Origin of the sequence: Paracoccus aeridis (assembly GCF_004923205.2) — a bacterium.
GTDB classification, from domain to species: Bacteria; Pseudomonadota; Alphaproteobacteria; order Rhodobacterales; family Rhodobacteraceae; genus Paracoccus; species Paracoccus aeridis.
Genome location: NZ_SELD02000066.1, coordinates 82501 through 138018, shown reverse-complemented (window position 1 = coordinate 138018; position 55518 = coordinate 82501). Strand labels below are relative to the sequence as shown.

At 69.8% G+C, this 55518-nt stretch carries 52 protein-coding genes and 1 tRNA gene (2 of these 53 cut by a window edge); 21 read left to right on the top strand and 32 right to left on the bottom strand.

Annotated features, from left to right (window positions below; all coding sequences use genetic code 11):
* On the bottom strand, positions 1 to 181 hold the 5' portion of the coding sequence (locus ELI80_RS15455) for a leucyl aminopeptidase family protein (protein ID WP_136653194.1). It extends 1205 nt beyond the left edge of the window; only the first 181 of its 1386 coding nucleotides appear in the window; it begins with the start codon at positions 179 to 181; its stop codon lies beyond the left edge, outside the window.
* Positions 182 to 391: 210 nt separating this feature from the next.
* Between ELI80_RS15455 and ELI80_RS15450 the strand changes: the two genes are divergently transcribed.
* Complete coding sequence (locus ELI80_RS15450; RefSeq protein WP_136653193.1) at positions 392 to 1414, top strand: aspartate-semialdehyde dehydrogenase; 1023 nt, start codon at positions 392 to 394, stop codon at positions 1412 to 1414.
* Between the two features lie 178 nt (positions 1415 to 1592).
* On the opposite strand, the gene ELI80_RS15445 is transcribed toward ELI80_RS15450, so the two are convergent.
* The gene (locus ELI80_RS15445) at positions 1593 to 2234 is read right to left on the bottom strand and encodes a carbonic anhydrase (protein WP_136653192.1); all 642 of its coding nucleotides are present in this window, start codon (positions 2232 to 2234) and stop codon (positions 1593 to 1595) included.
* Positions 2235 to 2375: 141 nt separating this feature from the next.
* On the opposite strand from ELI80_RS15445, the gene ELI80_RS15440 reads away from it, so the two are divergent.
* Positions 2376 to 2756: a hypothetical protein gene (locus ELI80_RS15440; RefSeq protein ID WP_136653191.1), complete on the top strand. Its 381-nt coding sequence runs from the start codon at positions 2376 to 2378 to the stop codon at positions 2754 to 2756.
* Positions 2757 to 2758: 2 nt separating this feature from the next.
* Here the strand turns inward: ELI80_RS15440 and ELI80_RS15435 are convergent, their stop codons facing one another.
* The 3 genes from ELI80_RS15435 to ELI80_RS15425 form a co-directional block, all read right to left on the bottom strand.
* Positions 2759 to 3373 carry a glycosyltransferase family 29 protein gene (locus ELI80_RS15435; protein WP_136653190.1) on the bottom strand — a complete coding sequence of 205 codons (615 nt, stop codon included), beginning with the start codon at positions 3371 to 3373 and terminating at the stop codon, positions 2759 to 2761.
* Positions 3370 to 4422 carry a glycosyltransferase family 4 protein gene (locus ELI80_RS15430; protein ID WP_136653189.1) on the bottom strand — a complete coding sequence of 351 codons (1053 nt, stop codon included), beginning with the start codon at positions 4420 to 4422 and terminating at the stop codon, positions 3370 to 3372. Before ELI80_RS15430 ends, ELI80_RS15435 begins: the two co-directional genes overlap by 4 nt.
* Before the next feature lie 98 nt (positions 4423 to 4520).
* A complete protein-coding gene (locus ELI80_RS15425) occupies positions 4521 to 5450 on the bottom strand; it encodes a glycosyltransferase family 2 protein (protein ID WP_136653188.1) in 930 nt (309 codons plus the stop codon).
* Between the two features lie 94 nt (positions 5451 to 5544).
* On the opposite strand from ELI80_RS15425, the gene ELI80_RS15420 reads away from it, so the two are divergent.
* Positions 5545 to 6450 carry an ornithine cyclodeaminase family protein gene (locus ELI80_RS15420; RefSeq protein ID WP_136653187.1) on the top strand — a complete coding sequence of 302 codons (906 nt, stop codon included), beginning with the start codon at positions 5545 to 5547 and terminating at the stop codon, positions 6448 to 6450.
* Positions 6451 to 6470: 20 nt separating this feature from the next.
* Here ELI80_RS15420 and ELI80_RS15415 read toward each other — a convergent pair whose 3' ends face one another.
* From ELI80_RS15415 to ELI80_RS15390, 6 genes are all read right to left on the bottom strand, one after another.
* Positions 6471 to 7742 (bottom strand): MFS transporter, encoded by a 1272-nt coding sequence (locus ELI80_RS15415; protein ID WP_136653186.1) that lies wholly within the window; start codon positions 7740 to 7742, stop codon positions 6471 to 6473.
* Positions 7743 to 7901: 159 nt separating this feature from the next.
* Positions 7902 to 9122 carry a TIGR03862 family flavoprotein gene (locus ELI80_RS15410; RefSeq protein ID WP_136653292.1) on the bottom strand — a complete coding sequence of 407 codons (1221 nt, stop codon included), beginning with the start codon at positions 9120 to 9122 and terminating at the stop codon, positions 7902 to 7904.
* Positions 9122 to 10150, bottom strand: a complete 1029-nt coding sequence (gene holA / locus ELI80_RS15405; RefSeq protein ID WP_136653185.1) for a DNA polymerase III subunit delta — start codon at positions 10148 to 10150, stop codon at positions 9122 to 9124. Before holA ends, ELI80_RS15410 begins: the two co-directional genes overlap by 1 nt.
* 16 nt (positions 10151 to 10166) lie before the next feature.
* Positions 10167 to 10664 carry an LPS assembly lipoprotein LptE gene (lptE, locus tag ELI80_RS15400; protein WP_136653184.1) on the bottom strand — a complete coding sequence of 166 codons (498 nt, stop codon included), beginning with the start codon at positions 10662 to 10664 and terminating at the stop codon, positions 10167 to 10169.
* Positions 10651 to 13185, bottom strand: a complete 2535-nt coding sequence (gene leuS, locus ELI80_RS15395; RefSeq protein ID WP_136653183.1) for a leucine--tRNA ligase — start codon at positions 13183 to 13185, stop codon at positions 10651 to 10653. Before leuS ends, lptE begins: the two co-directional genes overlap by 14 nt.
* Positions 13186 to 13283: 98 nt before the next feature.
* Positions 13284 to 13745: a DUF3576 domain-containing protein gene (locus ELI80_RS15390; RefSeq protein ID WP_136653182.1), complete on the bottom strand. Its 462-nt coding sequence runs from the start codon at positions 13743 to 13745 to the stop codon at positions 13284 to 13286.
* 277 nt (positions 13746 to 14022) lie between these two features.
* On the opposite strand from ELI80_RS15390, the gene ELI80_RS15385 reads away from it, so the two are divergent.
* Both ELI80_RS15385 and ELI80_RS15380 read left to right on the top strand, forming a co-directional pair.
* Positions 14023 to 15057, top strand: coding sequence for a porin (locus ELI80_RS15385; RefSeq protein WP_136653181.1), 1035 nt, complete (start codon positions 14023 to 14025; stop codon positions 15055 to 15057).
* A 172-nt stretch (positions 15058 to 15229) separates the two neighbouring features.
* Entirely contained in the window at positions 15230 to 15892 is a 663-nt protein-coding gene (locus tag ELI80_RS15380) for a YggS family pyridoxal phosphate-dependent enzyme (RefSeq protein WP_136653180.1), read from the top strand.
* 3 nt (positions 15893 to 15895) lie between these two features.
* On the opposite strand, the gene ELI80_RS15375 is transcribed toward ELI80_RS15380, so the two are convergent.
* Positions 15896 to 16759, bottom strand: coding sequence for an N-formylglutamate amidohydrolase (locus ELI80_RS15375; protein WP_136653179.1), 864 nt, complete (start codon positions 16757 to 16759; stop codon positions 15896 to 15898).
* A gap of 142 nt (positions 16760 to 16901) precedes the next feature.
* Here ELI80_RS15375 and ELI80_RS15370 point away from each other — a divergent pair.
* Together ELI80_RS15370 and ykgO are read left to right on the top strand one after the other, a co-directional pair.
* A tRNA-Val gene (locus ELI80_RS15370) sits at positions 16902 to 16976 on the top strand.
* A gap of 83 nt (positions 16977 to 17059) precedes the next feature.
* A complete protein-coding gene (ykgO, locus tag ELI80_RS15365) occupies positions 17060 to 17185 on the top strand; it encodes a type B 50S ribosomal protein L36 (RefSeq protein ID WP_112873261.1) in 126 nt (41 codons plus the stop codon).
* 148 nt (positions 17186 to 17333) lie between these two features.
* On the opposite strand, the gene ELI80_RS15360 is transcribed toward ykgO, so the two are convergent.
* The 8 genes from ELI80_RS15360 to ELI80_RS15325 form a co-directional block, all read right to left on the bottom strand.
* Positions 17334 to 18773 (bottom strand): peptidoglycan-binding domain-containing protein, encoded by a 1440-nt coding sequence (locus tag ELI80_RS15360; protein WP_136653178.1) that lies wholly within the window; start codon positions 18771 to 18773, stop codon positions 17334 to 17336.
* A 30-nt stretch (positions 18774 to 18803) separates the two neighbouring features.
* The gene (locus ELI80_RS15355; protein ID WP_136653177.1) at positions 18804 to 20021 is read right to left on the bottom strand and encodes a phenylacetate--CoA ligase family protein; all 1218 of its coding nucleotides are present in this window, start codon (positions 20019 to 20021) and stop codon (positions 18804 to 18806) included.
* A 52-nt stretch (positions 20022 to 20073) separates the two neighbouring features.
* A complete protein-coding gene (locus ELI80_RS15350; protein ID WP_136653176.1) occupies positions 20074 to 20919 on the bottom strand; it encodes an ABC transporter ATP-binding protein in 846 nt (281 codons plus the stop codon).
* 55 nt (positions 20920 to 20974) lie between these two features.
* Positions 20975 to 22258 (bottom strand): ABC transporter substrate-binding protein, encoded by a 1284-nt coding sequence (locus tag ELI80_RS15345; protein ID WP_136653175.1) that lies wholly within the window; start codon positions 22256 to 22258, stop codon positions 20975 to 20977.
* Positions 22259 to 22319: 61 nt separating this feature from the next.
* Positions 22320 to 23396 carry a branched-chain amino acid ABC transporter permease gene (locus tag ELI80_RS15340; RefSeq protein ID WP_136653174.1) on the bottom strand — a complete coding sequence of 359 codons (1077 nt, stop codon included), beginning with the start codon at positions 23394 to 23396 and terminating at the stop codon, positions 22320 to 22322.
* Positions 23397 to 23478: 82 nt separating this feature from the next.
* Complete coding sequence (locus ELI80_RS15335; RefSeq protein WP_136653173.1) at positions 23479 to 24462, bottom strand: branched-chain amino acid ABC transporter permease; 984 nt, start codon at positions 24460 to 24462, stop codon at positions 23479 to 23481.
* A 146-nt stretch (positions 24463 to 24608) separates the two neighbouring features.
* Positions 24609 to 25430: an ABC transporter ATP-binding protein gene (locus ELI80_RS15330; RefSeq protein ID WP_201740671.1), complete on the bottom strand. Its 822-nt coding sequence runs from the start codon at positions 25428 to 25430 to the stop codon at positions 24609 to 24611.
* Between the two features lie 175 nt (positions 25431 to 25605).
* Positions 25606 to 27600, bottom strand: coding sequence for an AMP-binding protein (locus ELI80_RS15325; protein WP_136653171.1), 1995 nt, complete (start codon positions 27598 to 27600; stop codon positions 25606 to 25608).
* 145 nt (positions 27601 to 27745) lie between these two features.
* Here ELI80_RS15325 and ELI80_RS15320 point away from each other — a divergent pair, with 145 nt between their 5' ends.
* The 3 genes from ELI80_RS15320 to ELI80_RS15310 all read left to right on the top strand — a co-directional run bounded on the left by ELI80_RS15320 (position 27746) and on the right by ELI80_RS15310 (position 32052).
* Entirely contained in the window at positions 27746 to 29620 is a 1875-nt protein-coding gene (locus tag ELI80_RS15320; RefSeq protein WP_136653170.1) for a PAS-domain containing protein, read from the top strand.
* Positions 29610 to 30320, top strand: coding sequence for a response regulator transcription factor (locus tag ELI80_RS15315; protein WP_136653169.1), 711 nt, complete (start codon positions 29610 to 29612; stop codon positions 30318 to 30320). The genes ELI80_RS15320 and ELI80_RS15315 overlap by 11 nt, the downstream gene beginning before the upstream one ends.
* Before the next feature lie 76 nt (positions 30321 to 30396).
* Entirely contained in the window at positions 30397 to 32052 is a 1656-nt protein-coding gene (locus ELI80_RS15310) for a long-chain fatty acid--CoA ligase (RefSeq protein WP_136653168.1), read from the top strand.
* Positions 32053 to 32168: 116 nt separating this feature from the next.
* Here ELI80_RS15310 and ELI80_RS15305 read toward each other — a convergent pair whose 3' ends face one another.
* Positions 32169 to 33614: an aldehyde dehydrogenase family protein gene (locus ELI80_RS15305; RefSeq protein ID WP_201740675.1), complete on the bottom strand. Its 1446-nt coding sequence runs from the start codon at positions 33612 to 33614 to the stop codon at positions 32169 to 32171.
* A gap of 182 nt (positions 33615 to 33796) precedes the next feature.
* Here ELI80_RS15305 and ELI80_RS15300 point away from each other — a divergent pair, with 182 nt between their 5' ends.
* Positions 33797 to 34456: a peroxiredoxin gene (locus ELI80_RS15300; protein WP_136653166.1), complete on the top strand. Its 660-nt coding sequence runs from the start codon at positions 33797 to 33799 to the stop codon at positions 34454 to 34456.
* Positions 34457 to 34541: 85 nt separating this feature from the next.
* Complete coding sequence (locus ELI80_RS15295; RefSeq protein WP_161596491.1) at positions 34542 to 35495, top strand: polysaccharide pyruvyl transferase family protein; 954 nt, start codon at positions 34542 to 34544, stop codon at positions 35493 to 35495.
* 145 nt (positions 35496 to 35640) lie between these two features.
* Here ELI80_RS15295 and pnp read toward each other — a convergent pair whose 3' ends face one another.
* From pnp to ELI80_RS15265, 6 genes are all read right to left on the bottom strand, one after another.
* Positions 35641 to 37782, bottom strand: a complete 2142-nt coding sequence (gene pnp / locus ELI80_RS15290) for a polyribonucleotide nucleotidyltransferase (protein WP_136653164.1) — start codon at positions 37780 to 37782, stop codon at positions 35641 to 35643.
* A gap of 531 nt (positions 37783 to 38313) precedes the next feature.
* Positions 38314 to 39015: a hypothetical protein gene (locus ELI80_RS15285; RefSeq protein ID WP_136653162.1), complete on the bottom strand. Its 702-nt coding sequence runs from the start codon at positions 39013 to 39015 to the stop codon at positions 38314 to 38316.
* A 163-nt stretch (positions 39016 to 39178) separates the two neighbouring features.
* Positions 39179 to 39448, bottom strand: coding sequence for a 30S ribosomal protein S15 (rpsO, locus tag ELI80_RS15280; RefSeq protein WP_136653161.1), 270 nt, complete (start codon positions 39446 to 39448; stop codon positions 39179 to 39181).
* Between the two features lie 202 nt (positions 39449 to 39650).
* The gene (locus tag ELI80_RS15275) at positions 39651 to 40568 is read right to left on the bottom strand and encodes a calcium-binding protein (RefSeq protein WP_136653160.1); all 918 of its coding nucleotides are present in this window, start codon (positions 40566 to 40568) and stop codon (positions 39651 to 39653) included.
* A 74-nt stretch (positions 40569 to 40642) separates the two neighbouring features.
* The gene (locus tag ELI80_RS15270; protein WP_136653159.1) at positions 40643 to 41278 is read right to left on the bottom strand and encodes a Smr/MutS family protein; all 636 of its coding nucleotides are present in this window, start codon (positions 41276 to 41278) and stop codon (positions 40643 to 40645) included.
* Position 41279: 1 nt separating this feature from the next.
* Positions 41280 to 41933 (bottom strand): Tim44/TimA family putative adaptor protein, encoded by a 654-nt coding sequence (locus tag ELI80_RS15265; protein ID WP_136653158.1) that lies wholly within the window; start codon positions 41931 to 41933, stop codon positions 41280 to 41282.
* Positions 41934 to 42049: 116 nt separating this feature from the next.
* Here ELI80_RS15265 and ELI80_RS15260 point away from each other — a divergent pair, with 116 nt between their 5' ends.
* The 3 genes from ELI80_RS15260 (at position 42050) to ELI80_RS15250 (ending at position 43858) form a co-directional block, all read left to right on the top strand.
* Positions 42050 to 42583: an FxsA family protein gene (locus tag ELI80_RS15260; RefSeq protein WP_136653157.1), complete on the top strand. Its 534-nt coding sequence runs from the start codon at positions 42050 to 42052 to the stop codon at positions 42581 to 42583.
* Between the two features lie 116 nt (positions 42584 to 42699).
* Positions 42700 to 43224 (top strand): protein-export chaperone SecB, encoded by a 525-nt coding sequence (gene secB / locus ELI80_RS15255; protein ID WP_136653156.1) that lies wholly within the window; start codon positions 42700 to 42702, stop codon positions 43222 to 43224.
* Between the two features lie 34 nt (positions 43225 to 43258).
* A complete protein-coding gene (locus ELI80_RS15250) occupies positions 43259 to 43858 on the top strand; it encodes an HD domain-containing protein (protein WP_136653155.1) in 600 nt (199 codons plus the stop codon).
* Positions 43859 to 43900: 42 nt separating this feature from the next.
* Here ELI80_RS15250 and ELI80_RS15245 read toward each other — a convergent pair whose 3' ends face one another.
* From ELI80_RS15245 to ELI80_RS15235, 3 genes are all read right to left on the bottom strand, one after another.
* On the bottom strand, positions 43901 to 44224 hold the full coding sequence (locus ELI80_RS15245) for an H-NS histone family protein (protein ID WP_136653154.1): 324 nt from the start codon (positions 44222 to 44224) through the stop codon (positions 43901 to 43903).
* A gap of 85 nt (positions 44225 to 44309) precedes the next feature.
* Positions 44310 to 44858, bottom strand: coding sequence for an ActR/PrrA/RegA family redox response regulator transcription factor (locus tag ELI80_RS15240; RefSeq protein WP_136653291.1), 549 nt, complete (start codon positions 44856 to 44858; stop codon positions 44310 to 44312).
* Between the two features lie 101 nt (positions 44859 to 44959).
* Positions 44960 to 45613, bottom strand: coding sequence for an SCO family protein (locus tag ELI80_RS15235; protein WP_236641534.1), 654 nt, complete (start codon positions 45611 to 45613; stop codon positions 44960 to 44962).
* A 105-nt stretch (positions 45614 to 45718) separates the two neighbouring features.
* Here ELI80_RS15235 and ELI80_RS15230 point away from each other — a divergent pair, with 105 nt between their 5' ends.
* A complete protein-coding gene (locus ELI80_RS15230) occupies positions 45719 to 47071 on the top strand; it encodes an ActS/PrrB/RegB family redox-sensitive histidine kinase (RefSeq protein ID WP_136653153.1) in 1353 nt (450 codons plus the stop codon).
* Positions 47072 to 47143: 72 nt separating this feature from the next.
* Positions 47144 to 48799 (top strand): PAS-domain containing protein, encoded by a 1656-nt coding sequence (locus tag ELI80_RS15225; protein WP_143803223.1) that lies wholly within the window; start codon positions 47144 to 47146, stop codon positions 48797 to 48799.
* Positions 48800 to 48879: 80 nt separating this feature from the next.
* Here the strand turns inward: ELI80_RS15225 and pyrF are convergent, their stop codons facing one another.
* Positions 48880 to 49566: an orotidine-5'-phosphate decarboxylase gene (pyrF, locus tag ELI80_RS15220; RefSeq protein WP_136653151.1), complete on the bottom strand. Its 687-nt coding sequence runs from the start codon at positions 49564 to 49566 to the stop codon at positions 48880 to 48882.
* A gap of 114 nt (positions 49567 to 49680) precedes the next feature.
* Between pyrF and ELI80_RS15215 the strand changes: the two genes are divergently transcribed.
* On the top strand, positions 49681 to 50319 hold the full coding sequence (locus ELI80_RS15215; RefSeq protein WP_136653150.1) for a TenA family protein: 639 nt from the start codon (positions 49681 to 49683) through the stop codon (positions 50317 to 50319).
* 97 nt (positions 50320 to 50416) lie between these two features.
* Entirely contained in the window at positions 50417 to 53044 is a 2628-nt protein-coding gene (clpB, locus tag ELI80_RS15210; RefSeq protein ID WP_136653149.1) for an ATP-dependent chaperone ClpB, read from the top strand.
* Between the two features lie 44 nt (positions 53045 to 53088).
* Here clpB and ELI80_RS15205 read toward each other — a convergent pair whose 3' ends face one another.
* Positions 53089 to 54000, bottom strand: coding sequence for a 5'-methylthioadenosine/S-adenosylhomocysteine nucleosidase (locus ELI80_RS15205; protein WP_136653148.1), 912 nt, complete (start codon positions 53998 to 54000; stop codon positions 53089 to 53091).
* Positions 54001 to 54174: 174 nt separating this feature from the next.
* On the opposite strand from ELI80_RS15205, the gene msrP reads away from it, so the two are divergent.
* Together msrP and msrQ are read left to right on the top strand one after the other, a co-directional pair.
* Positions 54175 to 55059: a protein-methionine-sulfoxide reductase catalytic subunit MsrP gene (gene msrP / locus ELI80_RS15200; RefSeq protein ID WP_136653147.1), complete on the top strand. Its 885-nt coding sequence runs from the start codon at positions 54175 to 54177 to the stop codon at positions 55057 to 55059.
* Positions 55059 to 55518: the 5' portion of a protein-methionine-sulfoxide reductase heme-binding subunit MsrQ gene (msrQ, locus tag ELI80_RS15195; protein WP_136653146.1), read on the top strand. 155 nt of this gene lie beyond the right edge of the window; 460 of the gene's 615 nt are visible here — the first part of the coding sequence; it begins with the start codon at positions 55059 to 55061; its stop codon lies off the right edge, out of view. Before msrP ends, msrQ begins: the two co-directional genes overlap by 1 nt.

Sequence of the window (55518 nt, the reverse complement as noted above, 5' to 3'; positions counted from 1 at the left end):
CGCCGCGAAGGCCGCCATCCCCCGGCAGCAGGCAGACCTGCCCCGGCTTTCCCGTGAAGCCCGTCGCCGCGGGCCAGGCCGCATCGACGCCGTCCGGCAGCATCGGCCCGTCATCCCCCTGCGGCACCAGCCACAGCGGGCGGCTGTCTGCGTCGACGGGGGCGAAGGCGGGCGGGGTCATGGGAAGGCTCCTGCTGGTAGCGCGATCGTTGTCGGCCCGATCATGGCACAATGGAAGTCCGGCGGGCATCCTGCCAGCGCGCGGCTTCAATCCGCCAGCGCGCAGGGGTGCCATGCAGCCGGAAAGCGCCCTCGGCCCTTCACTTTCCGCGCCGTTTCCGCTAACCGCGCACGTCTTCATGCGGAAGACCGGGATCTGAAAGGAACGCCGATGGGCTACAAGGTCGTCGTCGCGGGCGCCACGGGCAACGTGGGCCGCGAAATGCTGAACATCCTCGCCGAGCGGGAGTTTCCGGCGGACGAGGTCGTGGCGCTCGCCTCGCGCCGCAGCCTCGGGACCGAGGTCAGCTTCGGCGACAAGACCCTGAAGACCCGCGACATCGAGGAGTTCGACTTCACCGGCTACGACATCGCCCTGTTTGCGATCGGGTCCGAGGCGACGAAGCAGTACGCGCCGATCGCCGCGAAGGCCGGCTGCGTCGTGATCGACAACTCGAGCCTCTACCGCTACGACCCGGACGTGCCGCTGATCGTGCCCGAAGTGAACGCCGACGCGATCACCGGCTATGCCAAGCGCAACATCATCGCGAACCCCAACTGCTCGACCGCGCAGATGGTCGTGGCGCTGAAGCCGCTGCACGACCGCGCCCGGATCAAGCGCGTCGTCGTGGCGACCTACCAGTCGGTCAGCGGCGCGGGCAAGGACGGCATGGACGAGCTGTGGTCCCAGACCAAGGGCATGTACGTGCCGGGGCAGGAGGTCGAGCCGAAGAAGTTCCAGAAGCAGATCGCCTTCAACGTGATCCCGCAGATCGACGTGTTCCTTGATTCCGGCGAGACCAAGGAAGAATGGAAGATGGTCGCGGAGACCAAGAAGATCCTCGACACCCGGGTGAAGGTCACGGCGACCTGCGTCCGGGTGCCGGTGTTCGTCGGCCATTCCGAGGCGATCAACATCGAGTTCGAGGATTTCCTGGACGAGGACGAGGCCCGCGACATCCTGCGCGAGGCGCCGGGCGTCCTGGTGATCGACAAGCGAGAGCCGGGCGGCTACGCGACCCCGGTCGAATGCGTGGGCGACTACGCGACCTTCGTGTCGCGGATCCGGCAGGATCCCACCGTGGAAAACGGCCTGAACCTGTGGTGCGTCAGCGACAACCTGCGCAAGGGCGCGGCGCTGAACGCGGTCCAGATCGCGGAGCTGCTGGGCAACAGGGTGCTGAAGAAGGGGTGAGCCGGGAAAGGGAAAGGTCCAGTGGACCTTTCCCCGGCGAACGCCCAGAGCGCGAGCGAAGGGCCGGAGGGAAGGGTCCAGTAAACTTTCCCCGGTCAACCCGCTACACGGCGGCACCGGCCGGAAGCCGCCTCCACACCAAACCACGAAAGGGCACCCCGGCGGCGCCCTTCCTGATTCAGATCGCGTGGAACCCGCCGTTGTCCAGCTGCCACAGCCGGCCGTCGCCGATGTCGTGGACCAGCCCGTGCAGGCTCATCTCGCCCGCCTCGACCTTGGCCGCCACGAACGGGAAGGTCATCAGGTTTTCCAGCGACACGATCACCGCCTGGCGTTCCAACTCGGCCACCCGCTCGGGTTCGGGCAGGTCCTTCACCCGCTCGTAGCCGGGGCGCAGGATGTCCATCCAGCGGCCGACGAAGCTGGTCTTTTCCTCCAGTTCCGGCGCGTGGCCCGAGCACATCGCAAGGCAGCCCGCGACGCCGCCGCAGCGGGTGTGGCCGACGACGATCAGATGCGCGACCCGCAGCGTCTGGACGGCGTATTCCACGGCGGCCGAGGTGCCGTGCTGTTCGCCGTCGGGCGCGTAGGCCGGGACCAGGTTCGCGATGTTGCGGTGGATGAAGAACTCGCCGTTGTCGGCCCCGAAGATCGAGGTCACGTGGACCCGCGAATCGCAGCACGAGATCACCATCGCGCGGGGCCGCTGGCCGTCCTCGGCAAGCCTGCGGTACCAGGCGCGGTTTTCGGTGAACGCAGTTGCCTTCCAGCCGTGATAGCGCTGGACGAGATAGCTCGGCAGGGCCGTGACGTTCTGCATGGCGCACCCCTCGTGTTGTTGCGGGCCGAGTCTTAGGAGCCTGACGCTTAAAGTTCGAGAGGCTTATCCGTTGCCGTGTAAGCTTTTCTTGATCCCGCCATGTCAAGGTCCCCGCAGGATTTGGGAAAGCGGCAGGATCTGATGGCGAAGTTGGCCAGGCTGGACATCACCGAGGACGTGCGCTTCGACGGGCGCCGCATGGGCGAGATCGTGGACGAGCTGGGCGAAAGCACGGCCGAGTCCGTGATCTGCGCGGCGCTGGAACAGCTCGCGAACGGTCTTTCCGCCACCCGCAACGCGGCCGTCGCGGGTGACCGTGCCGGCACCGTGGCGCAGGCGGAAGCGGTCGCGCGTCTGGCGTGGCAGCTGGGGCTGGTGTCCCTGGCCGGGGTCGCGGTCGATGTCGGGCGCTGCGCCGATCACCGCGACCAGTCGGCGCTGTCGGCGACGCTGGCGCGGTTGATGCGGGTGGGGCGGCGGTCGCTGACCGAGATCTGGGACGGCGCCGACATGGCCGGGTGAGGTCAGTTCAGGTGCAGGCGCGGGTCGGTGTCCATCAGCGCGCGGACCCAACGCGCCTCGGATCCGAAGTCGTGCGGGACCTGTTCCGCCGTGCGCCGCCCCGACAGCGACCGCGAGGCGAAGAAGTCGAAGCCGAAAAGATCGAGCCGCGAGAGCCGCGAACGCAGGCAGAGGTCGATCATCATGGCGCCCGTGGTCGGCGGCGCGCCGAGACGTGCGGCCAGCGCCCGGTAGTCGGGCAGCGGGTGCAGGTAGAAGCCCGGTCCGCTCGCGCTGCGCCAGTCCAGCCGCTTGCGCTTGGGCGACATCCAGAGGATGCGCCGCGGCGACAGGCGCGCGCGGTCGGCGTCCGGCAGGCGCGTCGCCAGCGCCAGCCAGTCGGTGCGGGTGCCGTGGCTTTCAAGCGCCGGCATCGGCGCGCGGTTGATGCGGATCACGAGGTCGGCCCCGTCGATCGCGGGCCCGTGCCGCGCATCCGAGAGCGCCCGGGCGTTCCCGACCAGCGCCACCCGCTTGCCGTCGAGCAACGCCAGCACCTCGTCCTGCGGGGCCGAAAGCGACGCGAGCGTCCCTTCGTCGCGCAGGGTCCGCGCGAGATGGAAGCGCAGCGGGGTCACGACAGCAGCCGCAGGTAGACGTCGACGATGGCCCGCGCCTCGGTCTCGATCGCGTGGTTGTGGACGACGTGCCGCCGCGCGGCTTCTCCGGCCCGCGCGCGGCCCGCGTCGTCCGAAAGCCATCGGTCCAGCGCCGCTTCCAGGGCGTGGGCGTCGTCGCGGGGGACGAGCGTCCCGGTCTCGCCGTCCCGGATCAGGGTCTCGTAGGCGCCCGCCCGGCTCGCGATCACGGGCACCCCGCAGGCCATCGCTTCCAGCGGGGTGAGGCCGAACCCCTCCCACCTCGCGGGGGCGGCGAACAGGTCGAGCGCCTGGTAGTGGCGGACAACCTCGTCCCACGGGATCTCGCCCAGGAAGCGGACGCGGTCGCCGATCCCCGCGGCCGTCGCGCGGGCCATCAGATCGTCGGCGAAGGCGCGGTTGTCGGGCGTGATCCGGCCCGTGAAGACCAGCGCCGCGCGCGGATGGCGCGGAAAGACGCGGATCGCCGCCTCGACCAGCAGGTCCACGCCCTTCTGCGCCCGGACCCGTCCGAAGCAGCCCACCAGGACCGCGTCGGCGTCAAGGCCGAGGTCGCGCCGCAGCGCCGCCCGGTCCTCCGCGGGGCGGAACACGGCCGTGTCCACCCCGTGCAGGATCACCGTCGCGGGGCGTTCGAGAAAGCTCGCGGCCTGCGGCGAGGTCGCGATCACCGCGTCCTGACGCCGGATCAGCCAGCGGGTGAAGCCGGTATGCGCCCGCTGCGCCGCGCTGGTGAACAGCAGCCGGTAGCGCCGCCGCAGCACGCGCCGCAGGATCAGCCCCAGCGCCATTTCCGTGTTCCGCCGCGCGTGCCAGACCCGCCAGCGGTCGCGGGGCAGGGACGCCGCGCGGGAAAGGGGGATGTGCGGCAGGTCGCCCGGCAGCCCCGGCCCGGTCGTCACGATCCCGATCATCCGCGCCTGCACCGGCACCAGCCGCACCACGGTCGCGGTGACGCCCGACAGGCGGCGCTTGAGGTTCGGGGCCACGACCTCGATCATGCTGCTGCGGGGAACTTCGTCAGGCATGGCGGGGCTCTGGTTGGGGCAGTCCGCGCCAGCCTATACCCCAAGCCGCGCCGACCGCCACCTGCGCCCGCCCCGGAGGCCCGCCCCGGAGGCCCGTCTCAAACCCGCCCCAGCGCCGCCGCCGCCCACAGCGCCGCCTGCGACAGCCCGCCCTGCCGGTAGAACCCGCCCCGCCGCATGGCGGCCAGCCGCGCCGCGGGCCCGCCCTCGACGAGGCGCCGGAACTCGGCCAGCGTGCGCCGCTTCTCGGCGCTGAACAGCGGCGCGCAGCGCGTGAGCGCGTCGAGGTTGCGCCGGCTCCAGTCCGCGTGCTCGCCCCGCAGCATCCGGCCGAGGCTGGCTGCACGCGATCGCGCGCCGTCGTTCGCGCCGACCACGTTGCCGCCGTGCTGGCGGTACTGCACCCAGGGGGTGGGGTCGTAGACGACCCTGCCGCCCGCGCCGCTGACGACCTGGTAGATCCACCAGTCGTGCATCACCACATCGCCCGCGACCATGTCGGCGGTCTGGACCAGCCGCAGCGCCGCCGGGTTCAGGACCAGCGTGTTGCCCTGGACCATGTTCTGCACCAGCGCGTGCCGGAACGACGGCGGCCTGCGCGGCAGCCGCGACAGGCCCACGGGCGCAAGCGCACGGTCGCAGATCGTCACGCGGCTGCAATAGATCGCCGGCCGCTCCGCCGGCAGCGACGCCAGCACCTTTGCCGCGCGGGCGAGCTTGCCCGGCAGCCACACGTCGTCCTGATCGGACAGCGCGGCCAGGTCGCCCGCCGGCGCGGCGCGCAACAGGGCGCGGAAGTTCGCGGCCGCCCCGCTGCGCGGTCCGTCCCGCAGCGTGACCCGACCGGGATGGCGCCCGGCGAAGTCGCGCACCATCGCAGGCCCCTCGTCGGTCGATCCGTCGTCGCCCACGATCAGCCGCCAGTCCACGTCATCCTGGCCCGCGATGCTGTCCAGCTGCGGGCGCAGGAACGCCGCGCCCTGGTACAGCGCCATCAGCACGGTCACGCGGGGAAGGGCCTGGCTCATGCGGTCATCCTTGCAGGGGCGGAGCCCCCCGGAGGCTCTGGCAGACGCGGGACGGCGCGTCTAGGCTGGCGCGCAGGGAAAACACGGGGACGTCATGCGGATCATCGGCACGGAAATCGAACCTCAACTCGACTGGATCGCGCTCACCGATGCGATCGCCGCGGGTCACGAACTGCCCCGCGCCCAGATCGCCGACAGCTTCCTGTATCGCGGCGGCGACACGCTTCTGACCCGCAGCGCGTGGATCGACGGGCTGGGGCTGGCGGTCAAGGCCGCGACCGTGTTCCCGGGCAACGTCGAGGCGGGCAGGGCGATGGTGAACGGCACGGTGAACCTGCTGGACGACGTGACCGGAGAGCTGCAGGCGCTGGTCGATTTCCATCTCGTGACCCGGTGGAAGACCGCGGGGGACAGCCTGCTGTCGGCGCGCAGGCTGGCGCGGCGGGACGCGCGGCGGGTGCTGGTCATCGGCGCCGGAGCGGTCGCGGCCAGCATGGTCGAGGCGTACCGCGCCATGATCCCCGATGCCGCGGTGACGATCTGGAACCGGACCCACGCATCGGCCGAGCGGCTGGCGCAGCGGGTTGGCGCGACGGCGGCGACCGACCTCGAATCCGCCGTCCGCGACGCCGAGATCATCGCCACCACGACCATGTCCACCACCCCGGTGCTGCCGGGCGAGTGGCTGTCGCCCGGCACCCATGTCGACCTGATCGGCGCCTATCGCCCCGACATGCGCGAGGCCGACGACGAGACGCTGCGCCGCGCCCGCCTGTTCGTGGACAGCCGCGCGACGACGCTGGGCCATATCGGCGAGATCCAGATCCCGCTGGACCAGGGCGTCATCACCAGCAACGACGTGCTTGCCGATTTCTACGACCTGCCCGCGGGCGCCTATGCCCGGCAGTCAGACGACGAGATCACGGTCGCCAAGAACGGCGGAGGCGCGCACCTGGACCTGATGACGGCGAAGTACATCCAGTCGGTGGCGGACGCCTGAAACGTTGCCGCCGCCCTGTCTCAGGCCGGCGCCGTCCGCGGCTCGCGCCGCAGCAGCGCCGGCACCTCGCGCACGGGCAGGTGGATCAGCGCCGAGAACGCGCCGACGCCGACCCCCACCCACCAGACGATGGTGTAGTCGCCGTAGGCGTCGTACAGCCGACCGCCCAGCCAGACGCCCATGAACGATCCCAGCTGGTGCGACAGGAACACGAAGCCGTACAGCGTGCCCATGTAGCGCAGCCCGTAGATGTAGGCCACGAGGCCCGAGGTCAGCGGCACCGTCGCGAGCCACAAGGATCCCATCCCGAGCGAGAAGATCAGCACCGTCGCCGGCGTGATCGGCGTCAGGATGAACCACGCCGCGATCAGCGTCCGCAGCGTGTAGATCCCGGCCAGCAGGTACTTGCGGCTGTAGCGCTTGCCCAGCCACCCGGAGAGGATCGAGCCCACGATGTTGGTCAGCCCGATCACCGAGATCGCGACCGCGCCCAGTGCCGACGTCGTGGTGATCCCCAGCGCGGCCAGGCCGCTGTCCGGGGCGATCGGGCCGCACATCTCGGTCACCATCGCCGGGAAATGGGCGGTGATGAAGGCAAGCTGGTAGCCGCAGGAAAAGAACCCGGCGAAGATCATCAGGTAGCTCGGGTCCGTGAAGGCGCGCTTCAGGACCGTGCCCATGCTCTCCTCCAGCTCGGTCCGGCTCGCGGGCGCGCGCGACTTCAAAAGCGGCAGGAACAGGAGCGTCGTCAGCACGAGGCCCGCGAACACCATGAAGACCTGCGTCCACGGCATGATGGACAAGAGCCCCTCGGCCAGCGGCGCGCCGATGACCTGCCCCGCGGACCCCGCGGCAGTGGCGATGCCCAGCGCGAGGCTGCGGTTCTCCTCGCTCGCCGCCCGGCCGACGATGGCCAGGATCACGCCGAAGCCCGTCCCCGCGATCCCGAAGCCCACGGCGATTTCCCACATCTGCATCGCCTCGGGCGTCGTCGCCATCGCGGTCATCAGCAGCCCGAAGGAATAGAGCGCCGCACCCAGGATGATCGCCCAGCGGTCGCCCCAGCGCTCGGCCAGCGCCCCGAACAGCGGCTGCCCGATCCCCCAGGCGAGGTTCTGGATCGCGATGGCAAGGCTGAACTCGGCCCGTGGCCAGCCGAAGGTCTCGGCGACCGGGATCTGGAACATGCCGAAGCTGGCGCGGAGCGCGAAGTTGATCAGCAGGATGATCGACCCGCCGATCAGCACGGGCGTGATCAGGCGCGAGGACGCATGGGCGGCGTGGGTGGACATGGGAACGCTCCGCTGCCGCACGGCCGCGGCTCGGGCCGAAGCTTCGCGCCGGCCCGCGCCTGCGTCAACGGGGCGTATGCCGCGTCAGCTGCATAGCCGCCCTGCAACGTCAGTTGCATGGTCCCGTCGCAACGTCAGTTGCGAAGCTCCATCGCAGCGTCAGCCGCCTGGCCACTTCGCGGCTGCAAGGCCCGCGTGGCGCCCGGTGGCAAGGCAGGTGGTCAGCAGGTAGCCGCCCGTGGGCGCTTCCCAGTCGATCATCTCGCCGGCGACGAAGGTGCCGGGCCGGGCCGGCAGGTGCAGGCCGGGGCCGAGGCTGGCCGCCGTGACGCCGCCCGCGGACGAGATCGCCCGGTCCAGCCCCATCGCGCCCTCGTGCCGCAGCGGCAGGCGCTTGATCAGCGCGGCCAGGGCCGCCGGATCATCCGGCAGCGGCCGCCCCCACTCCATCAGCAGCGCCACCCGCAGCGGATCGCCCAGCACCCGCCGCAGCCGGTTGCCGACGGAAAGCTTGCCCCGCGGCTGCGCCAGCCGCGCCGCCAGGGCCGCGACCCCGACCCCGGGCGCGAGATCGACGAAGCCCGCCGCCCCGTCGCGCAGAGCGGCCGACACCTCGTAGATGCCGCCGCCTTCGACGCCTTGCGCGGTGACCACCCACTCGCCCCGGCTGGCAAGGCGCCCGGCGCTCAGCGCCGTCCCCTTGACCGCCTGCCCGGCGTGCCGCGCCATGTGCCCGGACCATTCCACGCGGAAACCCATGTTCGCGGGCCGGAACGGCGCGACCTCCACGCCTGCGCCCCGCAGCCACGGCACCCACGCCGCGTCCGACCCGAGCCGGGGCCAGCTCGCCCCGCCGAGGGCGAGCACGACCGCCTTCGCGATCACCGCCCGCGCCCCGCCGGGGGTCTCGAACCGCAGCCGGTTCCCGTCGAACCCGGCCCACCGCCAGCGCGTCCGCAGCTCCACCCCGGCCGAAGCCAGCCGCGCCAGCCACGCCCGCAGCAGGGGCGACGCCTTCATGCCCACCGGAAACACCCGCCCCGTGGACCCGGTGAACAGCTCGATCCCAAGCCCCCGCGCCCAGTCCGCGACCTCGTCCGGCCCGAACGCCTCGACGATCCGCCGCAGATCTTCTGTCCGGAAATATCCCGGGGGTTCGGGGGCAGCGCCCCCGTCCAGCCGTGCCGCGAACACCTCCGCCGGTTCCGCCCTGGTCAGGTTCAGCCCCGACTTCCCCGCCATCAGGAACTTGCGCGCGGGCGTCGGCATGGCTTCGGCCACCACCACCCGCAGCCCGGCCCCGGCCATCGCCTCGGCCGCCATCAGCCCGGCCGGGCCGCCGCCGATCACCAGCGCCTCGACCTCCTCGGGCGTTTCGATCACCGCCGTCCCCGGGGCATCATCGCAAGCCGGATCAGCGCGCGTTCCATCACCGCCATCGCGGGCGCCCGCGACGACGAGCGGAGCGTCAGGTCGGTGTCCAGCAGCAGGTGCAGCGCGTCTTCCAGCGGCCGCATCCCCCAGCCCTGCGCCTGCCGCGCCATCCGGTCGCGGCGAGGGCCGAACACCGGCGGGCGCATCCGCGACAGCCCCGCCGCCGCGCCGCCGGGGTCCGAGGCGGCCGTGTGCAGCGCGCGGAAATGGCGCAGCGCGGCAATGCAGATGGTGACCGGAAGGATGCCCTGCGTCCCGATCCGCTGCATCAGCGGGCCCAGTTCCGCGGACCGCCCCTCGGCCGCGGCGTGGATCAGGTCGTCCACGTCGGCCTCGATCGTGGCGGGGGCGAGGGCCGCGATCTCCTCGCCGGTCAGGGGCTCGTCGTCGCCGCGCTTGTAGAGGCCGATCTTCTCGACCGTCTGCCGGAAGTCGCCCGGGTCGATCGCGCGGGACAGCGCCACGAGATCGCGCATCGCGTGCGGCGGCACGGCGCGCAGGCCCGCGTCGGAAAGCCAGGCGGCGATCTCGTCCTCGGTCGGCGGGTCGTCGTAGATGGGGGCCGCGACGGCGGCCGGGTGGCTTTCGAACAGCTTCCTGAGCGCGGAGGCCCTGGTCAGCGTGCCCGCCGTCACCACGATCACCGCGTCGCCGCGGGTCCAGTCGTCCAGCGCCGCCCTGATCGCGGGGGCGGTGGTGTCGGTGGCATCCTCGACCAGCGCCACGCGCGGGCCGGGGAAGAAGCCGACGGCCTTCACCTCGTCGATCAGCCGCGCCGCGTCCTTGCGCAGGTCGGCCCCGGGGATCCGGGTCAGCCGCATCTCGGTGTCGGCGTCGGGGCCGGTCAGGGCAGCCACCGCCTCGGCCCGCTTCAGCGAGACCCGCATCGGGTCCTGCCCGTGGATCAGCAGCCCCGGCCGGGTCGGGTCGGGCCGCGCGAGGTAGCGCGCGATCTCTGCCCCTTTCAGGTTCATCGGGCCGCGCCCGCCGTCAGCGCGCCGCGGGCGCAGCGGCGAGAAGCCGCGTCACCACCTGGTCGGCCAGCATGGTCGTCAGCCGCGCGCGCGCGTCACGTTCGCCCGCGGTGGTGGCGATGGTCGTGCCGACGGTGGAATAGCTGGTGAAGTTGCTGACCTGCCCCTCGGTCACGCGGGCGCCCGACGCGCTGTCGGTCAGCTGGTAGGTCGCGGTGCCGTTCAGCGAATAGCGCGTCGTGACCTCGTCGGGCGTGATCGCCTGCGGCACAACCGCGACCGTCAGGCGGTAGGCCAGGTCGTAGCGCGACCCTTCGGGGCCGAGCCGGTCCTGGACCTGGCGCATGAAGGTGAAGTCGTCCTGCGTCCTGGGATCGGCGACGCGGACCTGCCCGAAAAGCGCGGTCCCGCCCCCCTGCGGCCCATAGACCGGGGTGAAGCCGCAGGCGCCGACCGCGAGCAGCGTGGCGAGCGCGGCTACCGCGGCGCGGCGCGAGGGGTCACGCCACGACATTGACGATCCGCCCCGGCACGACGATCAGCTTCCGGGGCGCCTGCCCGTTGAGGTGGCGCCGCACCGCCTCGTCGGCCAGCACCGCCTGCTCGATCTCGGCCTGCGCCATGCCGGCCGGCACGGTGATCTCGCCCCGCCGCTTGCCGTTGATCTGGATGGGCAGGGTCACGCTGTCCTGCACCAGCGCCGCCGGGTCCGGAATGGGCCACGGGGCATCGACCGCAAGGCCGGTGCCGCCCGAGAGCTTCCAGACATCCTCGGCCAGGTGGGGGACCATCGGCGCGAGCAGCTGCGCGGCGATCCGCAGGACTGCGCGGCGCGGCTCGCCCGAGGCCTGCGACCGGCCGATGGCGTTCGCGAGTTCGTAGAGCTTCGCCACCGCCTTGTTGAAGGCGAACCCCTCGATCGCGCGCGTCACCTCGTCGATGGCGCGGTGGGCGCTGCGGGTCAGGTCGGCGTCCTCGCGGTCCTCGGCCCCGGTTTCCTCGGCCAGGCGGTGGACGCGGGCCAGGAACTTCGCCGCCGCCTCGGCCCCCGACGCGGTCCATTCCACGTCCCGCTCGGGCGGCGAATCGGACAGCATGAACCAGCGGGCGGTGTCGGCGCCGAAGGACTGCACGATGTTGACCGGGTCCACGACGTTCTTCTTGGACTTCGACATCTTGGCCGAGGGAATGACCTCGACCGGCGTCCCGTCGGCGAGCTTTCCGTCCCGCACATCCTCGGGCAGGTGGTAGACCGGGCGGCCGCGGTCGTCGCGGGTCAGGTAGATCTCGTGCGTGACCATCCCTTGCGTGAACAGCGCGGCGAAGGGCTCTGCCGACTTTTCGGGCAGGTGCCCCGTCCTGACCATCGCCCGGGCGAAGAAGCGGGAATAGAGAAGGTGCAGGATCGCGTGCTCGATGCCGCCGATGTACTGGTCGACGTTCATCCAGTAGTCGGCGTCCGCCCTGTCGGTCGGCGTCTGTGCGTGGGGCGCGGTGAAGCGGGCGTAGTACCAGGACGAATCGACGAAGGTGTCCATCGTGTCCGTCTCGCGCCGGGCCTCGCCCCCGCATCGCGGGCAGGTCGCCTGCCGCCAGGTCGGGTGGCGGTCCAGCGGGTTGCCCGGCACGTCGAAGGTCACGTCGCGCGGCAGAAGGACGGGCAGGTTCGCCTTCGCCTCGGGCACGGTGCCGCATTTCCGACAATGGACGACCGGGATCGGGCAGCCCCAGTAGCGCTGGCGCGAGATGCCCCAGTCGCGCAGGCGGTACTTGGTGACGCCCTCGCCATAGCCCGCGGCCTCGGCGTGGTCGATGGCGGCCGCCACGGCAGCCTCGCCCGTCTGGTCGGCCTCGCCCGAGAAGCCGCGGACGTAGGTGACGGGTTCGGACTTCAGGGGGACGAACGGCTCGGCCGCCACCAGCGCGTCCGCCTCGGCCTTCGTCATGCCGGGCTTGCCGAAGGTCGCGCGGATCGGCAGGCCGTATTTCACGGCGAAGTCATGGTCGCGCTGGTCGTGGGCGGGCGACCCGAAGATCGCGCCGGTGCCGTAGTCCATCAGCACGAAGTTCGCGATCCAGACCGGCAGCTGCCAGTCGGGGTCGAGAGGGTGGCGGACGCGGATGCCGGTGTCGAGCCCCAGCTTCTCGGCCGTCTCCACCGCCTCCTCGCTGGTGCCGAGCTTGCGGGCGGCGGCGTTGAACGCGGCCACCCCGGCGTCCGCTTCCAGCGACCTGGCGAGCGGGTGGTCGGGGCTGATCGCCACGAAGCTTGCGCCCAGCAGCGTGTCGGGGCGGGTGGTGTAGACCTCGATCTGCGGGACGTCGGGGACGTTCACGGTGTCGAACCGGAACTGGAGCCCGCGCGAGCGGCCGATCCAGTTGGCCTGCATCAGCCGCACCTTTTCCGGCCAGCCGTCCAGCCCGTCGAGCGAGGTCAGCAGCTCGTCGGCGTAGTCCGAGATGCGGAAGAACCACTGCGTCAGCTCGCGCCGTTCCACCGGCGCGTTCGAGCGCCAGCCCTTGCCGTCGATCACCTGCTCGTTAGCGAGCACGGTCATGTCCACCGGGTCCCAGTTGACCACCGCGGCCTTGCGGTAGATCAGCCCGGCTTCCAGCATGTCGAGAAACAGCGCCTGCTGCTGCGCGACGTAGCCGTCGTCGCAGGTGGCGAACTCGCGGCTCCAGTCGATCGACAGGCCCAGCGGCTTCAGCTGGTCGCGCATGGTGGCGATGTTGGCGTAGGTCCAGTCGCGCGGGTGGCCGCCCTGTTCCATCGCGGCGTTCTCGGCCGGCATCCCGAACGCGTCCCAGCCCATCGGGTGCAGGACGCTGAACCCCTGCGCGCGCTTGTAGCGCGCGACCACGTCGCCCATCGTGTAGTTGCGCACGTGCCCCATGTGGATGCGCCCCGAGGGGTAGGGGAACATCTCGAGCACGTAGTATTTCGGCCGCTCGTCGCGGACCGCGCGGAAGGTGCCGGCCTCGTCCCACGCCTGCTGCCAGCGGGGTTCGCTGTTGGCTGGATCATAGGGCATGGACGGACCTCCGCGGAAAAGCTGCCGGCCGGGTTTAGCCGCGCGCCTGCCCGAGGTCTAGCTTCTCCGCCAGCAGTCGCCGCTGAGGGCGGCGGCGGTCAGTAGCGCGAATCGCGGACGCGAAGCTGCCGGGCGCGGGTCAGGATCGCGTCCTCGATCGCGCGCACCGTGTCGGGGGCGACGGCGGTGCCGCCCGCGCCCTGCAGCGACAGGCGCAGGCTGCGCGCGTCGAGCGCGGGGTCGCTGATGTTCACGGTGGCGCGGTAGGGGCGGCCGCCGCCGGGGGGCGTGCCGTAGCCGGTCACGATCACCCCGGTGAAGGGGTCGATCGACTGGATCGGCAGGAAGTTCAGCACCTCGAGGCTGGCGTTCCACAGGTAGCGGTTCACCGCGACCGCCTGGTCGGGGTTGCCGTTGTTGCCGAACACGTCCCAGATCGTCGTGGTCTGGTTTTCCTCGCGCGTCGTGGCCACCGGGCTGTCGCCCGCGCCGCCCCCGCACGAGGCCACGAGCCCCGCCACGATCACCACGGCCCCGAAGCGGCAGGTCTGTCGTTTCATCGCGGCCCTCGATCCCCATGTTCTTGTCGCCGTTTTCTTACCGTGATCCGCGCCCGAGCGACAAGCGGGTTGCGTTCCCGGGCCGACCTGCGGCGGGTTCCCGCATCCGCCGGTGCAGGGGGAACACGGATGTGTGACCTTAAGGCCGCACAGCAGCGACGATTCAGGTGCGGCCCCGCCGATTTGTTTGCCTTGAAAGGCCAAAACCGGGACACCTGCGAACATACCCAGGGTGAGGCATCGCCGCCGGGTTACTGAGAGAGAAGAGGGATAAGACATGAAAAAGGTTCTGATCGCGACCACCGCCCTGGTCTGCTCGGCCGGCTTCGCCACCGCCGACGTGAAGATCTCGGGCTACGGCCGCACCGGTATCGACTACCAGGAAGACCGCACCATCGGTGGCGTCGACGCCAACGAGACCCAGATCATCAGCCGCCTGCGGATGAACGTCGACGCGTCCAAGACCACGGATAGCAACGTCGACTTCGGCGCCCGCTTCCGGATCCAGTGGGACCAGAACAACTCGGTCCGCGGCGACGGCGGCGTCATCAACGCCGGCCAGCTGTGGGTTCGCTCGCAGGGCCTGACCGTCGCCGTCGGCAACGTCGGCTCGGCCTACGATGACGCGGAACTGATCTCCGACGCCGAAGTCGGCATCTACGACCGTTCGTTCGCGGACGCGGCCGGCGCGTTCTTCACCTACGAGTCGAGCCCCTACGACGGCGATGCCGTCGCGGGTTCGGAATACCGCCTCGGCCTGTCGGCCGAATACGACTTCGGGCCGTTCGCGACCAAGCTGTCGTACATCGACCCCGACCAGTCGGGCACCGATGAAGCCGAAGACACCTTCGGCCTGGAAGAAGAATACGCCCTGTCCGTGTTCTACGAAGCCGACCGCTTCTCGGTTTCGGCCGCGGGCGTCCTGAACGGCGCAGGCATCGAGGACAACGACCAGTACTTCATCGGCGGCGCCTACAAGCTGCGCGACACCATCCAGGTCGGCCTGAACCTGATCGACAACGGCGAAGACCGCTTCATCGACGTCAACGACAACGATGCCGACGGCGACTTCACCGAGATTCTCGAAGAAAGCGTCGGCACGACGATCGCGCTCTACGGCTCGTTCGCGTTCACCCCGGTGACCACGTTCGAAGCCTACGTCGCGAACAACGACTCGGACGGCAAGGAAACCGACACCGCGTTCGGTCTGGGCGTGAACTACGACCTGGGCGGTGGCCGCCTGTCGGCCGCCATCGAGCGTGGCTACGAAGAACAGATCCGCGCCGACGCCGGCGTGCGCTTCGACTTCTGATCCAGCCGATCACGTGCAAGACTGGAAGAGCGGGCCTTGCGCCCGCTCTTTCCGTTTGAAAGCCTAGCGGCATGAGCGAACCCCCGCCCGTGCGAGCTTCGACCCTGCGAAGCCCGACAGCCTGACTGCATGACGCCCCACCGCATGAACTTTGACGCATGAACTCCGACGCATGACCCTCGACGACATCACCCGCCGCATCCGTGCGGCCGAAGCCGGCGTCGGCCGGGCGCCGGGCAGCGTCACGCTGATCGCGGTCAGCAAGGTCCAGCCGGAAGACCGGGTTCGCGCGGTGCTCGACGCGGGCCAGCGCGTCTTCGGGGAAAACTACGTCCAGGAGGCGCAGGCCAAGTGGCCTGGCTGGCGGACCGCGTATCCCGGCGTCGAGCTGCACATGATCGGACCGCTGCAGGGCAACAAGGCGCGCGCCGCCACGGGCCTGTTCGATGCCATCCACACGCTGGACCGCGCGTCGCTCGCCACCCGGCTCGCGCGGCTGGCGGACGAGACGGGGCGCCAGCCCGCATTGTTCGTGCAGGTCAACACCGGGTCCGAGCCGCAGAAGGCGGGCGTCCTGCCCGGCGACGCCGACGCCTTCATCGCCGCCTGCCGTGCGGACGGGTTGCGGCTGGACGGCGCCATGTGCATCCCGCCCGACGGCGAGGACCCGGTGCCGCATTTCCGCCTGCTGCGGTCGATCGCGCAGGCCAACGGGCTTTCCGGGCTGTCGATGGGGATGAGCGCGGATTTCGAGACCGCGATCGCCGAGGGCGCGACCCATGTGCGGGTCGGCAGCGCGATCTTCGGCGCGCGGGTACCGGCCCGGCGGGCCTGACGGCTATTCCGCCGCCACGTCGGTCCGCCGCTCGCCCTCGGCCAGCCGGCAGATGCGGGCGATCAGCGATTCGAACCGTTTCGCCGTCGTGTCGAAACCGTCATGCGGGCGCAGCGTCGTTTCGTCCATGTACAAAGACCGGTCGATCTCGATCTGCAGGGCGTGGCGGCGCTCGGCCGGGCGCCCGTGCGCGGTCAGCACATAGGCGCCCGCGAAGGGCGAGTTCCGGCGGATGCGGAACCCCGCCGCCGCCTCGCACGCGATGCGGTTGCCGAAGGCCCGGCTCGCTGAGACGCCGTTGCGGTCGCCCAGCACCAGTTCGGGCGGGGTGCCGGGCAGGTGGCTCAGCGCCGCGTGGGGCATGGAGTGGGCGTCGATCAGGATCGCCTGCCCAAAGCGGCCCCAGGCCTCGTCCATCAGCGCCGCGAGCGCCGCGTGATAGGGCCGCCATGCCTCGTCGATCCGTCGCATCGCCTCGGCCCGCGGCAGGGGGCGGTGCCGGATCTCGCGCCCCTGCGCCACCACGCGCGGGATGACGCCCAGCCCCGACAGCACCCGCGCACTGGCGCGGCCGGGGCTGGTGCCTTCGACGGCGCGCGGGTCGATCTCGTCCGCGGCGCGGTTCAGGTCCACCAGCGCGCGCGGCACCCGCGCGGTCAGGACCACCGCGCCGTGCCGGGTGGCGGGCGCGATCAGCCGGTCGACGAACGCGTCCTCGGACGAGCGCAGCTCGAACGGGGTCAGCCGCGATTCGGCCAGGAACCAGTCGGGATAATCCCGCCCTGAATGGGGCGAGGCGAAGATGACGCCGCCGGTCCAGCGCTCCGGCCGGGCAAGGTCGAAGAGGGTCGGGAATTCGCGCTGCATGAAAGGCCGTTCCGTCGCTCGCCCGCAACAGTTACAGGCAAGTCGAACGGATCGCAAAGGCCACTTGCAAGGGGCGGGAAGCGCCGATATAGACACGCGGACCAGAAGGTTCGGGGGCGCAGGTCCCGGAATCACATGGCACGGGCGGTTAGCTCAGCGGTAGAGCACTACGTTGACATCGTAGTGGCCACTGGTTCGATCCCAGTACCGCCCACCACTGTTTCGCCGCCCCCGGCACGTCACCGGGGGCATTAATGTTTCAAGGCGCACTCGCGAGCGCCGCGAAGAGGAGAGAGACCGATGAAGGTTCGCAACTCGCTGCGTTCGCTGAAAGAGCGTCACCGCGACTGCCAGATCGTGCGCCGCAAGGGCCGCGTCTACGTGATCAACAAGACCCAGCGCCGGTTCAAGGCCCGCCAGGGCTGATCGTCCCGGTCCCCGCGCGGGGTCATGATGAACGCAAGGCCCGTGGCGATTGCCACGGGCCTTTTCCGTTGTCCGGTCCTGTCGTGCGGTCCTGCGGGCCGATCCTGCAGGCCGATCGCCCGCCCCGAAGGGCGGGCGCCGTTCGTGCCTACAGGGTGCCCAGCATCTTCAGCAGCGTCTGCTGCGTCGCGTAACCCGTGACCGTCAGGTTGTTGCGGCGCTGGTATTCGCGCAAGGCGTTCCGGGTCGAGGACGTGAAGTTCCCGTCCACGGTGCCGGTATTGTAGCCCAGCTCCTTCAGCCGGTTCTCGACCAGGCGGCGGACGGTCGGTTCAGGCAGAAGCTCGGATTCCGCGTCGGCGTACTGGTCCAGCGTGCGGGCGATGATCCGGTCGGCCTCGTCCGCGTGGGCGCCGTTCGGATAGGCGTCGAGATAGGCCTGGTAGCCCGCCAGCGTCTTGGCCGAGGTCGCGCGCTGCCAGGCCGCCTCGTCCGAGCGGCTGGTCGACGAGCCGGTCCCCGACCCGGTGTCGGTGACCCGGTTCCCCTGGTTGCGCAGCGTGCGGTACTGGTCGCCGTTGAGGAAGCCGGTCGCGGGCCAGCCGTTCGCACCCTGCCAGCGGCCAAGCGCGTTGCGCGTGCCCGATCCGAACACGCCGTCGGTCCCGTTGGTGCTGTAGCCCAGCCGGGTCAGCGCGCGCTGCACCTCGATCCGTTCGCTGCGGTTGAGCGACAGCAGCTGCTCCTCGACCTCGTCGTTGCCGGGGCGGGGGGCGGTGCGGGTGCCGGCCTGTTCGCGCAGCGTGGCAAGCTGGGCCGCGTTCAGGTAGCCCGAGCGGGTGAACCGGTTGGCCTGCTGCCAGTTGCCGATCGCGCGGCGGGTGCCCGATCCGAACAGCCCGTCGGCGCCATTGGTGTCGTAGCCGAGATTGGTCAGCTGCTGCTGGATCTTCACCCGGTCGTTGCGCGACAGGTTCAGCGCCAGTTCGCTGCTCGACGAACTGCTGGCGCGGTCCGTGGTGGTGCCGCCGCCGCCGGACGTGCCGGCATCGTTCGCCTGCCGGCGCAGGAGATTGACCTGGTCGGCGTTCAGGTAGGTCGTGGGCTGCAGCTTGTTGGCCCGCTGCCACGCGGTGATGGCCGCGCGGGTGCCCCGCCCGAACGTGCCGTCGGTGCCGTTGGTGTTGTAGCCGAGCGTGTTCAGGTCGCGCTGGATCTGCCGGCGCTCGGTCGAGGACAGGCGCAGGCTCGCTTCCAGCCGTTCGGCTTCGGACGGGCCGGTGCGGCCGGTGGTGGGCTCGTCCCGGCGCTCGACGGGCTGGCCGGTCGCCGAGGCGATCCGTTCCCGGGCCGTCGCCGCGTAGCGCCCGTTCGGGTAGTCGTCGAGGTAGGACCGGTAGGCCGTGACCGTGTTGCGCCGCTGCGCCGCGTCCCAGAGCGCGCGTTCCTGTTCGGCCGCCTGCTGCGCCGTCAGGCCCTGGACGACCGTGCCGAGGATGTCCTCCAGGTTCTGGGCCTGCGCTGCGGGAGAGGAGAGAAGGACCGCCGACGCCAGTGCCGCGGAAATGCCGAGTTTCAGTCCGACCATGCGGAAACCTCATCTGATGAGAGGCCGGACCTACCCGTAGCTGCGTCGATCCTCGATCACCTTGCCGTCGTTGGGCAAGGAACCGGGCGCCACGATTTCGACCCGACCCTTGAGCTTAAGTGCTTCTAGCACCGTATTTTCGTATAATGCAGCGTCGGCGTTGGTGGTTTCCAATTGCACCGTCATCACGTCCATTTCACCCGAGCGGTCCGCGATCACACGCGCCCGTGCGACGTCCGGGAGCCGAGATACCAGCGCCGCCACCTGTTCGGGCCGCACGAACATGCCCTTGATCTTGGCAGTCTGGTCGGCCCGTCCCATCCAGCCCTTGATCCGGGTGTTGGTGCGCCCGCAAGGGCTGGTGCCCGGCAGCACTGCCGACAGGTCGCCGGTGGCGAAGCGGATCAGCGGGTAGTCGGGGTTCAGCGTGGTCACGAGGACTTCACCGACCTCGCCTTCCGGGACCGGGTCGCCGGTGCCGGGGCGGACGATCTCGACGATCACGCCCTCGTCCACGATCATCCCGTCCATCGCCTCTGATTCGTAGGCGATGTTGCCGAGGTCGGCGGTGGCGTAGCATTGCAGCGTCGCGATGCCGCGGTCGGCGTAAAGCTGGCGCAGCGACGGGAACAGGGCGCCCCCGCCCACGACGGCGCGGGTGAACCCCAGTTCGACCCCCATCTCGTCGGCCTTGTCGAGGATGATCTTGAGGTAGTCGGGCGTGCCCGCATAGGCGGTGGTGCCGATGTCGGCCGCGGCGCGGACCTGCAGTTCGGTCTGCCCGGTGCCCGCCGGCAGGACCGCCGCGCCGACGGCGCGCGCCGCGCTTTCGAACATCATCCCGGCCGGGGTCAGGTGATAGCCGAAGCAGTTCTGGACGATGTCGCCGTGCCCCACGCCCGCGGCGTGCAGGAACCGGCCCAGCCGCCACCAGTCGCCGTCCACCCGGCCGGGTTCATAAATCGGCCCGGGGGACTGGAAGATGTGGTCGAACTCGGTCGGGCGGCGCGTGGTGTAGCCGCCGAACGGCCGCCGCTTGCCCTGCGCCTCGGACAGCTCGGACTTCCGCAGGACCGGCAGGCGGGCCAGGTCGGCGAAGGTCGCCACGTCCTGCGGCTCCACCTCGCGGAGCGCGCGGGCGAAGCCGGGGGTGAGCTTGGCGTTCGCGATCGCGCGGCCCAGCATCGCGGGCAGGTCGGCCGCGCGTTCGTCGGCGCTGCGGGTTTCGAGGTCGTCGTAATGGGTCATGCCCCGATCCTTCGTCTGGCGGCCGTCATCCGGGCCGTTGATCCGGCCACCGTCACGCCAGCCACCGCTTGCGGCGGCGGTAGCTGCGCACGTCGCGGAACGACTTGCGGCCTTCTTCCGACATGCCGAGGTAGAATTCCTTCACGTCGGGGTTCTCGCGCAGGGCGGCCGCCTCGCCGTCCATCACCACGCGCCCGTTTTCCAGGATGTAGCCGTAATGCGCGTAGCGCAGCGCCACGTTGGTGTTCTGTTCGGCCAGCAGGAAGGTCACGCCCTCGCCTTCGTTCACGGCCTTCACGATCTGGAAGATCTGCTCGACCAACTGCGGGGCCAGGCCCATCGACGGCTCGTCCAGCAGGATCGTTTCCGGCCGGCTCATCAGCGCGCGGCCCATCGCCGTCATCTGCTGTTCGCCGCCAGACGTGTAGCCGGACTGGCTTTTCCGGCGTTCCTTGAGGCGCGGGAAATAGGTGTAGACCATCTCGAGGTCGCGCCTGATCGCGGCCGCGCCGTCGCGGCGGGTATAGGCGCCGGTCAGCAGGTTCTCCTCGACGGTCAGGTGCTCGAAGCAGTGGCGACCCTCCATCACCTGGATGACGCCGCGCTTGACCAGCTCGGACGGGTTCAGCGTGGTGATGTTCTGGCCGCGATAGGTGATTGCGCCCTTCGTCACCTCGCCCCGTTCCGACGCGAGAAGGTTCGAGATCGCCTTGAGCGTGGTCGTCTTGCCCGCCCCGTTGCCGCCCAGAAGCGCGGTGATGCCGCCCTTGGGAACCGACAGGCTCACGCCCTTCAGCACCAAGATGACGTGGTTGTAGATGACCTCGATGTTGTTGACCTCGAGCAGCGTCTCGCCGGTCCGGGTCGTCGTCGATGGTGCGGGGGCTGCGTCCAGCATCGGAGTCTCCTGTCAGGGGGTGCCCCGGCGGCGAAACCGCCGGGGCGGGGTCGGGTCAGTTGCAGCGCGGCGTGATGCCCGCTTCCTTGACGTAAGCCTCGCTGTCCTCGGCGATCAGCGGGTCCAGCACCTCGGCGTCGGGCGCGATCCAGTCCGAGATCAGCGTCCACTTCTTGGCGGTCGCATCCCACTGCTGGATGCGGGCATGACCGTCGCCGCCGTGGTTCGCGCAGCTCAGCTTGATCGGCTGGCCGAAGTCCGGCAGGCCCAGCTCGGCCATCCGGGCCTCGGTGATGTCCAGCGCCTCGAACCCGGCGCGGACCTGTTCGGCGTTGACCTCGGGGGTGCCGGCCAGTTCCTGCGCCTTGCGGATCGCCTCGGCGATGACGACGGCGGCGTAAAGCCCGCGCGAATACACGGCCGAGCCGACATACTGCCCGTCCTGCGACGCCTTGCCGGTGTCGATGACGTGCTTCTTCAGGTCGTCATAGACCGGATAGTCCATGCCGACGCCGTTGAAGGTCAGCGACTTGTAGCCGTTCGCGCCCGCGCCCGCGGGCTCCACGTCAACCTCGCCGCCCGACCACCAGATGCCGATGAAGTTCTCCATCGGGAACCGGATGTTCGCGGCTTCCTGGATGGCGGCGGCGTTCATCACGCCCCAGCCCCACATCAGGACATAGTCCGGCTTGTCGCGGCGGATCTGCAGCCACTGCGACTTCTGTTCCTGGCCGGGCGCGTCCACTGGCAGTTCGGTCAGGGTGAAGCCGTGCTTCTTGGACAGTTCCTGCAGGGTGCGGATCGGCTCCTTGCCGTAGGCCGAGTTGTGATAGACCAGCGCGATCTTCTTGCCCTCGAGGCTGCCGCCGTTCTGGTCCAGCAGGTACTTGATCGCGACCGAGGCGCCGTCCCAGTAGTTGGCGGGCGCGTTGAACACCCATTCGAACGCGGCCCCGTTCTTGGACGAGGTGCGGCCGAGGCCGGGCGTGTACAGCGTCACCTTGTCGGCCGAGACCTTGGGGATCAGCTGGTAGGTGATGCCGGTGGACAGGGGCGCCACGACCAGCTGGTTCTGGCCTTTCAGCGATTCATAGCACTCGACGCCCTTTTCGGTGTTGTAGGCGGTCTCGCATTCCGGCGTCAGCACCTTCTGCCCGCCGATTCCGCCGTCCCGTTCGTTCAGCAGGGTGAAGTAGTCGTTGAACCCGTCGGCATATTGCGTCCCGTTGGCCGCATAGGGACCGGTCCGGTAGCTGTAGTTCGGCACGACCAGATCGGCCATCGCCGGGGCGGCGGCCATGACCGCGGCGGCGACCAGCGAAGCAAAGCGAAGTGTCATCAGTTTCCTCCCAGAGGGTGATTTGTCGCGCCGGGCGGACCCCGGTCTCGTTGGTTGAGATTCAGTGCGGGAACGGCCACAGCCGCAGCTTTTCCTTGGTCAGGCGCCACAGCTGGGCAAGCCCGTGCGGCTCGACGATCAGGAAGAAGACGATCAGCGCGCCCACGATCATCAGCTCGATGTGGGCGGCGAGGTCGGTGGGCCAGCCGAAACCGCCGACCAGCACGTTCTTGAGAAACACCGGCAGCAGCACCAGGAACGCGGCGCCCGCGAAGCTGCCGAAGATCGACCCCAGCCCGCCGATGATGACCATGAACAGCACCAGGAACGACTTGTTGATCCCGAAGCTTTCCCCGACCTCTGCCGCGCCCAGGTAGACGGCGAAGAACAGCGATCCGGCGATGCCGACGAAGAACGAGCTGACCGCGAAGGCGCTGATCTTGGCCTGCAGCGGGTTCACCCCGATGATCTCGGCCGCGATGTCCATGTCGCGGATCGCCATCCACTTGCGGCCGACGGTGCCGCGGGTGAGGTTGCGGGCAAGCCACGCCAGCGACACCGCGAAGGTCAGGCAGACGATGTACTTGACCCAGGCGGGCGTCGCCGGGCCGGTGACGATCTGGCCCAGCACCGTGCGTTCGGGCATCGTGATCTGGCCCGACGCCGAGTAGTTGTAGAACCACGGCACCTTGTTGAAGAGCCAGATCAGGAAGAACTGCGCGGCCAGCGTGGCGACGGCGAGGTAGAAGCCCTTGATCCGGAGGCTCGGCAGCCCGAACAGCATCCCCACCAGCGCCGTGATCAGGCCCGAGACGATGACGTGGACCAGGATCGACACGTCCGGGAAGGCCGTCGTCAGCTTGTAGGTGGCATAGGCGCCGACCGCCATGAACCCGCCCGTGCCCAGCGACACCTGCCCGCCGTAGCCCACGAGGATGTTCAGCCCCAGCGCCGCGATCGCGTAGATCAGGAAGGGCACCAGCACCGACGTCGCCCAGTAGTCGGAAACGACGAACGGGATCACGAGGAACGCCACCGCGAGCAGCGCGTAGTAGCCCAGCCGGTCCAGCCGCAGCGGAAAGGTCTGGCTGTCGGCCTGGTAGGTGGTCTTGAAGTCGCCTGCCTCGCGATAGATCATCGCCGGTCCTTTCGTTCGGCCGGGTCGCCGGGGGCGGTCTGCGCCCGGGCCCCCGAGGATGTGTTCGTGTTGGAAAAGCCCATCAGACCCGCTCGATGATGCGTTCGCCGAACAGGCCCTGCGGCCGGAAGACGAGGAAGCCGAGCGCGAGGACGTAGGCGAACCAGGTTTCCGTCGCCCCGCCGATCATGGGCCCGACGAAGTATTCGAACAGCTTCTCGCCCACGCCGATGATGAGCCCGCCGACGATCGCGCCGGGGATCGAGGTGAAGCCGCCCAGCATCAGCACCGGCAGCGCCTTCAGCGCGATCAGCGACAGGCTGAACTGCACCCCGGACTTGGTGCCCCACATGATCCCCGCGACCAGGGCGACGAAGCCCGCGATCGACCAGACCATGATCCAGATGAACCTGAGCGAGATCCCGACCGACAGCGCCGCCTGGTGGTCGTCGGCCACCGCGCGCATGGCGCGCCCCTGCTTGGTGTACTGGCTGAAGGCCACCAGCGCGGCCACCAGCGCGGTGGCGATGACCGCGGCCCAGATGTCGAGCCGGTCGATGAAGAAGCCGTAGCCGGTCAGCCGCGCCGTCAGCGCCTCGGCCGCGTCGGAAATGCCCTGCGGCAGGCCGACGTCCAGCGTCTTGACGTCGGCGCCCCACATGACGTCGCCCAGCCCCTCCAGGAAGTAGGCGAGGCCGATCGTCGCCATGAACAGGATGATCGGCTCTTGCCCCACGAGGTGCTGAAGCACGAGCTTCTGGATCGCGATCGCCAGCAGCACCATCACCACTGCGGTCAGCGCGATGGCGAGGACCGCGGGCACGTTCCAGCCGAAATGGCTGACATGCGTGCCCGTGAGCGCGTTGATGAGATGCGCGAAGGGAACCTGCCCCTGCTGGATCCCCACCAGCGTCATGGCCGCGAACAGCGCCATGACCCCCTGCGCGTAGTTGAAGACGCCCGAGGCCTTGTAGATCAGCACGAAGCCCAGCGCGACGAGCGCGTACATGACCCCGGTCATCAGCCCGTTCACCACGATCTCGGAGGCGTAGAGAAGCTGTTCCATCCGGTTATTCTCCGTCGCAAGTGACCGGGCGCGCGGCCTGCTGCTGGAAACAGCAGGCGGGGAAGCCCCTGGGGTTCATCTCGACCGCCCACGGCCCGGCAGCCGGTTCGGGATCGCCTGCGGCGCGCCGCGCCGCGGAACGGAGGTCAGTCATGCGCGACCCCCAGATAGGCGTCGATCACGGCCTGGTTGTTGCGGACCTCGGACGGCGTGCCGTCGCCGATCTTGCGGCCGTAATCCATCACCACGACCCGGTCCGACAGGTCCATGACCACGCCCATGTCGTGCTCGATCAGCGCGATGGTGGTCCCGAACTCGTCGTTCACGTCGAGGATGAAGCGGCTCATGTCCTCCTTCTCCTCGACGTTCATGCCGGCCATCGGCTCGTCCAGCAGCAGAAGCGACGGTTCCGCCGCCAGCGCGCGGGCGAGTTCCACCCGCTTCTTCAGCCCGTAGGGCAGGCGGCCCACGGGCGTCTTGCGAAGGTTCTGGATCTCCAGGAAGTCGATGATCCGTTCCACCTTCTCGCGGTGTTCGATCTCCTCGCGCTGCGCGGGTCCCCACCACAGCGCCTGGCTCACGAGGCCGCTCTTCATCATCGTCAGGCGGCCGGTCATGATGTTGTCGAGCACGGTCATCCCGTCGAACAGCGCGATGTTCTGGAACGTCCGCGCGATCCCCAGGCGCGCCACCTGGTAGGGCCGCAGGGCCGGGCGGCGCTTGCCGCGGAACCAGACCTCGCCTTCCTGCGGGACGTAGAAGCCCGAGATCACGTTCAGCATCGACGACTTGCCGGCGCCGTTCGGGCCGATGATGGCGCGGATCTCGCCCTCGCGGATGTCGAAGCTGATGTCCTTGATCGCGGTCACGCCGCCGAAGCGGAGCGTGATGTTGCGGAGGTCCATCATCACGCCGCCGATCCTGCGGCCGTCGGCGGTGGTGTAGGGCTCGAAGTCTGCGGTGGTCATGTGCTCGTTCATGTGCAGGCCTCGTGCCGCGTCGGGGGATCGTTGCTGTCGGCCGCCAGCAGACACCGGAGTCCGGGCAGGACCGGAAGCCGGATTACCGCGCCGAAGGCGGTTTCCACGCCGGTCGCAGCAGCCGGCCCGGTGGCGCGCAACCCGCCGGAACAAGCGGCCCGCGTCATTCGGCGGCGACCTTGTGTGCTGCGGCCTGCTGGGCGGCGTCGCGGGGGGACGGCAGCACCCGTGCATCCTCGATCCGCACGGTCGCGCGCAGCTTGCCCTTGCGGCCGTCCTCGTAGGTGACCTCGGTTTCCGTCCGCACGCTGTCGCGGCCGTCGTAGAGCGCGTCGATCAGGTCGGCATAGCGTTCCGAGATGACGCCGCGCTTGATCTTGCGGGTGCGGGTCATCTCGCCGTCGTCGGCGTCGAGTTCCTTGTGAAGGACGAGGAACCGGGCGATCTGGCAGCCCGACAGTATCGGGTCCTGCGCGACCGAGGCGTTCACCTCTTCCACGTGCTGCCCGATGGTCTCGTAGACCTGCGGGTGGCCGGCGAGTTCCTGGTACGAGGCGTAGGCGATGTTGTTGCGCTCCGCCCAGTTGCCGACCGCGGTCAGGTCGATGTTGATGAGCGCGGTGCAGAAGGGGCGGCCGTTCCCGACCACCACCGCTTCCAGGATGTTGGGATAGAACTTCAGCTTGTTCTCGACATACTTGGGCGCAAACATCGAACCGTCGGCCATCTTGCCCACGTCCTTGGCGCGGTCGATGATCCGCAGGTGTCCGGTCGCTTCCTCGAAGAAGCCTGCGTCGCCGGTGGCGACCCAGCCTTCGGGATCCTTGGTCGACGCGGTGCTGTCGGCGTTCTTGTAGTATTCGACGAAGGTGCCAGGGCTACGGTAGAACACCTCGCCCGTGTCCGAGATGCGGACCTCGACGCCCGGCGAGGGCACGCCTACCGTGTCGGACCGGACCTGCCCGTCGGGCTGCTGGGTGATGAACACCGTCGCTTCCGTCTGGCCGTAGAGCTGCTTCAGGTTGATCCCGAGGCTGCGGTAGAAGTCGAAGATCTCGGGCCCGATCGCCTCGCCGGCGGTATAGCCGACCCGGATGCGGGAAAAGCCCAGCGTGTTCTTCAGAGGGCCGATCACGAACAGGCGGCTCGCGGCGTAGCCCAGCCGGTCCAGCGGCCCGACCGACCGGCCGTCCAGCAGCGCGGGGCCGACCCGGCGGGCAAGCGCCATCGAGCGGTCGAACAGCCACTTCTTGACCCGGCCCGCGTCCTCCATGCGGATCATGACGCTGGTCAGCTGCCCCTCGAACACGCGCGGCGGGGCGAAGAAGTAGGTCGGGCCGATCTCGCGCAGGTCGGTCATCATCGTGTGCGCGCCCTCGGGGCAGTTCACGCAGAACCCGCACCACGACGCCTGCCCGACCGAGAAGATGAAGTCGCCGACCCACGCCATCGGCAGATACGCCAGCACGTCGTCGGTGGCCTGCAGCCGGTCGAAGGCCGAGGAATTGCGCGCCGTCTCGATGACGTTCGCGTTCGACAGGACGACACCCTTGGGCTTGCCCGTGGTCCCCGAGGTATACAGCATCACGCAGGTGCTGTCGTAGTCCAGTTCCGCGATGCGGGCGTCAAGCTCGGCCTCGAGCCGGGAACGGGCGGCGCGGCCCTGCGCCTGCACGTCGGCCAGCGAGGTCATGCGGGAATGGTCGTATTTGCGCATCCCGCGCTTGTCGGTGTAGATGATGCGGTCGACCGTGTGCTGGCTTTCCTCGGCCTCGATCACCTTGTCGACCTGTTCCTGGTCGCCGCAGATGACGAAGCGCGCGCCGGAATGGCCGAGGACATACGCCATCTCGGACGCGACCGCGTCCTGGTAGAGCGGCACGGGCACCGCGCCGCACATCTGCACGGCGACCATCGACCAGTAATGCGCGGGGCGGTTGCGGCCGATGATGGCGACGTGGTCGCCCCGGTTCAGCCTGAGGTCCAGAAGACCCAGCGCCAGCGCGCGGATCTCGTCCAGCGACTGGGACCAGGTCCAGCTTTGCCAGATCCCGAATTCCTTTTCGCGAAAGGCGGGCCGGTCACGATGAGCCGCGGCATTCCGGGCGACCAGCGCCGGAATGGACCGCAGGCCCGCGTCGGGCTGCGTCGTCGTCATCTTTCCTCCCTCTCCGGCGCGTCGCCGCGCGCCGGGAACCGCAGGGTCCCTCTTCCCCTTGGCTCGGCTGAACCATTGCGCCCGAACCTTGCGGTAGTTTTGCGCGAATCCTACAAATTGTTACGGGCGGCGGAAGCAGGATGGAATGGCGCAGGACGACAGCCACGCTGAGCTGACCCGGTCGGGGCTGAACCTGATCGCGCAGGCGATCTCGATCTTCAACGCCGACCTGCGGCTTGCGGTGGCCAACACGCGCTACCAGCAGATGTTCGATCTGCCCGAGCGGCTGATCCGGCCCGGCGCGAGCTTCGAGGAGACGATCGCCTATCTCGTCGCGCGCGGCGAATACGGGCCGCAGGCCGATCCCGAGGCGGCGGTCCGCCAGCGCGTCGAGCAGGCGCGGCAGTTCGAGCCGCACTATATCGAGCGCCAGCGGCCGAACGGCCGCACCTTCTCGGTCGAGGGTGCGCCGCTCGCGCAGGGCGGCTGGGTCGCGGTCTATACCGACATCACCGACATCAAGCGGACCGAATCGCTCATGCGGGCCCGCTCCGAGGAGCTGTCGGAACAGCTGCTATCCTATGCCGAGAACCTGTCCGCCGCGAACCGGGCGCTGGCCGCGTCGAACGCGGCGCTTCAGGAAGCGCAGCGCATCCTGACCCAGGCCGAGGCGCGCACCCGCCACGTGACCGAGATGGTGCCCGCGCACATCGCCCATGTCGATCGCGCCTATCGCTACACGTTTTCTAACAAGCAGATCGGCGCGGTGTTCCCGGGGGCCGATGCCGCCGGGATCGAGGGCATGACGGCGGCCGAGGTCCTGGGAGAGGAGACCTTCGCCCGCATCCGCCCGCATCTGGACCGGGCGCTGGACGGCCAGCCGCAGACCTTCGAGCTGACGCACCCGCCGTCCGGGCGGCGGATCCGGGTCGCCTTCGCGCCGGACGCGGCGGGGGCGGGGGTCTATGTCCTGTCGGCCGACGTCTCGGCGGAGGTCGAGGCGCGCGAGGCGCTGACCCACGCCGCGCGCCGGGCGCTCGCGGCGCAGATGACCTCGGGCCTCGCGCATGATTTCGGCAACCTCATGACGATCATCCTCGGGCTGCAGGGGCGGCTGGAAAAATCGGGCCTGCCGCCGCCCGCGGCCGCGGACGTGAAGGCGACCCGCGCCGCCGCCGAACGCGGCGCGGCGCTTCTGAACCGGATCGCGACGATCACCGGCCCGCCGTCCCTCATGCCGCAGGCGGTGGACGTGCCTGCGCTGCTGGACGTGCTGGTCGCGATGGCGCGGCCCTCGCTTGGCCCGGGGGTGGATCTGACGATGACCTGCGACCTCGCGCAGGGTCCGCTGCTGCTCGACCCCGGCTCGCTGCAGGATTCGCTGCTGAACCTGCTTCTGAACGCGCGCGACGCGATGGGCGGGCAGGGGCGGATCGACCTTGCCGCGCGGGCGGTCAGCCACTGGCTGCAACTGACCGTCACCGACACCGGCCCCGGCTTTTCCGCCGCCGCGCTGAAGCGCGCGACCGAGCCGTTCTACACGACCAAGGGCGGGCAGGGGGCGGGCCTCGGCCTGTCGATGGTCTATGACCAGACCAAGCTCGCGGGCGGGACGCTGCGGCTCGACAACGCGCCCCATGGCGGGGCGCGGGTGCAGATCCGCCTGCCGCTGCGCCGCGTCACGCCGCGGATGACGCTGCTCGTCGACGACGACGACCATGTCCGCGAAAGCGTGCGCGAGATGCTGACCGCGCTCGGCCACAGCGTGATCGAGGCGGGATCGCTGGCCGAGGCGCGCGGCCTCGTCGACCTGCCCGGCCTGTCGCTGATCCTGTCGGACCTGCAGCTTGGGGACGGGCACGGGGCGGCGCTGGCGGGTGCCGGCCTGCCGCTGGTCCTGATGACGGCCCTGCCGCCCGGCCACGCCGGACGGGCGGGGCTGGACGGGCCGGTGCTGACCAAGCCATTCCTGGCGGCCGAGCTTGCGGCCCAGATCGAAAGACTGCCCTTTGACGACTGACGCCCCCCTCATCGCCATCCTCGACGACGAGCCGGAAATCCGGCGCCTGCTCGCCTCGGCGCTGGAGGACGCGGGGTTTCGCACCGCCTCGTTCGCCCGCGCGACCGAGTTCGAGGCGGGGCTGCGCCGGATGACGCCCGACGCCTGCCTGATCGACCTCGGCCTGCCCGATCGCGACGGGCTGGCGCTGGTCCACCGGCTGGCCACGCAGTCGGGGACCACGGTCATCATCATCTCGGGGCGGGCGCAGGTGCAGGACCGCGTCACCGGGCTGGAGCTCGGGGCCGACGACTACGTGATCAAGCCGTTCGATCCGGCCGAGGTCGTGGCCCGCATCCGCGCCCGCCTGCGCAAACCCGCGCGCGAAGCGGCGCGCGGCAGCCAGTCGGCCCGCTTCGCCGGCTGGACCGCCGATTTCGACCGCTACGCCCTGACCGCGCCGGACGGGACCGACACCCCCATGAGCCACGCGGAATCGGAACTGCTGCGGATCTTCCTCGACAGCCCGCGCCGGCTCATCACACGCGCGCAGATGCTGGAACAGGTCGGCGGCACGGCGGGCGACAGCTTCGACCGCGCGATGGACGTGCGCGTGTCCCGGCTTCGCACCAAGCTGGGCGAGGACCCGAAGAACCCGCGGCTCATCAAGACGATCTACGGCGCGGGCTACATCTTCCTGTCGGAAGTCGCGTGGGAGTGACCCCCACGCGCCGATTGCGCCGGCAGCGGACGCAGGCAATGATCGCCGCCGCAGCCAAGGAGAGAGGAGGCCAGCCATGCCGTCCGGTCGGATGATGTACCAGCCCATGTCGATCGCGCAGCTGATCGACCACGCCGCGCGCTATCACGGCGACACCGAGATCGTGTCCGCGCTGACCGAAGGCGGGTTCGAGCGGCTGGACTGGGCGACGGTGGGCGCGAACGCCAGGCGTATCGCCTCGGCTCTGGTCAGGCGCGGCATGACCACGGGCGACCGGATCGCCACGCTTGCCTGGAACAACCGCCGCCACCTGGAACTGTATTTCGGCGTCCCGGGCGCGGGCATGGTCTGCCACACGATCAACCCCCGCCTGTCGCCGGACCAGATGGCCTTCATCGTCGCCGACGCGGGCGACCGGATGCTGTTTCTCGAGCGGACCTTCCTGCCCCTGGTCGCGGCGCTGCGCGACCGCCTGCCGTCGGTCGAGGCATTCGTCCTGATGGGCCCGCGCGACGACGAGGCGGCAGGGATGATCCCCGGCCTTCTGTTCCACGACGACCTTCTGGCCGAGGGCGATCCCGACTTCGCCTGGCCCGAGGTGGACGAGACCTCGCCCAGCGCGCTTTGCTACACCTCGGGGACGACCGGCAATCCCAAGGGCGTGCTCTATACCCACCGCTCGACCTTGCTGCACGCGCTCAGCGCCAACCAGCCCGACGGGATGGGCGTGGGCGCCGCCGACACCGTCATGCCGGTCGTGCCCATGTTCCACGTCAACGCCTGGGGGGTGCCGTACATCGCCGCGATGACCGGCACCCGGCTGGTGCTGCCGGGGCCGCGGTTGGATGGCGACAGCCTCGCCCGGCTGATCCAGGACGAGCGCGTGACGTTCGCCGCGGGCGTGCCGACCATCTGGCTGGGCCTGCTGAACGCGCTGGAAGCGAGCGGCGTCGGCCACACCACGCTGAGGCGCACCGTCGTCGGCGGATCGGCCCTGCCGCCGTCGATGAAGCGCGCGTTCCGCGAACGCCACGGGGCCGACCTGATCCACGCCTGGGGCATGACCGAGACGAGTCCGCTCGGCACCATGAACGCGCCGCTCGCCAAGCATCTCTCGCTGCCTGCCGAGGACCGGGACCGGATCGGCAACGGGCAGGGGCGGCCGCTCTACGGGGTGGAGCTGAGGGTCGTGGACGCGGACGGGAACGTCCTGCCGAACGACGGCGAGACGCAGGGGCAGCTGCAGATCCGCGGGCACTGGATCGTGCAGGAGTATTTCGGGCAGGATCGGTCCGCGCTGACCGACGACGGCTGGTTCGACACCGGCGACATCGCGACGCTGGACGAGAACGGCTACACGATCATCCGCGACCGCTCGAAGGACATCATCAAGTCGGGCGGCGAGTGGATCTCCACCGTGGACCTGGAAAACATCGCCGTCGCCCACCCCAAGGTCGCGAACGCCGCCGCCATCGCCGCGCGGCACCCGAGATGGGACGAACGCCCCGTCATCTGCGCCATCCCGCGCCCCGGATCGGACCTGACGGAGGCCGAACTGCTGGCCTTCTACGACGGCAAGCTGCCCCGCTGGCAGGTGCCGGACAGGGTGGTCTTCGTCGAGAGCCTGCCGATCGGCGCGACCGGAAAGGTGGTCAAGGCGACGCTGCGCGAACAGTACGGCGACATCCTGTGGAACGACGCAGCAGCCGAGGATCGGACGGCGGGCGGCTGACCCCGGGCCGGTCCCTGCCGGACCCCGGCGCGATTCCGTCCCGATCCCGCCTGAAGCCTGACTGGAACGACAAGGGGGCGCCGCGCGGCGCCCCCTTCCTCATCCTGCGCCGGCGGTCACTCCGCCTCGGCGTCCCAGCCCGAGATCTGCTTGGAGTCCATGAACTCCTCGATCCCCCAGACGCCGCCCTCGCGGGCGCGGCCGGATGCCTTGACCCCCCCGAAAGCCGATCCGCGGCCGCGCCCGACGCCGTTTGTTTCCACCATGCCCGACTTCAGCGCCCGGGCGAGCCGGTTGCGGCGCTTGCCGTCCTGGGTCTGGACGTAGTTGGTCAGGCCGTAGATCGTGTCGTTCGCGATGGCGAGCGCCTCCTCCTCGGTGTCGAAGGGCATGATCGACAGGACGGGGCCGAAGATTTCCTGCCGCGCGATCGTCATGTCGGGCGTGACGTCCGCGAAGACCGTGGGGCGCACGAAGTAGCCGCGGTTCACCCCCTCGGGCAGGCCGGGGCCGCCGGCGACGAGGCGCGCGCCTTCATCGATGCCGGTCTGGATCAGGCCCTGGATCTTGTCCCACTGCTGCTTGCTGACGACCGGGCCGATATGCGCCCCCTCGTCATGCGCGCTGGCGACGGCGGTCTTTTCGGCGACCTCGCGCGCGGTCTCGATCGCGGCCTCGTAGACCGAGCGTTCGACCAGCATCCGGGTCGGCGCGTTGCAGGACTGGCCCGAGTTGTAGAAGCAGTGCCGCGCGCCGCGCTTCACGGCCTTGTCGTCGGCGTCGGCAAAGATGATGTTCGCGCCCTTGCCACCCAGTTCCAGCGCGACCTTCTTGACGGTGTCGGCGGCTGCCTTGGTGATCGCGATCCCGGCGCGGGTCGAGCCGGTGAAGCTGATCATGTCCACGTCCGGGTGCGTCGACAGCTGGGTGCCCACGCCCGCGCCGTCGCCGTTCACGAGGTTGAAGACCCCCTTCGGCAGCCCGGCCTCGTGGATCACCTCGGCGAACACCATCGACGAGATCGGCGCGATCTCGGACGGCTTCAGGACGACCGTGTTCCCGGCCAGCAGCGCCGGGATCACCTTGAGCGTCACCTGGTTCATCGGCCAGTTCCACGGCGTGATGAGACCGACGACCCCGATCGGCTCCCACGCGACCATGCTGGTGGGGGCGTGGTCCCCCAGGGGGCGGATGAACTCGAACTTGCGGAACTCGTCCAGGAACGTCTCGATGTGGAACGACCCCGACCCGGCCTGATCCTCGCGCGCCATGGAAGTGGGCGCGCCCATCTCGGACGTGATCGCGTCGCCGATGTCGTTGCTGCGGGCCTTGTAGATTTCCAGGATGCGCTCGACATGCGCCAGCCGTTCGGCGGGCGGCGTCGCGGACCAGGCGGGGAACGCGGCCTTGGCGGCGGCGACGGCGCGGTCGGTGTCGGCCTGCGCGCCCAGCGAGATGACGGCGAACGGCTCTTCGTTCGAGGGGTCGATCACTTCCAGGTCGCTTGCCTGCGCGGGCTCGACCCAGGCGCCGTCGATGTAGAATTTCCGGTAGTCGGCCAGTTCGGGCATGGCGGCTCTCCTCATCAGGTTGGGACAGAGCGTGTCACCGGCCCGGCGCGAGATCAAGGCGCGGGCGGCAGGCGTTCTGGCGCGGGGCGCTGGCAGAACAACCGCGCCCGCCCGGCCTTCCAATCGGCAAACCCGTGGTTATGTTCTAACGGCCCAACTCAGAGGAGGCGCCCATGAGCGTCCGCATCAACGACACGGCCCCGGACTTCACCGCCGACACGACCGAAGGCCCGATCAGCTTCCACGACTGGATCGGCGACAGCTACGCCATCCTGTTCAGCCATCCGCGCGACTTCACCCCGGTCTGCACGACCGAGTTCAGCGCGGTCGCCCGCCTTGTCCCCGAGTTCGAGAAGCGGAACACCAAGGTGCTTGGCGTGTCCGTGGACAGCACCGACGACCACCGCAAGTGGAAGGCCGACATCGCCCAGCTGGCGGGCGTTCCGGCAAATTTCGCCATCGTGGACGACACCTCGCTGAAGGTCGCCAAGGCCTACGACATGTTCCCGGCCGACGCCTCGCTGCCCGATGAACGGACCCCGGCCCATTCGGCCACGGTGCGGACGGTGTTCATCATCGGCCCCGACAAGAAGGTGCGCCTGACGATTTCCTACCCGATGTCGGTCGGCCGCAACTTCGCCGAGATCCTGCGCGCGCTCGACGCGGTGCAGGCGACCGACGGCGTGCCGATCGCGACGCCCGCTGACTGGCAGCCGGGGCAGGACGTGATCGCGGCGCTGTCGCTGAGCGACGAACAGGCCGAGGCGAAGTTCGGCAAGGTCGACAAGAAGCTGCCCTACCTGCGCTTCGTGGCCCAGCCCGGACGGACCTGACCGGGACCCGGCCGGATCGGGCGAGACCGGATCAAGCAAGACCGGGGCGCGCGCCTGCGCCCCGGACCACCAGCCGGAGATGCGGATGACGACCCCTTCCCGGCCGCGCAGGGCGCTCGTCACCGGGCATCTTTCGACCGTCGGCGACGTCGAGGTGCTGCGGTACGTCGAAGCCCGCCTGCAGGCAATGGGCGTGCCGTTCGAGGTGTCACCCTATGACCCCGACCTGCTGGGGTTGGATCCCGGCTGGGTCGATGCGGCGACGCTGGACCCGGCCGACTTCACGCATCTGATCGTCGTCTGCGGGCCCTATGGCCCGAACTACCCGGTGAAATACCCCCACGTGCTGGGCCGGTTCCGGGACTGCGTGCAGGTCGGCGTGAACCTGACGATGGTGGCGCCGCTGGCCGGGTGCGACCCGTTCGACGCGCTTCTGGAACGCGACAGCGACCGGACGGCGCGGCCCGACCTCAGTTTCCTGCACGATGCCGGGCGGGTGCCCGTGGTGGGGCTGTGCCTCGTGCGCCGGCAGGGCGAATACGGGGACCGGCAGCTGCACGACCAGGTCGAACGGCGCTTGCGCGCGCTTGTGGCCCGCGTCGGTGTCGCGGTGATCGAGCTGGACACGACGCTGCCGCGGGCCAGGAACCGCGCGGGGATCGGCAGCGGGGCGGAGTTCGAGTCCATTCTCGCCCGGGTGGACGCGCTGGTGACGACGCGGCTGCACGGAACCGTGCTCGCGCTGAAGAACGGCGTGCCGGTGCTGGGGGTCGACGCAATCCAGGGCGGGACAAGGTCACCCGGCAGGCGGAGTTGCTTGGGTGGGACGAGATCCATGCGCTCGACAGCACCACCGACGAGGGGCTGGATGCAAGCCTCGCCCGCTGCCTTTAGCCGATGGCGAAGGACCGGGAGGCGGCGGCCGCCGAGCGAGCGCGGAACCCCTTTCCGGGCTACGACGACGCCTTCGCCGCGGCGATGGACGCGGAGGCGCGGCCCGACCGGCGGCCTGTCCCGCAGGACCGGCGCGGCAGGCTGAGCGCGCTCGCGGCGCGGTATCGGCACTGGACGCGGCGCAGGTTTCCCAAGCGGTCCTGACCGCCTTGCCATGAAATGAAAAAGGCCCCCGTTTCCGGGGGCCGTCGTTTTCGGGCCGGGGTCGCGCCCGGCGAAGGGGTAACCGATTATTCGGCGGTCTCTTCCTTCTTCTCGGCGATCTCCTCGCCGGTTTCCTGGTCGACCATCTTCATGCCGAGCCGGACCTTGCCGCGATCGTCGAAGCCCAGAAGCTTGACCTTCACTTCCTGGCCTTCCTTCAGGATCTCGTTCGGGTGCTGCAGACGCTTGTTGGCGATCTGCGACACGTGAACCAGACCGTCGCGCTTGCCGAAGAAGTTCACGAACGCGCCGAAGTCGACCAGCTTGACGACCTTGCCGGTGTAGACCTTGCCCTCTTCCGGCTCCGCCACGATCGAATAGATCATGTCGTAGGCCTTCTTGATCGCGTCGGCATTGGCCGAGGCGATCTTGATGGTGCCGTCGTCGTTGATGTCGACCTTCGCTCCGCTCGTTTCCACGATCTCGCGGATGACCTTGCCGCCCGAGCCGATCACTTCACGGATCTTGTCGGTCGGGATCGTCATCGTCTCGATCCGCGGCGCGTGGGCCGAGAACTCGCGGCGGCCTTCCTTCAGCGCCTTCGCCATCTCGCCCAGGATGTGCATCCGGCCTTCCTTGGCTTGCGCCAGGGCCTGCTCCATGATCGCGGGCGTGATGCCCTGGACCTTGATGTCCATCTGCAGCGAGGTGATGCCCGCCTCGGTCCCCGCGACCTTGAAGTCCATGTCGCCGAGGTGGTCCTCGTCGCCCAGGATGTCGGTCAGGACCGCCCAGTTGTCGGCGTCCTCGAGGATCAGGCCCATGGCCACGCCTGCGACCGGCGCCTTCAGCGGAACGCCCGCGTCCATCATTGACAGCGAGCCGCCGCAGACCGACGCCATCGACGACGAGCCGTTCGATTCGGTGATCTCGGACACGACGCGGATGGTGTAGGGGAAGTCGGTCGGCGCCGGCAGGACGGCCTGCAGCGCGCGCCAGGCGAGCTTGCCGTGGCCGATCTCGCGGCGGCCGGGCGAGCCCACGCGGCCGACTTCACCGACCGAGTAGGGCGGGAAGTTGTAGTGCAGCATGAAGTTCGACCGGAAGTTGCCGTGCAGCGCGTCGATGATCTGCTCGTCGTCGCCGGTGCCCAGCGTCACGATCGCCAGCGCCTGCGTCTCGCCGCGGGTGAACAGCGCCGAGCCGTGGGTGCGGGGCAGGAAGCCGACCTCGGAGTCGATCGGGCGGACGGTGCGGTTGTCGCGGCCGTCGATCCGGGCGCCGCCGCGGATGATGTCGCCGCGCAGGATGCCCGATTCCAGCTTCTTGAGCGCCGAGCCGAGGTTCGGGTCGGCCAGCTCTTCCTCGGACAGGTTGGCGACGATCTTCTCGCGCACCGCTTGGATGCTGTCGCGGCGCTCTGCCTTGTCGATGATGCCGTAGGCGGCGCGCATCCCGTCCTCGCCCAGCGACTTCACCCGGGCCGAGAGGGCCGAGTAGTCGGGGGACTGGAACTCGAACGGCTCGTTCGCGGCGTCCTCGGCCAGCTCGACGATCAGGTCGATCACCGGCTGCATCTGCTCGTGGCCGAACTTGACCGCGCCCAGCATTTCTTCCTCGGTCAGCTCGTAGGCTTCCGATTCGACCATCATCACGGCGTCGCGGGTGCCCGCGACGACCAGGTCCAGCCGCTGCTCGGGGTTGGCGCGCAGGTTGTCCATGTCCTGAACTTCGGGGTTCAGCACGTATTCGCCGTTGGAGAAGCCAACGCGCGCGGCGGCGATCGGACCCATGAACGGCACGCCCGAGATGGTCAGCGCCGCCGACGCCGCGATCATCGCCACGATGTCGGGGTCGTTGACGAGGTCGTGCGACAGCACGGTGCACATCACGAGGACTTCGTTCTTGAAGCCCGGGGCGAACAGCGGGCGGATCGGCCGGTCGATGAGGCGCGAGGTCAGCGTCTCCTTCTCGGTCGGGCGGCCTTCACGCTTGAAGAACCCGCCGGGGATCTTGCCGGCGGCGTAGAATTTTTCCTGGTAGTGGACGGTCAGGGGGAAGAAGTCCTGACCCGGCTTGGGCGCGCGCGCGAACGTCACGTTGGCCATGACGCTGGTTTCGCCCAGCGTGGCGATCACCGATCCGTCCGCCTGGCGGGCAACCTTGCCCGTTTCCAGGGTAAGGGTCTCCGGACCCCACTGGATCGATTTCTTCACTTCATCAAACATCTGGTTTCCTCTGGGAACGCCCCGGCCCTCCGGTCTTCCCGTGTTGCACGGCGGCCCCATTGCCGCCCGCCCCTATCCTTCGCATGTGCCCCGGGGCCTGGGCGTCACGTCGCAGATTGACGCGCCTTACAGCAAAACGGGGCAAGGGGAAAGAAAAGAGAGTCGGGCCGACGGCGGCTGTCCGGCAGGCTTCGCGCGGCCTTGGGAGCACGCCGTGCGGCCGGCCGGTCTGGCGCCGGGACGGAGATCCGCGGGCAAGATCGCGCTGCGATCGGACGGTGACGTGAACCGGAGCGTGGATGCGACTGCCGAAGGCTGGACGGCCTGCGTTCGGCATCGACCGGAAGGTGCCCGCGACAAAGGCGAAGCTTGTGACGATGCCGTGGCGTGTCGAAGCGGCGGCGGTCGGCCGCCGCTTCGTTCTGGGGGCGCTGCGATTGTCGGACAGGCTGGTCGACCACGGGCGGCCTGGCGGTTGGCTGACGTAGATGCCCTTTCATCGTCGCGGCCTTGCAGCGTGACGTGGACGGCTCACGCGCTGGCGACGGTCCTCGGGACGGCCGCGGCGTTGACGGGCGTCGCCTGCGATGCGGGCTGGTCGGTTCCGCGCGCTGCCCCTGCGGTCGCGTCCGGCTTGGGCACGCGGCCGACGGAGGCGACGAGATCCAGCAGCCGTTCCTGCGCAAGCGCCTTGACGGCCATCGCGCGGGCCCGGGCTTCCTCGGCCGGGTCCGCCGCTGCCGCTTCATCTGCCGCAGGGTGCGGGCGGCTCTTCGTCGCGGCGGGGGTGCCGGCTGCGGGCGGGCTTGTCGAAGCGGGCACGGCCACGAGCGGCCGGGCCGAGGACGCGGGCCGTTCCACGGCGGCGGAAAACGACGGCATCGGCCCTTCGGTGGCTTGCCCCGGGACCGGCTGCAAGGACGGTCCGCCGCTAGGCGCGGCGGTCTCGTCCGCGTGCGGGATGATCGCGGGGCTGGCGACTGGCAGGGGTCCGATTTGGGGGGCCGCCGCCTCGGGGACGGATGCCGGGGCCGCGGGGGTCACGGCGTTCAGGGCGGCTTCCGACAGGTCGAACCGGACGGCTGCGTCTTGCGGGGGCGCGACCGGGGCGGGCGGCGCCGGGACGGGCGCGGGGGCTTGCGCCGGCTTGTCGGCAGTCACGGCCTTGTTCTGGACGGCGCCTGCCGACGTGGTGGGGGGAAGCAGCCTGCCGAAGAGGGAACCAAGCAACATGTCGAAACTCCGATTGGTGACATGCCCGGGTTAGCGCCTCGCCGTTAACAGTCCAGAAATCAGTTTCTCCAATTTTACTTGACCCGGGTCGCTCCGGCGGCCGCGCAAAGGAAAACGCCCGCGGCCTTCGCCACGGGCGCATCATTCGCGGGATCGAAAAGGATCAGCGGCGCAGGCCCAGACGGCCGATCAGCGCGGTGTAGCGCGCCTCGTCCTTGTTCTTCAGGTAGTCCAGCAGCTTGCGGCGCTGGGCGACCATCATCAGAAGGCCACGGCGCGAGTGGTTGTCCTTCTTGTGCGCCTTGAAGTGCTCGGTCAGGGTCGCGATGCGCGAGCTGAGGATCGCCACCTGGACTTCCGGCGAGCCGGTGTCGCCGGGTTTCGTGGCGTATTCGCCCATGACGCGGGCTTTTTCTTCGACGGTGATCGACATCGGGATCTCCTGTTTGCGAAAGGTGATGGCGCGGTCCGGGATGTCGTCCAGTGCCGGCCCATGGAGGGGTTGTCCCGCAGGCGTGCCCGCAGGATCGGCCGCGTATAGGGGAAGGCGGGCACGAAGGAAAGGCGATTCGCGGTCGGCCTTGCGCGGCTCGCGCGGGAAAGGCTGCGCGGGAAAGGCTCCGCGGCTCGCGCGATCAGGCCGCGCGGACCGTCGTCAGCGACAGGTCCTGCAAGGATGCGACATCGGTCTGCAGCACCCGCGCGATGGCGGTGCCGTCCAGGCGCAGCAGCACGGACCCGTCGTCGTCGGGTTCCAGCGTCAGGTCGCCGGGATGGCCGTAGCCCGCGGGAAGCACGACCTCGATCCGGTCCTCGGCCGGGTCGAACTGTCCCAGCGTCGGCACGTCAGGGTGATTGAGCCCGAGGCGGTAGAGGTCGTGCCCCGCGCCGCCTTCGGCATAGTCGCCGTTGCCCGCCACCAGCGTGTCGTCGCCGTCGCCGCCGTGCAGGAAATCGGGCTCGTCGTCATCGGCCGCCAGCAGAAGGTCGTCGCCCAGACCGCCGTCGAGGTCGTCGCGCCCCGCACCGCCCACCAGCGTGTCGTTGCCGGCGTTGCCGCCGACCCAGTCGTCGCCCGCGCCGCCGTGGACATGGTCGTTGCCGTCGCCGCCGAACATCGTGTCGTCGCCGCCCGCGCCGAACAGGGCGTCGTCGTTGTTCTGCCCACCGATGAAATCGTCGCCATCGCCGCCGTCGATGGTGTCGCGGCCGCCCGGACCGTAGTCGTCGTCGCCCAGCAGCGTGTCCGAGCCCGCGCCGCCGCCGATCCGGTCGTCGCCCTGCGCGCCGCGGATGTCGTCGTCGCCGCCATGACCCGACAGAACGTCCTCTCCGATGGAGCCGTAGAGCCAGTCGGCGTCCCCGGTTCCGTCCTGAACGGACGGCAGCGGCTCGGGCGGCGGGGGAAAGACGGGATCGACGGGATGGCCGGTGCCGGGCTCATCGGGCTCATCGGGCCCGAACGAATCCTCGTCCTCAAGCGTGTCGGGTTCCGACGCAGGGACGAATGCCATCCCCATCAGCATCACCACCATCCCACTGAGCAACAACATGCCACGACGCTCCACAACCTGAGGGTGTCATAGCAGCGAATCGCCCGTGCGGAAAATGGAACCTTACCGAAAGGTTAACCCGCGCGGCGCAGATAGACGTAGTAGGCGCCGCCGCCGCCGTGGCGGACATGGGCGGGCACCACCTGCAGCACCATCCGCGACAGCGGCGGCAGGTCGAGCCAGTGCGGCACCTCATGTCGCAGCGCGCCGGAACGGGTGGGCAGCGGTCCGTGGTCGCCCTTGCCCTTGCCGGTGATCACCAGCACCAGCCTGCGACCGGACGCGCTGCACGACAGGATGAAGCCCGTCAGCGCGGACTTCGCGACCGCGAGCGTCATGCCGTGCAGGTCGATCCGCGCCTCGGGGGCGATCTTGCCGCGCGACATCTTGCGGTGGGTCTTGTGGTCCATCCGCAGCGGCTGCGCGTCCAGCCGGTCCGCCGGCGTATAGGGAACCGGCAGCGACGCCGCGCGGCGTCGGGGCGGGCTGTGGCCCACGCGGAAATCCAGCGGCACCTGCAGCGGGGCAGGGGCCGCGCCGCGCGGCTCGGGTGCCGGAACGGGTGCGGGTGCAGGTGCGGTGGCAGGATCGGGCGCGGCCGCGAAGCCCTGCGCGGTCCCGTCCGTCCGCATGGGGCGGGCGGAACGGGCCACCTGCGCCCAGACCGCCAGATCGTCCTCGTCCAGGCCGCGTCGTCCCCGGCGCGCCATCTCAGGCCGTGGCGACGAGTTGCCAGTTCGGGTCGGGATCGCCCATCCGGCGGGCGAAGGTCCAGACGTCGCGCTGCTTGCGCGCGGTGCGGGCGTCGCCTTCGACCACCGCGCCCGAGGCGTCGGCGTGCGACACGATCAACTCGCCCACGAAGCGCACGGAAACCTCGCCCATGCGCGAATCGGGATCGAAGCTCGCAGCTTCCAGCGTGGTTTCGCGCGTCCCGAGATACTGGACCTGCGCCGTCAGGCCGCGCGCGCGGCGGCTTTCGATCGCGCCGTCGAACGCCTCGGCCACGGCGGGCGACAGGAACGCGCGCACGTCGGTCAGGTCGCCCCGCTCGAACGCGGTCAGGATCATCTCGTAGGCTTGCCGCGCGCCCAGCAGGAACGGCCCGACCGTGAACGAGGGATCGGCGCGCTTCATCGCCTCCAGCGCGCGCGCGGCCGGGCTGGCGGGCTCGACATGGTCCGACACGTCGTCCTCGTCCTGCGTCGCGATGTCGGTGTCGGCCGGCATCCGGCGGGCGGGGGGCGCTTCCGGCACGGCCGGCGGCTCGAACCCGTCCCGGCTGCCCAGCACGCCCCGGAGGCGCAGGATCAGGAATACCGCGATGGCGGCCAGAACGATCAGCTGCAGCATCGGGTTGGACATTCGGGCCGCCTTTCGGGGTTGTTGTTGGTGTCGAGAAACTTCCTGCCTATGTAGGGAGCGGCCGGGGCCAAGTCCAGTTGACCCCCCGGCCTGTCGTTCGCACCCAAGGAGAATGCATGCGCCTGTGGCTGTTCGTCCTGTTCGTCGTCGTTCCGGTGATCGAGCTTGCCGTCATCATCCAGGTCGGGGGCCTGATCGGCGCCTGGCCCACCATCGGGCTGCTGCTTGCCTCGGGGATCGCCGGGTCGTGGCTGATGCGCCGCCAGGGCATGGCCGCGCTTCTCGACCTGCAGCGCGCGTTCCGCGAGTTCCTCGACCCCACCGGCCCGATCGCCCACGGTGCGCTGATCCTGTTCGCGGGCGCGCTGATGCTGGCGCCCGGCTTCATCTCGGACCTGACCGGGCTCGCGCTGCTGCTGCCGCCGGTGCGGCGCTTCGTGATCCGCTCGATCGGGTCGCGCATCGCGGTCACGCGCGCGGGGTTCGGCTTCCCGGGCGGGACCATGGGCGGCGGCGCAGACCGCGGCGCGGACGGCTTCAACGCCCGCCGCGATCCGCACCGGCCGCCGGTTGTCGATGCCGAGTTCGTCGACATCGAACCGCCCCGGCCTCCGCGCCGCGACGGGCCGTCCGCCTGGACCCGGCCCTGAGCGGCCGCGCCCCGGGCGGTCGCCAGCGCACGTTCCGTGGGCGTCCCGTGCGCGTCATTGAGACGCCGCGGCAGGGATGCTAGAACGCGGCCCGAACGCAGTTCCGGAGCATCCAGATGACCGACGAAACCACCAACGGCGCCGCAGATCCCCAGCCGAGCGCCGCGCCAGCGCCTGCGGCCGTCCGGCTGAACGTCCTGGCCCAGTACATCCGCGACCTGTCGTTCGAGAACGCGGTCGCCCAGAAGGGCCTGGCCGGCGCCGAGGTGCAGCCGGAGATCACCGTGCAGGTCGGGCTCGACGCCCGCAAGCGCAGCGTGGAAAACCAGTACGAGGTCATCACCAAGTTCAAGGTCACCTCGACCAACGCGAGCACCAAGGCCACGCTGTTCCTGTGCGAACTGGACTATGCCGGCGTGTTCCACATCGAAGGCGTGCCGGAAGACCAGATGCACCCCTTCCTCATGATCGAGTGCCCGCGGATGCTGTTCCCGTTCGTGCGCCGGATCATGTCCGACGTGACCCGCGACGGCGGCTTCCCGCCCTTCAACATGGACCCGGTGGACTTCGTGGCGCTGTACCGCCAGGAAATCGCGCGCCGCGTCCAGGCCGGGCGGCCGCAGGACCAGCAGCTGTCCTGACGGGCGGCGGCCTTTCGGGCGGGCGCGGGCGGGCATGGCGAGGCGGGCGTGGCAGCGGATGCTATCGGGGCGCAGGCTCGACCTGCTCGACCCGACGCCGATGGACATCGAGATCGACGACATCGCCCATGGTCTTGCCTTCGTTGCGCGCTGGAACGGGCAGACGCGGGGCGATTTCGCCTTTTCGGTGGCGGAACATTCCCTGCTGGTCGAACAGATCTTCGGCCAGCTGAACCCCGGCTGCGACCCGCGCTGGAACCTTGCCGCGCTGCTGCACGACGCGCCCGAATACGTCATCGGCGACATGATCTCGCCCGTGAAGGCGGCGCTCGGCGTGGAATACGGCGAGATGGACGCGCGGCTGGCAGCGGCGGTGCATCGCCGGTTCGGCCTGCCCGTGGCGCTGCCCGCACCCATCAAGCGGCGCATCAAGCTGGCGGACCGCGTGTCTGCCCGGCTCGAGGCGGTGCAGATCGCCGGGTTCTCGGCGGCCGAGGTGGCGCGGCTGTTCCCGCTGCCGGAAACCGGGATGGTCGGGGGATTGCAGATCAGGCTGCGGCAGCCGGCGGAAACCCGTGCCGCCTATCTCGCCCGCCACCATCAGATCATGAACGAGATCGACCGCGCGGCCTGAAGGCGCGGGCCGGGTCGGAGCCGGCCCGCGCGAGGCTGGCGGTCAGACCGCCGCGTCTTCCAGCTTGCCGCCGGCTTCCAGCATTTCCTGCACCCAGCGCGGCCGCCGGCCGCGGCCGGACCAAGTCTGCGACGCATCCTGCGGATTGGCGTACCTGGCCTCGGTGCCGGCGGTCTTGCGGGCGCCGCGTGCACCGCGCTCGCTCGTCAGGTCGGACAGGCTGAAGCCGTGCTGGCGGGCGGCTTCCTCGGCCGCGGCGCGGGCGTCGCGTTTGCGGCGGTCTTCGTAATTGGCGATTGCGCGATCGACCTGCCCACGCAATTCGCGCAGTTGCTTCAGGTCCATCGTTTCCAGGTCGGCTTCCATGGCATTACCCTCGTCGGAATGTCTTATTGGGCGCAATTAAATCACTCCGCCGAAGCCAAGGAAAGCGGAAACGATGCAGCGCGTATCAACGCGGGCTTCGTTTCGCGAGAATCCGTTGCAATGTCCGCCGATGCATGTGCAGGCGGCGGGCCGTTTCGCTGACATTCCGATCGCATTGCTCGTAAACGCGCTGGATATGTTCCCAGCGGACCCGATCGGCCGACATCGGGTTTTCAGGGGGCGGCGGCAACGCGCCGTCGCTGCTCAGAAGCGCATTCGTGACCTCGTCCGCGTCGGCCGGTTTCGCGAGGTAGTCCGTCGCGCCCATCTTCACCGCCGCGACGGCGGTGGCGATCGCGCCGTAGCCGGTCAGGACGACAATGCGCGCGTCCGGCCGCGCCTCGCGCAAGGCATCGACCACGTCGAGGCCGCTGCCATCCTCCAGCCGGAGGTCCACCACCGCATAGGCCGCCGGGCGGCGTGCCACGCTGTCCAGCGCGGCCCGCACGGTTTCGGCCACGACCGGCTGAAACCCCCGCCGTTCCATTGCACGCGCCAACCGGTTGACGAAAACCGCGTCATCATCAACCAGAAGCAGAGTGGCGTCAGGCCCGATCGGGGCGGCCTCGGGCATCGTCATCGACAATCCTTTCGGGGCAAAATGCCTCGCGAATGAATGTAGTGCCGAAACCGCGTCAGTTCCATTCCGCAGATCGAGGAATTATTTCCCCGATTTCACGCGGCGGCTTCGACGTAGCAGGCGACCGTGTCGGCCATCGTTTCGGGCGTCGTGTCGCGGCCGAAGAACTCGACCGTGCCGTGACCCGGCAGGATCAGATAGGTCGTGGTCATGTGGTCGACCAGGTAATCCTGCTGGTCCTGTTCGTCATTGACCCGGTAATAGAAACTCCAGCCCTTGGCGACCGCGTCGATCTCCTCGGGCGTGCCGGTCAGCCCGACCATCTTCGGGTGCAGCCCGTCGGTCCAGTCGCGCAGCTGTTCGGGCGTGTCGCGGCGCGGATCGACCGACAGGAAGACCGGCGTCACGTCGACACCGCGTTCGTCGAGCAGCGTCACCGCCTCGGCATTGCGGGCCATGTCGAGGGGGCAGACGTCCGGGCAGTAGGTGTAGCCCGCGTAGAAGAGCGAGGGCTTGGCGAACACCTGCGCGTCGGTGACGCGCCGGGCGTTTTCATCCGTCAGCGTGAAGGGGGTTCCCAGCCGCGCGGCCCCGCCCGCCACCACCGCCTGCCGGCAGCCGGCAAACGGGTCGGCGGCGGCGGTCTGGCGCAGCATCAGCGAGCCGCCGACGAGAACGATCGCCGTGGCGGCCACCCCGCCGACGATCAGCCCGCGCTGCGACACGTGCTTCGGCATACGTTGCGACATGGCAGGATCCCCTTGTAACTCCGGTTTCCCTTCACCCATCCTGACACGGTGATCAACCGCGAATGGCTGCGACACGATGACCGGAACCATGGCGGAAACAGGCTGATGCCGGCGCCCCCCTCGGGCCTGTCCCCGCTGTTGATGCCCGGGCCGCGGGCCGAGCCGATCCGCCTGCGCACCCTGATCGCGCTTCGCTGGGTCGCGGTCGCGGGGCAGCTTGCGGCCGTGGCGACGGCCTGGATGATCGGGGCACGGTTCCCGATCGGCCCGGCGCTGGCGCTGATCGGGCTTTACGCGGCCGCCAACACGATGCTGGCGGCGCGGGGGGCGCCGGTGACGGCCCGACGCGCGCGCCATCACCTCGCCATGGACGCGGTGCAGCTTGGCCTTCTGTTGACGCTGACCGGCGGGACGACCAACCCGTTTGCCCCTCTGATGCTGGTCCCCGTCACCATCGGCGCGGCGGCGCTGCGGATGTCCGACACCCTGCCGCTGGCCGTGCTGACCGTGGCGCTGGTCACGCTGACGGCGCTGGCGGGGATACCGCTCGAGTTCGTGGCGGGCGCCGCCGTGCCGCCCCGGATCGCGCTGCAGCTGGGCGACTGGCTCGCGCTTCTCATCAGTGCCGCGTTCTTCGTCGTTTACGTGGGCCGCGTCTCGACCGAGCTGTCGGCGACCTCGCAGGCGCTGTTCGCGACCCAGCTGGCGCTTTCGCGCGAACAGCGGCTGCAGCATCTGGGCGGCATCGTCGCGGCGGCCGCGCACGAGATGGGAACGCCGCTCGCCACGATAAAGCTGGTGGGGTCCGAGCTGCAGGACGAGCTGCAGGACCTGCTGCCGGACCGACCGGGCGTCGCAGAGGACCTGCGCCTGCTCCGCGCCTCGGCCGACCGCTGCCGCGACATCCTGCGCAGCATGGGCGACGCGGGCAAGGACGACCTGCACCTGCGCACCGCCCCGCTGGGCGAGCTTCTGTCCGAGGCGGCGGACCCCCACCGCGGCCGCGGCAAGGCGATCGCGATCGACGCGGGCGAGATCGCGGGGCTTGATGTCCGCCGCGATCCGGGGATCGTCCACGGGCTGCGGAACCTGATCCAGAACGGCGCGGACTTCGCCCGTTCCGCCGTGACGATCACGGCGGCAGAGCGGGTCGAGGGCGCGGGCGCGATCATCGCCGTGGTGATCGCCGACGACGGGCCGGGCTTCCCGCCGGCGATGGTGCCGCGGCTGGGCGATCCGTTCCTGACCGCGCGGCGGGCGGCCGACCGGACCGGCGGGGCCGAGGGGATGGGGCTGGGGCTGTTCATTGCGCGGACCCTGCTGGAACGGTCGGGTGCCGCCGTCGCCTTCAGCAACGGCGAGGGCGGCGGGGCCCGGGTCGAGGTGACCTGGCCGCGGGGCGCGCTGGCCGCGGATGCCCGCGCGCCGCTGGGCGACAATCCGGCGATCACGGGATGAGCCGCGCGCCCGTTAACCATTATTTAAGACCGCCCGTCCTAGGTTCGGGCCATGCTGCCCCACGGTCCCGTCATGACGCCTGAAACGCTCACCATCCTCGCCGCCGTCGGCGCGGGCACCGTCGCGGTGCTGATCGCGCTCGCGCTCTGGCGCTGGCTCGAACCCGCGGCACGCAAGGGAACGGCGCTGGTCGACCAGACGGTCGAGCCGATGGTGCTTCTGTTCCGCGACCGCCGGCTTGTCGACGCAACCCCGCCCGCGCGCACGCTTCTGTCTAAGCTTCACGGCGAAGGCGACTGGCCGCGGCTGATGGCGTGGCTGTCGATGCGGTTCCCCGACCTCGGCCCGGCATTCGACCGCCTCGCGGCCGAGGGGAGGGCGGAAACCTTCGGCGGGCAGGGCCTCGGCTCCGCCCGGCTGCGGCTGACGCTCGAGGACGTGGGATCGGGGCTGGTCCGCCTGACGATCGCCGACCCGGCCGCGGAAAACGCGGGCGTCACCATCGATTCGCAGTCTCTCGCGCACATGGAGGACGAACTCGCGATTCTGCGCCGGTCCGTGGACGAGGCGCCGGTGCTTGTCTGGCACGAGGATGCCGAGGGCCGGATCACCTGGGCCAACGCGGGCTATCTTGCCGAAACCGAGGCGCGCAGCGAAGGCGACACGATCTGGCCGATTCCGCGCCTGATCGACGTGCCCGTCGCGCCCGAATCCGCTTTGGCCGATCTCGCCCTGGCCGAGCCCGACGCGCCCGTGCGCGCGGCGCTGAAGGACGCCGAGGACAGGACGCTGTGGTTCGATTGCCACGTCCGCCCCGACGCATCCGGGCGGATGATCTTCGCCGTGACCGCCGACGCCACCGTGCGGGCCGAGCGCAGCCTGCGCGAGTTCGTGCAGACGCTGACCAAGACCTTCGCCGACCTGCCGATCGGCCTTGCGATCTTCGACCGCAAGCGGAACCTGCAGCTGTTCAATCCGGCGCTGATCGACCTGACGGGGGTCGAAACCGGCTTCCTGACGGCGCGGCCGACGCTGTACGCGTTTCTCGATCGCCTGCGCGAGGCGCGCATGGTGCCCGAGCCGAAGGATTACCGCAGCTGGCGCAACAAGATGACCTCGCTCGAGGCGGCGGCAGCGTCGGGCCACCATGTCGAGACGTGGATCCTGCCCGGCGGGCAGACTTACCGCGTGACCGGCCGTCCGCACCCCGACGGGGCGATCGCCTTCCTGTTCGAGGACATCACCTCGGAGATGTCGCTGACCCGCCGCTTCCGGGCCGAGCTGTCGCTCGGGACCGAGGTGATGGACGCCGTCGACGAGGCGCTGGCGGTGTTCGATGCAGGCGGGCGCGTGGTGATGACGAACCGTCGCTATTCGGCGCAATGGGGCGACGAGATCGGGCCGACGCTGGCCGACCACATCGCCCGCTGGCGCAGCTTTGCGCCCGAGGGCGCCGGCCACGACGCGCTGCGCGGCGCGCTGGTCGAGGGACGCGGGCGCGAGCTGCGCCGCGGCGCGACGGTTGCGCCGAACGGCGGGCTGATGGCGTGGACGGTGCGCCCCCTGTCGGGTGCGCGCACGCTGGTCAGCTTCGACGCGGAAACGGCGGGGCGGCAGGTCGATCCGGCGGGCGCGGCCGATGGCGCGGCGGCGGCGGCGCTCGCCGGTCCCCAGTCCCGGGCCGGGGTTGCCGAGGAACGGCGCGGGGGTGCTGCGGCGTCGGCATGATCGGTGGGGTGCGGGGCGGTCCGCGCGGCGTTCCCGGGTCCGCCGGTTGGCGCCTCGGATCGCGCCTTGCGGGCCCGGCCTTAAAGCCGCGGCGGAAGTTCCGCCAGGATCGCCTGCGCGGCGGCGCGCGGATCGACCGCCTGCCACACGGGGCGGCCCACGACGATGTGGTCCGCGCCGGCCTCGATCGCGGCGGCAGGGGTCTGGGTCCGCTTCTGGTCGCCCGGCGCCGCGCCCGCAGGCCGCACCCCCGGCGTCACGATCAGCCGCGAGCCGGGCAGGGCGCGGATCGCTGCCGCCTCGCGCGGGGAACAGATGACGCCGTCGGCGCCTGCCTCGAACGCGCGGGCCGCACGCTCCACGGTCAGGTCGTGCAGGTCGCCGTCGCGCATCAGCCCGGCGTCCAGATCGGCGCGGTCGAGCGAGGTCAGGATCGTGACCGCAAGGATCTTCATGTCGGCGCCCGCGCCCTCCTTGGCCGCGCGCACCACGTGCGGGTCGCCGTGAACCGTCAGGAGGTCGATGTCGAATTGCGCGAGGCCGCGCACCGCCGCCTCGACCGTGGCGCCGATGTCGTACAGCTTCATGTCCAGGAAGATGCGCTTGCCGTGATCCTGCTTCAGCTCGTTGGCAAGCGCGAGCCCGCCCCCCGTCAGCATCCCGAGGCCGATCTTGTAGAACGACACCGCGTCGCCAAGCCTTCCCGCAAGGTCCAGCCCCGCCAGCGCGTTCGGCACGTCCAGCGCCACGATCAGTCGGTCGTCCATCGCGAGCCCTCCGGCGGTTCAATGAAAACTCCCGGGCCTATGGCACGGCGGCCCCGGGTTGCAAACCCCGCCCGCCCCGGCAATCGTCGCCCCGCCTGAACGACGAGAGGACCCATGGACCGCTTCACCGATACCCTGCGCCGCGCGGCCGAGCCTGACTGGACGGCCGCCGTCACCCACCCCTTCGTCGTCCAGCTGTGCGATGGCACCGTCCCGGACGACGCGATGCAGCGCTATCTGGTGCAGGATCACCGCTTTCTCGACGCGTTCCTGTCGCTGCTGGGCGGCGCGATGCTGAACGCCGACACGGCGGCCGCGCGGCTGCGGCTCGGGCGCTTCGTCGGCATGGTCTCGACCGAGGAGAACACCTATTTCCTGCGCGCCTTCGACGCCCTCGGCGTCACCGAGGCCGACCGCGAGAGGATCCCCGACGCCGCCCCCACCGCCGGGTTCAAGGCGATCATGCGCGAGGCGGGCGCGAGCGGATCCTACGCCGCGTGCCTGTCGGTCCTGAACGTGGCCGAGTGGCTTTACCTCGAATGGGCGAGCCGCGCGCCGCTGCCCCACCCCGAAAGCTTCGTCCATGCCGAGTGGATCACGCTTCACGACAATCCCGACTTCCGCGACTTCGTGGCCTTTCTCCGGGCGGAACTCGACCGTGTCGGCCCCGAGCACGGCGATCTCTGCCACGACTTCTTCAATCGCGCGGTCGCGCTGGAGCGGCAGTTCTTCGACGCCGCGCTTGCGGCTTGAAAGCCCGCCCGCCCGCACACATCTGCTCATCAAAGACCCGCAGCGGGCCGCGCCATGACGGGCGGTCCAGGGCGGGGGCTGCAAAGGAGAAGTGCCGATGAACATAGAAAAGTTCACGGAGCGGTCGCGCGGGTTTCTGCAGGCCGCGCAGACGATCGCGATCCGCGAGGGCAACCAGCGGGTCGTGCCCGAACACCTGCTGAAAGCGTTGATGGATGACGACCAGGGGCTTGCCGCCAACCTGATCGGCCGCGCGGGCGGCGACGCCGCCGCGGTGCGCCGCGCGGTGGACGAACTGGTCGAGAAGCTGCCCAGGGTGTCGGGCGGCGACGGGCAGGTCTATGTCGACACGAGCCTCGTCCGCGTGATGGACGAGGCCGAGAAGGTCGCGAAGAAGGCGGGCGACAGCTTCGTCCCGGTCGAGCGCATCCTGATGGCGCTCGCGATGGTGAACACCCGCGCCAAGGACGCGCTGGACGCGGGTCGCGTCACCGTCCAGGCGCTGAACGGCGCCGTCAACGACATCCGCCGCGGCCGCACCGCCGACAGCGCCTCGGCCGAGGACACGTTCGAGGCCTTGAGCAAGTACGCCCGCGACCTGACCGAGGCCGCCGAGCAGGGCAAGATCGACCCGATCATCGGCCGCGACGAGGAAATCCGCCGCGCGATGCAGGTCCTGTCGCGCCGCACCAAGAACAACCCCGTGCTGATCGGCGAGCCCGGCGTCGGCAAGACCGCCATCGCCGAGGGCCTCGCACTGCGGATCGTCAACGGCGACGTGCCCGAGTCCCTGCGCAACAAGAAGCTGATGGCGCTCGACATGGGCGCGCTGGTCGCCGGCGCGAAGTATCGCGGCGAGTTCGAGGAACGGCTGAAGGCGATCCTGAAGGAGATCGAGTCCGCCGCGGGCGAGATCATCCTGTTCATCGACGAGCTGCACGTCCTCGTGGGCGCGGGCAAGACCGAGGGCGCGATGGATGCCGCGAACCTCATCAAGCCGGCGCTCGCGCGGGGCGAACTGCACTGCGTCGGCGCCACCACGCTGGACGAGTACCGCAAGTACATCGAGAAGGACGCGGCCCTTGCCCGCCGGTTCCAGCCCGTGATGGTCGAGGAACCGACGGTGGAGGACACGATCTCGATCCTGCGCGGCATCAAGGAGAAGTACGAGCTTCACCACGGCGTCCGCATCGCCGACAGCGCGCTGGTCGCCGCCGCGACGCTGAGCCACCGCTACATCACCGACCGCTTCCTGCCCGACAAGGCCATCGACCTGATGGACGAGGCTGCCTCGCGCCTGCGGATGGAGGTGGACAGCAAGCCCGAGGAGCTGGACGCGCTGGACCGCCAGATCCTGCAGATGCAGATCGAGGCCGAGGCGCTGAAGAAGGAGGACGACGCCGCGTCCCGCGACCGGCTGGAGCGGCTGGAGCGTGACCTCGCCAACCTGCAGGACCGCAGCGCCGAGATGACGGCGCGCTGGCAGGCCGAGCGCGACAAGCTGGAAGGCGGCCGGCAGATCAAGGAACAGCTGGACCGTGCCCGCGCCGAGCTGGAGCAGGCCAAGCGCGAGGGCAATCTCGCCCGCGCGGGCGAGCTGTCCTACGGCGTCATCCCGGGTCTCGAGCGGCAGCTGGCCGAGTCCGAGGGCGAGGGTGACGGCCCGATGGTCGAGGAGGCCGTGCGCCCCGAGCAGATTGCCGAGGTGGTCGAGCGCTGGACCGGGATCCCCACTTCCAAGCTGATGGAGGGGGAGCGCGACAAGCTGCTGCAGATGGAGGACCAGCTCGGCCGCCGCGTGATCGGCCAGTCCGAGGCGGTGACGGCGGTGGCGAACGCGGTCCGCCGCGCGCGCGCCGGCCTCAACGACCCGCGCCGTCCGCTGGGCAGCTTCCTGTTCCTCGGCCCCACGGGCGTCGGCAAGACGGAACTGACCAAGGCGATCGCCGAATACATGTTCGACGACGACAACGCGATGGTGCGCATCGACATGTCGGAGTTCATGGAAAAGCACTCCGTCAGCCGCCTGATCGGCGCGCCGCCCGGCTATGTCGGCTACGACGAAGGCGGCGTCCTGACCGAGGCGGTGCGGCGCAGGCCCTACCAGGTCATCCTGTTCGACGAGGTGGAAAAGGCCCACCCCGACGTCTTCAACGTGCTGCTGCAGGTGCTGGACGACGGCCAGCTGACGGACGGGCAGGGGCGCCGCGTGGACTTCAAGAACACGCTGATCATCCTGACCTCGAACCTCGGCGCGCAGGCCCTATCGGCGCTGCCCGAGGGGGCGGACAGTTCGGCGGCGCGGGAACAGGTGATGGCCGCCGTGCGCGGGCATTTCCGGCCCGAGTTCCTGAACCGGCTGGACGAGATCATCATCTTCCACCGGCTCAGCCGCCACGACATGGACGGGATCGTCACGATCCAGCTTTCCGGGCTGGAACGGCGGCTGGCGGATCGCAAGATCTCGCTGGACCTCGACGACGCGGCCCGCACCTGGCTTGCGGACGAGGGCTACGACCCGGTGTTCGGCGCGCGTCCGCTGAAGCGGGTGATCCAGCGGTCGCTGCAGAACCCGCTGGCCGAGATGCTGCTGTCGGGCGAGGTGATCGACGGTCAGACGATCCCGGTCACGGCCGGGCCGGACGGGCTGGTGGTGGGCGACCATCTCAGCCCGGGGAACCGCCCCGGCGCGGCGCAGCGTCCTGCCGACGCGCCGCTGCAGTAGGATCGGACAGGAAAGGCCCCGGCAGATTGCCGGGGCCTTTTTCGTCAGGGCTTCGGCAGTTCGGCGAGGAACGCCTTGACCAGCTTGGCCGAGTTGTCCGACGCCAGCGACATGAACACGCCCATCTCGTTCTCACCCTCCCCGCCGCCGGCGAGGTCGGAAAGCGAGCGGAAGGCGATGAATGGCACCTCGTTCGCCCACGCGACCTGCGCCACGGCGGCCGATTCCATGTCCACGACCTGCGCGTCGAAGGTGTCGAAGATCCAGCCGCGCAGGTCCGCGTTGTCCATGAACGACGACCCCGACACGGCCTTGCCGCCCACCCGCACCTGCGGGGCCTCGCGCAGGCAGACGTTCGCGGCGTTGCAGGGCGCGAGCGGCGTCGTCTCAGCGACCTTCCGCGCCGCGTCCAGCAGGGCGGGATCGGCGGGGAACCAGAACCGCGTCTCGGGCGCGCCGCGATCCGATGCGACGGTGGTTTCGCGGGTGAAGATCATGCCCTTGTTCGGGAAGGGCGACGTCAGGAAGCCGGGCAGGGCGAACCCGTCAGCCGTCTCGCGCGCCATCGCGCCTTCCAGCCAGTTGCCCCAGTCCTCGGCGACCACCACGTCGCCGATGTTCAGCGACGGATCGATCCCGCCGGCGATCCCGGAAAAGACGATCGCGCTGATGTCGAAACGGTCGAGCGCGGCCTGCGTCGTCATCGCCGCGTTGACCATCGAGACGCCGGAAAGGAACAGCACGACATCCTGCCCCGACAGCGTGCCGGTGACGAACTCGGTCCCGTTGACGGTGGTGCGCTCGGCGTTCTCAAGGTCGGCCTGAAGGCTGGTCCATTCCGGTTCGAAGGCCGACATGACGGCAATGCGGGGCGTTTCGTCGGCAAAGGCAGGCAGGGCGGTTATCGTGTGGGCGACGGTGGCGGCGGCGACGGTGGCGGCGGCGATGATCTTCATGGGGCGGCTCGCGAGTTGAAGGGACGGGGCGATGCTAGGCCCTGACGCGGCCGTTCCGCCAGCCCGGCGGGGAACCTGCGGCGCATTATCGGCACATCGCGAATCCGTCATTAGCACCTGCCGGGTCGCCGCTGTAGGCTCCGCACGAACGTGCGTCAGCCGAAAGGGCTTGCGATGAAGCTTTCATGGAACGACGTCACCCCCGAGCCGCTGGTCCTGAACCGCCGCGCCGTGATCGCGGGCCTTGGCCTTGCCGCTGCCGGCCCCGCGCTGCCCGCGCGCGCCGCGGTCGATCCCGGCAAGCCGAACAGCTTCGAAGAGATTACGAACTACAACAACTTCTACGAATTCGGTTTCGGCAAGACCGATCCGGCCGAGAACGCCGGCGCGCTGACGACCGACCCCTGGGCCGTCGATATCGGCGGCATGATCGACCGTCCCGGCAGCTATTCGCTGGCCGACATCGCGCCCGCGAACGCGGTCGAGGACCGGATCTACCGCCTGCGCTGCGTCGAGGCGTGGAGCATGGTGATCCCGTGGCAGGGCGTCCCGCTGGCCGGGGTGCTGGCCAGGGTCGGCGTCCAGCCCTCGGCGAAGTTCGTCGAGTTCCAGACCCTGCTGCGCCCCGAGGAGATGCCCGAGCAGCGGCGCCGCAGCCTCGACTGGCCCTATGTCGAGGGGCTGCGGCTGGACGAGGCGATGCACCCGCTGACGCTGCTCGCGACCGGGCTCTACGGCAAGCCGCTCCCGAACCAGAACGGCGCGCCGATCCGGCTGGTGGTGCCGTGGAAATACGGTTTCAAGTCGGCCAAGTCGCTCGTCCGCATCACCCTGACCGACCGCCAGCCCGTGTCCACATGGCAGGCGATGCAGCCGTCGGAATACGGCTTCTACGCCAACGTGAACCCCGGGGTCGATCACCCGCGCTGGAGCCAGGCGACCGAGCGCCCGATCGGCGCGGGCCTGTTCGGCGGCCGCAAGGAAACGCTGATGTTCAACGGCTACGCCGACGAGGTCGCGCATCTCTACGCCGGCATGGACCTGGCGCGCGACTACTGATGGTGCAGCGCCTCGTCGACCGCCTGCGCCGGATGCCGAACGGGATCGTGTGGCTTCTGGGGGCGATGCCGCTGGCGCTGCTGGTCTGGGATACCGTCACGGGGCGCCTGGGCGTCGACCCGGTACGGGACATCGAGCACCGGCTGGGGCGGACGGCGCTTTACTTCGTGGTCGGGTCGCTCTGCTTCACGCCGGCGCTGCGCCTCTTCCGCATCAACCTGGTGAAGTTCCGCCGTCCGGTCGGGCTGGTCGCCTTCACCTATGCGGCGCTGCATCTTGGCGCATGGGTCGTCCTCGACATGGGACTGCTGTGGGCGCAGTTGCTCGCGGATATCGTGAAGCGGCCCTACCTCGTCCTCGGCATGATCGCCTTCACGATCCTTGCGGTCATGGCCGCGACCTCGTCAAACCGGGTACTTCGCAAGCTGGGGCCTGTTCGCTGGCGGCAGGTCCACCGGC

Excerpts from the sequence above, each read along its gene's own strand:
- ELI80_RS15450 (WP_136653193.1), top strand. The coding sequence starts at position 392 with ATGGGCTACAAGGTCGTCGTCGCGGGCGCCACGGGCAACGTGGGCCGC.
- ELI80_RS15445 (WP_136653192.1), bottom strand. The coding sequence starts at position 2,234 with ATGCAGAACGTCACGGCCCTGCCGAGCTATCTCGTCCAGCGCTATCAC.
- ELI80_RS15440 (WP_136653191.1), top strand. The coding sequence starts at position 2,376 with ATGGCGAAGTTGGCCAGGCTGGACATCACCGAGGACGTGCGCTTCGAC.
- ELI80_RS15430 (WP_136653189.1), bottom strand. The coding sequence starts at position 4,422 with ATGCCTGACGAAGTTCCCCGCAGCAGCATGATCGAGGTCGTGGCCCCG.
- ELI80_RS15425 (WP_136653188.1), bottom strand. The coding sequence starts at position 5,450 with ATGAGCCAGGCCCTTCCCCGCGTGACCGTGCTGATGGCGCTGTACCAG.
- ELI80_RS15420 (WP_136653187.1), top strand. The coding sequence starts at position 5,545 with ATGCGGATCATCGGCACGGAAATCGAACCTCAACTCGACTGGATCGCG.
- ELI80_RS15415 (WP_136653186.1), bottom strand. The coding sequence starts at position 7,742 with ATGTCCACCCACGCCGCCCATGCGTCCTCGCGCCTGATCACGCCCGTG.
- holA (WP_136653185.1), bottom strand. The coding sequence starts at position 10,150 with ATGAACCTGAAAGGGGCAGAGATCGCGCGCTACCTCGCGCGGCCCGAC.
- lptE (WP_136653184.1), bottom strand. The coding sequence starts at position 10,664 with ATGTCGTGGCGTGACCCCTCGCGCCGCGCCGCGGTAGCCGCGCTCGCC.
- leuS (WP_136653183.1), bottom strand. The coding sequence starts at position 13,185 with ATGCCCTATGATCCAGCCAACAGCGAACCCCGCTGGCAGCAGGCGTGG.
- ELI80_RS15390 (WP_136653182.1), bottom strand. The coding sequence starts at position 13,745 with ATGAAACGACAGACCTGCCGCTTCGGGGCCGTGGTGATCGTGGCGGGG.
- ELI80_RS15385 (WP_136653181.1), top strand. The coding sequence starts at position 14,023 with ATGAAAAAGGTTCTGATCGCGACCACCGCCCTGGTCTGCTCGGCCGGC.
- ELI80_RS15380 (WP_136653180.1), top strand. The coding sequence starts at position 15,230 with ATGACCCTCGACGACATCACCCGCCGCATCCGTGCGGCCGAAGCCGGC.
- ELI80_RS15375 (WP_136653179.1), bottom strand. The coding sequence starts at position 16,759 with ATGCAGCGCGAATTCCCGACCCTCTTCGACCTTGCCCGGCCGGAGCGC.
- ykgO (WP_112873261.1), top strand. The coding sequence starts at position 17,060 with ATGAAGGTTCGCAACTCGCTGCGTTCGCTGAAAGAGCGTCACCGCGAC.
- ELI80_RS15360 (WP_136653178.1), bottom strand. The coding sequence starts at position 18,773 with ATGGTCGGACTGAAACTCGGCATTTCCGCGGCACTGGCGTCGGCGGTC.
- ELI80_RS15355 (WP_136653177.1), bottom strand. The coding sequence starts at position 20,021 with ATGACCCATTACGACGACCTCGAAACCCGCAGCGCCGACGAACGCGCG.
- ELI80_RS15350 (WP_136653176.1), bottom strand. The coding sequence starts at position 20,919 with ATGCTGGACGCAGCCCCCGCACCATCGACGACGACCCGGACCGGCGAG.
- ELI80_RS15345 (WP_136653175.1), bottom strand. The coding sequence starts at position 22,258 with ATGACACTTCGCTTTGCTTCGCTGGTCGCCGCCGCGGTCATGGCCGCC.
- ELI80_RS15340 (WP_136653174.1), bottom strand. The coding sequence starts at position 23,396 with ATGATCTATCGCGAGGCAGGCGACTTCAAGACCACCTACCAGGCCGAC.
- ELI80_RS15335 (WP_136653173.1), bottom strand. The coding sequence starts at position 24,462 with ATGGAACAGCTTCTCTACGCCTCCGAGATCGTGGTGAACGGGCTGATG.
- ELI80_RS15330 (WP_201740671.1), bottom strand. The coding sequence starts at position 25,430 with ATGACCACCGCAGACTTCGAGCCCTACACCACCGCCGACGGCCGCAGG.
- ELI80_RS15325 (WP_136653171.1), bottom strand. The coding sequence starts at position 27,600 with ATGACGACGACGCAGCCCGACGCGGGCCTGCGGTCCATTCCGGCGCTG.
- ELI80_RS15320 (WP_136653170.1), top strand. The coding sequence starts at position 27,746 with ATGGCGCAGGACGACAGCCACGCTGAGCTGACCCGGTCGGGGCTGAAC.
- ELI80_RS15310 (WP_136653168.1), top strand. The coding sequence starts at position 30,397 with ATGCCGTCCGGTCGGATGATGTACCAGCCCATGTCGATCGCGCAGCTG.
- ELI80_RS15300 (WP_136653166.1), top strand. The coding sequence starts at position 33,797 with ATGAGCGTCCGCATCAACGACACGGCCCCGGACTTCACCGCCGACACG.
- ELI80_RS15295 (WP_161596491.1), top strand. The coding sequence starts at position 34,542 with ATGACGACCCCTTCCCGGCCGCGCAGGGCGCTCGTCACCGGGCATCTT.
- pnp (WP_136653164.1), bottom strand. The coding sequence starts at position 37,782 with ATGTTTGATGAAGTGAAGAAATCGATCCAGTGGGGTCCGGAGACCCTT.
- ELI80_RS15285 (WP_136653162.1), bottom strand. The coding sequence starts at position 39,015 with ATGTTGCTTGGTTCCCTCTTCGGCAGGCTGCTTCCCCCCACCACGTCG.
- rpsO (WP_136653161.1), bottom strand. The coding sequence starts at position 39,448 with ATGTCGATCACCGTCGAAGAAAAAGCCCGCGTCATGGGCGAATACGCC.
- ELI80_RS15275 (WP_136653160.1), bottom strand. The coding sequence starts at position 40,568 with ATGTTGTTGCTCAGTGGGATGGTGGTGATGCTGATGGGGATGGCATTC.
- ELI80_RS15270 (WP_136653159.1), bottom strand. The coding sequence starts at position 41,278 with ATGGCGCGCCGGGGACGACGCGGCCTGGACGAGGACGATCTGGCGGTC.
- ELI80_RS15265 (WP_136653158.1), bottom strand. The coding sequence starts at position 41,933 with ATGTCCAACCCGATGCTGCAGCTGATCGTTCTGGCCGCCATCGCGGTA.
- ELI80_RS15260 (WP_136653157.1), top strand. The coding sequence starts at position 42,050 with ATGCGCCTGTGGCTGTTCGTCCTGTTCGTCGTCGTTCCGGTGATCGAG.
- secB (WP_136653156.1), top strand. The coding sequence starts at position 42,700 with ATGACCGACGAAACCACCAACGGCGCCGCAGATCCCCAGCCGAGCGCC.
- ELI80_RS15250 (WP_136653155.1), top strand. The coding sequence starts at position 43,259 with ATGGCGAGGCGGGCGTGGCAGCGGATGCTATCGGGGCGCAGGCTCGAC.
- ELI80_RS15245 (WP_136653154.1), bottom strand. The coding sequence starts at position 44,224 with ATGGAAGCCGACCTGGAAACGATGGACCTGAAGCAACTGCGCGAATTG.
- ELI80_RS15240 (WP_136653291.1), bottom strand. The coding sequence starts at position 44,858 with ATGCCCGAGGCCGCCCCGATCGGGCCTGACGCCACTCTGCTTCTGGTT.
- ELI80_RS15235 (WP_236641534.1), bottom strand. The coding sequence starts at position 45,613 with ATGTCGCAACGTATGCCGAAGCACGTGTCGCAGCGCGGGCTGATCGTC.
- ELI80_RS15230 (WP_136653153.1), top strand. The coding sequence starts at position 45,719 with ATGCCGGCGCCCCCCTCGGGCCTGTCCCCGCTGTTGATGCCCGGGCCG.
- ELI80_RS15225 (WP_143803223.1), top strand. The coding sequence starts at position 47,144 with ATGACGCCTGAAACGCTCACCATCCTCGCCGCCGTCGGCGCGGGCACC.
- pyrF (WP_136653151.1), bottom strand. The coding sequence starts at position 49,566 with ATGGACGACCGACTGATCGTGGCGCTGGACGTGCCGAACGCGCTGGCG.
- ELI80_RS15215 (WP_136653150.1), top strand. The coding sequence starts at position 49,681 with ATGGACCGCTTCACCGATACCCTGCGCCGCGCGGCCGAGCCTGACTGG.
- clpB (WP_136653149.1), top strand. The coding sequence starts at position 50,417 with ATGAACATAGAAAAGTTCACGGAGCGGTCGCGCGGGTTTCTGCAGGCC.
- ELI80_RS15205 (WP_136653148.1), bottom strand. The coding sequence starts at position 54,000 with ATGAAGATCATCGCCGCCGCCACCGTCGCCGCCGCCACCGTCGCCCAC.
- msrP (WP_136653147.1), top strand. The coding sequence starts at position 54,175 with ATGAAGCTTTCATGGAACGACGTCACCCCCGAGCCGCTGGTCCTGAAC.